Consider the following 55,853-nt stretch of genomic DNA (forward strand, 5'->3'; position numbering starts at 1 on the left):
GACGCGCTGCTCGCCGCCGGGGCGACCGTCGAGACACTGGAGACGGCGGGCTTCTGGTCGAACCTGCCCCGCCTGTACGACGCCGTACGGCTCTCGCTGAGCGCCTCGCTCGGCTCGCCGCTGGTCATGTGCCACATCTCCCACGTCTACGGCACCGGCGCCAGCCTGTACTTCACCGTCGTCACCGCGCAGACCGGCGACCCGCTGGGGCAGTGGGAGGCGGCCAAGCGGGCGGCGAACGAGGCGATCGCCCGGGCGGGCGGCACGATCTCGCACCACCACGGCGTCGGCCGCGACCACCGGGAGGCCCACGCCGCCGAGATCGGCGAGCTGGGCGTGGAGATCCTGCGCGGCGTCAAGGACCGGCTCGACCCGGAGGGCGTCCTCAACCCGGGAGTCCTGCTCGCGGCGAAGGAGCCCGCCGGCTGAGACCCGGCGGCGCGGAGGGTCAGGTGACCACCAGGGTCTCCATGGCCTTCCGGAGCGGCCCGGGGATCCCGGCGGGCCGCCGGGTCCCCCGGTCGACGAACACGTGGACGAAGTGGCCGTCCGCCACGACCGTCTCGCCGTCCTCGCGCAGCAGCCCCAGCTCGTAGCGGACGCTGGAGCGGCCCAGGTGCCCGACGCGCAGCCCGACCCGGACCGGCTCGGGGAAGGACACCGAGGACCGGTAGACGCAGTGCGACTCGACGCACAGGCCGATGACGTCGCCGTCGTGGACGTCCAGCCCGGCGACCCCGATCAGCCAGGAGTTGATCACCGTGTCCATCATCGAGTAGTGGACGGCGTTGTTGACGTGGCCGTAGACGTCGTTGTCCTTCCACCTGGTCGGAACCGTCTCCCAGTAGGCGTACACGGGAGAACCTTATTCCAGGGGGCGCGGCGGGGCACCCGCGGATCGGCCGCCTTCGCCCGGATCGGATGCGACTTCCTATGATCATTGCCAAGATATGGGCATGGTCGATGTTGCGGGACGGGCGGCGGAACGCGGGCGTGAGGTCTCCTCCAGGGTGTCGGAGGAGGGCGCGGGCTGGTCCTGTTCCCGGATCGGCGCCTTCAGGGACCTGCTGCCCGGGGACAAGCCCTTCTCCTGGCTCGACCTGCGCACGATCTGGCGGTCGAGGAACGAGGTGCTGGCGATCCTGTTCGGCGACCCGTCCGGGCAGGTCCGCTCCCAGTGGACGGCCGCGCAGCGCGAACGGGGCGTCGACCCCTCCTTCCGCATCCCGGTGGACGTCGGCCCGGACTTCTCCTTCCTGCTCCTGGGCGACACCGGGGAGGGCGACTCCTCGCAGTACGCCGTGGTGCCGGGCATGCTGAGGATCGGCGAGGGCACCGCCTTCGCGGTCGTCGCCAGCGACGTGGTCTACCCCACCGGATCCGGCAACGAGTACGACGACAAGTTCTTCCGCCCCTTCCAGGACTACCCCGCGCCGATCTACGCCGTCCCCGGCAACCACGACTGGTACGACGGGCTCGGCGGCTTCATGCGCGTCTTCTGCGACGCCAGGCCGCCGAAGGGGTTCAACCCCGCGCCCTCGGGACCGCGCGGCCTGCTCTGGAGCAGGCCGGAACCGATCGACGAGGCCCGGCTGGCCAGGGCGCGCGAGCGGCGCTCCCTGCCCGGCCAGCGGGCGACCCAGCCCGCCCCGTACTGGGCGATCGAGACCCCGCGCCTGATGCTCGTCGGCGTGGACACCGGCATCCGCGGCGACATCGACGCCGAGCAGGCCGCCTGGCTCCGCGAGGTCTCGCTCGACCCCAGGCCCAAGGTGCTCGTCACCGGCAAGCCCATCTACACCCGCAACGAGTACAAGCCGTCGAAGCTGGCCGGCGGCGGCACCGTCGACGACATCGTCACCGACCCCGCGCACAACTACGTCGCGGCGATCGGCGGCGACGTGCACAACTACCAGCGCTTCCCGATCAGGGTGGGGGAGCGGACCATCCAGTACATCGTGGCGGGCGGATCGGGGGCGTTCATGCACGCCACCCACACCATCCCCCGCGTCACCGTCGCCGGTCTGCACGAGGACGACTACCGCTGCTACCCGCTGCGCGGCGACTCGCTCTCGTTCTACAGCAGGCTCTACAGCGACCGGCTGCGCATGCGCTGGCTCTACCTCACGCCCGCCGAGAGCGCGGCGCTGATGTCCCGGCGGATCGGCAACACCCCGGTGCGCGACATCCCGCCGGTGCCGATCACGTTCCGGATGCGCTGGGCGGCCCGGATCCTCGGCGGCTGGCCGATGCCGCTGCGGCTGCCGGTGGGCAGGACCTTCCACCGCTACCTGTCGGAGCTGTCGGACTGGGACACCCCGCCGTTCTTCAAGAGCTTCCTGCACGTCTCGGTGACGGAGGACACCCTGAGGATCCGCTGCTTCGCCGCGACCGGCTGCCTGCCGCAGGAGATCGAACCCCCGCTGGAGGACGAGGTCGCCATCCCGCTCCCCTGATCGAGACCTCGCGACGGCGAGGATGTCGGGGCGGCGTGGCACTGTGGGGGCATGAACGTGTCGGTCGCGCCCGCCGGTGCGGGCGGGGGTGTGCTCCGCGCCGACGGCGAGCCCCCCAGGGCCGTCGCCGACCTGGCCGCGGAGGTCCGCAGGCTGGAGGAGCGGCGCCCGCGCTGGGTGTGGGCCGACACCCGCGAGGTCTACCCGGCGCTGCTCGCCGCGGGCGTGCGGCCGGCGCGCTGCCACGACCTGGCGCTGACCGAGGGCCTGCTCCTGGCGCACGAGGGGCGTTTCGGCGAGCCACGGTCGGCCAGGGCCGCGTACGCGCGGCTGCGCGGCCTGCCCGTGCCGGAGGACCCGCACGGGGCCCAGGTCCGGCAGGCGACCCTGTTCGAGGAGGAGGCGCCGGAGCCGGACGTGGACCTGGTCGCCGAGGTCCACGCCGACCAGTTGCGCCGCGTCGGGGAGACCGCCGACCCGCAGCGGTTCCGGCTGCTGGTCGCCGCCGAGTCGGCCGGGGCGCTCATCGCCGCGGAGATGGCCCGCGACGGCATCCCCTGGCGCGAGGACGCGCACGACGAGCTGCTGACCGGCCTGCTCGGCCCGCGCCCGGTGCACGGCATGCGGCCGGCCAAGCTGCAGGCGCTGGCCGACGAGGTGACGGCGGCGTTCGGCACGTCGTTCAACCCCGACTCCCCGCAGCAGATCCTGCGGGTGTTCAAGGCGGCGGGCGTGCCCGTCGCCTCCACCCGGGCCCGCGACATCAGACAGGTCGACCACCCCGGGGTCGCGCCCCTGCTGGCCTACAAGGAGATGGCCAGGTTCTACAGCTTCCACGGCTGGGCCTGGGCCGGCCAGTGGGTCCGCGGCGGGCGTTTCCGCCCCGAGTACGTGGTCGGCGGCGTGGTGACGGGCCGCTGGGCCACCAACGGCGGCGGCGCCCTGCAGATCCACAAGCTGATGCGCAAGGTGATCGTGGCCGACGAGGGCTGGACGCTCGTGGTCGCCGACGCGGCCCAGCTCGAACCCCGGGTGCTGGCCGCGATGGCCGGGGACGGCGGGCTGGCCCGGGCGGCCGGGCAGAGCGACCTCTACCAGGCGCTGGCGCAGGTGTTCGGCGGTGAGCGGGACAACGCCAAGATCGCCATGCTCTCGGCGATGTACGGCGGCACCAGCGGGGACGCGCCCAAGCTGCTGGCCGTGATGCGGCGGCGCTTCCCGCTGGCCTACCGGTTCGTGGAGGACGCGGCCCGCGCGGGGGAGGAGGGCAAGGTGGTCCGCTCCTGGCTGGGCCGCACCTCGCCGCCGCCCTCGCCGGGCTGGCGGGAGCTGGTCTCGGGCCCCGAGGGGGGCCGGGCGGCCCGCGAGCGGGGCCGGTTCACCCGCAACTTCGTCGTCCAGGCGACCGCGGCCGAGTGGGCGCTCGTGCTGATGGCGGTGCTGCGCGGCCTGCTGCCCGACCCGGCCAGGCTGGTGTTCTTCCAGCACGACGAGGTGATGGTGCACTGCCCGGCCGAGCAGGCCGACGAGGTGATCGCGGCGGTCGGCCGGGCCGCCGAGGAGGCGGCCCGGCTGCTGTTCGGGCCGACCCCGGTGCGCTTTCCCATGCAGGCGGTCGCGGTCCGCTGCTACGCCGACGCCAAGTGAGCCGCGCCCGGCGCGTCCCCCGGGGGCAGGTGTCCGCTAGGGGAGGGGGCGGGTCTCGGCGGGCGTCGCGCGGAACAGGGTCAGGGCCAGCCGGAGGCCGGTGATCGTCACCAGGGCGCCGGTGGCGGCGCAGAGCGCCCCGTACGACAGGCCGCCGACGATCACCCCGGCCAGTACGGTGCCGGTCGCGCCGCAGGCGTTCATCACCAGGTCGGACATCCCCTGCACGGCCGTGCGCCGCTCCAGCGGCACCGCCTCGCTGAGCATGGCCGAACCGGCGATCAGCGTGCAGGACCAGCCGACGCCGAGCAGGAACAGCCCGGCCGTCACCCGGCCGACGTCGTGCGCGCCGGCGCCGCCCGCCAGGACGACGGCGCCCAGCAGCAGGCCCATGCCCAGCACCAGCACCCGTACCCGGCCGGCCCGGTCGGCCAGCCAGCCGATGACGGGGGAGAAGACGTACATCCCGGCGATGTGCAGGCTGATCACGACGCCGATGACCGTGTACGTCGCGCCGCCGTGGTCGAGGTGGACCGGGGTCAGGGACATCACCGCGACCATCGCGGTGTGGCCGACCGCGATCGCGGCCATCGCGCGACCGGCGAGGGGCGTCCCGCGCAGCACGCGCCATCCCGTGCGGAACGTGCCCGCCGCCCGGTCCGCCGGTGCCGGTGAGAGGGGCGCGTCCGTCGCCGGGGTGTCCGACGGCGGGCGGGCCAGCGAGCGGGCCAGGAGCAGCGGGTCGGGGCGGAGTCCGGCGAGGACGACGGCGAGGGCGATCGCGAAGCTCAGCAGCGCGAGGACGAACGGCCCGCTGGCCGGGGCCAGGCCGAGCTCGATGCCGAGCCGCTCGGCGGGTTCGGCGAGGTTCGGGCCGGTGACCGCTCCGATGGTGGTTGCCCAGACCACCAGTGACAGGTGCCGGGCCGAGTGCCCCGGCGGGGACAGGTCGGTCGCGGAGTAGCGGGAGGAGAGGTTGCCCGCGCTCGCCGCCCCGAACAGCACCAGCCCGGCCAGCAGCAGCGGCCAGGAGCGTACGGTCACGGCGAGGAGCGAGACCAGGCAGCCCAGGATGGCGCACCCGTAGGCCAGGGTGAGCCCGGCCCGCCGTCCCCCGCGCCCGGACGACCTGGCGGTGGGCAGCGCCAGCAGCGCGGCGCCCAGCACGGTCGCGGTCCCGGCCAGCCCGCTCAGCGCCGTGGAGCCGGAGAGCTCCTCCACGGTCACCGAGCTGAACGTGGCCCCCACGGCGACGCCGATCCCGCCGCTGATCTGGCCGGTGGACAGTACGGCGAGCGTCCGCCGCTGCACGGCGGCGACCCGTGCGCCTTCACCGGGTGATATGTGGTTGTCTGTGGCGTTCGCTGTCACGAGTGAAGTGTGTCATCACTCGTGATCGTCCCACCAATCGCGCTCGCCTCACGGACGGCTCCGGGGGCGACCGGGTTCGCGAGGAGCCCCGGGGCGGTCAGCCGGACGGGGTGAAGGTGGCGAAGAAGGTCTCCGGCACCGCCACGCTCTGCTCCCACCCCAGGTCCTGCGCCCTGAACGTGATCTGGTACGCGGTCCGGCCGTCCACGGCGACGTAGCGGGTCAGCCCGTGCATGGGGACGCCGTCGGACCGGACGTAGGTGTACTCCCAGTCCGCCGCCTTCCAGCCGCGGTAGCCGACCGCCGTCACACCGACCTCGGTGTACTCGTCGAGATCCTTCCTGCTGGCCCGGCCGAGCGCCGTCACCGGGTCGGCGACCGGCACCGGGACGACGACGACGCTCTGCCCGCCGCGCTTGGGCCCGGAGAAGGCGACCGCCCCGTCGCCGCCCGTCCTGACCGTCCAGCCTTCGGGCACCGCCCCGGAGACGCCTCCCGCGCTCAGCCGCGCGAAACCGTCGGGAACCTCCGCGGCGGCCCGGAGGGGGGCGGCGGAGACGGCCGGGACCGAGGCGGACGTGACGGCCCCCGTGCCCGCGGAGCCGGGGTCGCCGTCGGGCAGGAAGACGAGCAGCCCGGCGACCACGATGGCCAGCACGCCGCCCACGCCCAGCATCAGCAGGCGCGGGTCGGGGCCGCCACCGGCGGACCGGCCGCCCCCCGCGGACCGGCCGCTCGCGCGGGTACCGGTCCGGAACGGGGAGGCCTCCCGGCCTCCCCGTGCCCGCCGGTCGCGCGACGCGCTCTCCGCCGTGGCCTGGGCTGACCGCCGCGACGCCTCACGGACCGGCGAGGCCGGGCCGGGCCCGCCCGCGGGGCCGCGCGACGCGGCGGACGGGCCGCCGAGCAGGTCGCCCGGGAACACGGGCGGCGCGGTGAACGGGTCGCCCGGGAAGGGGGACGAGGTGAAGAACGGGTCGTTCGGCAGGTCCGGCGTCGCGGCGGGCGGCGCGTCTCCCAGCCCGGTCGACGGGGCGCGCAGCGCGTCGTAGCCGCGCAGGTGCCCTCCGGACATGCCGGTGAACGTGCCGGACGCCGTCTCACCCGGCCGCGGGACGGAGGGGCGGGAGGCCCGCGGCGAGCCGGGGACGGAGAGCGGTTCGGTGCCCGCCGATCCCGCCGGCCCGGCGAGCGCGTCGCGGGACGCCGGACGCGTCCCGAAGGAGACGGCCCCCTGCTCGTACGGCACGCGGATCGGGCCCGACGGCGTCTCGATGATCCGGGACGGCATCGGCCCCGGCGGCGCGTCCAGCGGGGGCATCAGGTGCATCGGCATGGAGTCGCCGGGGAGCGGCATCGGCGAGGGCGCCGAGAAGGGCGCGGGGCCGGGCGCGAGCGTGGTGGTGGAGCCGTGGCTGCGCAGCACCGTCTCCAGCAGCTCGGCGACCTGCGGGGCGGCCATCCGCTCGGCGGGGTCCTTGCGGAGCAGGCCCTCGATGACGGTGATCAGGGCGCCGGCCCGCTGGGGGCGGGCGGGTTCCCGGGTGAGGATCGCGCCGAGCACCGCCATCGCGTCCGGCCCCTCGTAGGGGGGCCTGCCCTCGACGGCCGCGTACAGCGTGGCGCCGAAGGACCACAGGTCCGAGGCCTGCGTGATCGGCCGGCCGGACAGCCTCTCCGGCGGCACGTAGGCGGGCGAGCCCATCATCAGGCCGGTCTGGGTGATGGCGACGTCGCCCTCGATCGCGGCGATGCCGAAGTCGGTGAGCACCACCCGGTCCGAGGTCAGCAGCACGTTGCCCGGTTTGACGTCGCGGTGCATGATCCCGGCCGCGTGGGCGTGGCGGAGCGCGTCGAGCACCCGCACGCCGATCTCGGCCGCCTGGATCACCGGCAGCGGCCCGCTCTGGCGTACGGCCTGCTCCAGCGACCAGGCGCGGACCAGCTCCATCACGATCCAGGGGCGGCCGTCCTCCTCGACGACGTCGTGCACGGTGACGATGCCGGGATGGCTGAGCCGGGCGGCCGATCGGGCCTCGCGGAGCATCCTGCGGTGCGCGCCCTGCGTGCCCGCGTGGTCCAGCCCGAAGGGCAGGATCAGTTCCTTGACCGCGACGTCCCGGTCGAGCAGCACGTCGTGCGCGTGCCACACCACGCCCATCCCGCCACGGCCCACCGGTGAGACCAGGCGGTAACGCCTGCCCACCAGCCTGCCCTGGCCCTCCGGTGCCGCTCCGGCGGGGCCGCCGCTCCCGGATCCGTGGGGGGATCTCCCGAGCAAGCGATCGGTCATAGTACCCCGTTCCCCATAACCAGCTTTTTCGTGAGGGTGGACACGATATCGGGATGAGATTCCGTTATGGAAGTTTGACATGGAGATTAGCGCGCCGTGACATTTGTCAGTGATTCGTGTTGAACGGTCACCGACCGTGAGCCCGCGCAGGCGTCGCCGAATGCTACCGGCGGGCAGGCAGGTTGTCAGCCTTGCCGGATTCACCCGATCCACCCGATTCGCGCGGCGAAGCGGTGAAGCGGTGAAGCGGCGAAGCGGCGAAAGGGCCGTCAGGCCGGCCCGGTCCCGGGGCCGGCGGCACGGGCCAGCGCGGCCAACGCCGCGGTGAAGGCCGAGGCCGGCGGGCTGACCAGCCCCGCGCCGACCTGGCCGGTCCCCGCCACCCGCCCGGCGATGCCGGTGTTCACGGTGGGCAGCAGGCCCGTCCTGGTGACCAGCGTGACGTCCACGCCCACCGGAGTGCCCCGGAAGTCCAGCCCCGGGATCTGGTACGCGGGATGCTCGGCAAGGGTGATCTCGTACATGGACCGGGTGGCCGCGGTCGCGTCCGCCACGTCGCCTCCGACGAACCTGACGATCGCCGGGGCCGCGGCCATCGCGAACCCGCCCAGGCCCGCCGTCTCGGTGATCGTGGAGTCGCCGATGTCGGGGTTGGCGTCCCCGGGCCCGTACGCGCCCAGGTAGAGACCGTCCGGCACGCCCGCGGGACCGGTGAACCAGCGGTCCCCCAGCCCGGAGACCTGCACCCCGAAGTCGGTGCCGTTGCGGGCCATCGCGACGACCATCGAGGAGCCGGGGACGTCCCTGGCGGCGTCCGCGGCGACCTTGCACGCGGCCATGCCCGCGTTGAGGAAGAAGTGGTCGTTGCCGTTGATGAACCGCAGCACCTCGGCGGCGCGGCCGGGGGCGACCTCCACGACCTCGGGGGCCAGCTCGCGCACCAGCAGCGAGGTGGCGGCGCGGTTGCGGTTGTGCAGCTCGTCGCCCATCTGCAGGGCCTGCGCGGTCAGCGACCGCAGGTCCAGCGGGCCGCTCCGCTCCAGGGTCGCCCGCAGCACCGGACCGAGCACCTCGCCCATCCAGCGCAACCGCTCCAGCACCTCGGGGCCGTACGCGCCGTAGCGCAGCACCTTGCCCAGGCCCTCGTTGAGCGAGCAGTAGGAGGTGCCGCCGTGCTCGGCGTCCCGTACCTCGAACATCCACATCGAGGGCGTGACCACGCCCGCCATCGGCCCGACGGTGCGATGGTGGTGGCAGGGGTCCAGCCGGGCCCGCCCGGCGGCCAGCCGTTCCTCGGCCTCCCCGGCGTCGGCGGCCAGCCCCTCCAGCAGCATGGCCCCGATCAGCGCGCCCCGCAGCGGGCCCGAGGCCCGCTCCCACTCGATCGGCGGCCCGGCGTGCAGGAACGTCCCCTCGGGCAGGTCGAGCACCTCGCGGGCGGGCCGCACGCCGACGAGCTGGGGCCGGGTGGAGACCAGGCGGCCCACGGCCGTGGCGTTGGCGCGCTCCCTGCGCGGGTCGGCCAGCACCCGGGCCAGGTCGGCCTCGGTGCCGGGCATCGGCGGGCGCCAGTCCACCCGGGTGAGCGGGACGGCCTGGGCGTCGAGGGCCTCGCCGAGCAGACCGGCCCCCACCGCGATCACTTCCGGCTCGCCGGAGAGCATGGACAGTGTCACGGGCGGCCTCCTGAACGGGCGGCGGCGTCGGTGCCGGTGGTGTCGCCGGTGTCGTCGGTGTCGCCGGTGTCGTCGGCGAGGGCGTGAGCGGTGTCGCCGGCGTGAGCGGTGCCGGTGGCCCGGGCGGCGTCGGCGGTGCGGGTGGCGCGACCGGTGCCGGTGGCGCCCGCGAGTTCCGCGGCGTGCCCGGCGGCGCGGGCGTTGGAGGTGAACACCGCGGCGCCCGCCGCGTTCAGCGCCTCGGCCTGGGCGTTGAGCCCCTGGGGGTCGCCCTCGGAGCCGACCAGCGCGACGACCACCGCGACGCCCCTGGCGACGGCCTGGGCGATCACGGGAGCCAGCCGGGCCGAGGGGTCGGGATCGGCGCCGTGACCGAGGACCACGTCGAGCAGGGCGACGCCACCGGGCGGCACCTGCGCCAGGGCCTCCAGCCGGAGCGCGGGGTCGATCATCGGGTGTGCCCGGCCGACCGTGTAGGCGTCGTCGCCGAAGTCGGTGAACTCCCCGGACCCGGCGATCAGACGGGCCTCCACGCAGAGCGTCCCGCCCGAGTAGATGCCCCGCGGCCCGTCCGCGCCGCCGCCGGACGGGTCCGCGGCCCCCGCGTCGCCGGACAGGCTCGCGACCCCCGCGATGCCGTCCACCGACGAGGGCGGGGCGGGAGACGGGGACGGGGAGAGGGGCGGGGGAGAGGACGCGGGCCAGTGCGGCCAGTCGGGGACCGGGACGCCCAAGGCGCGCAGCGCCGCCTCGGCCGCCGCGGTCAGGTCGGCCTGCCCCGGCCCCGTGGCGCCGAGCAGCGCGTTCACCACGGGGGTGCCGAGCCCGGCGACCGCCTCGCCGACGATCCGCGCCACCTCCGGGGCGGGAGGCTTGGAGATCAGCACGATCAGCTCGGTCGCGGGGTCGGCGTCCAGCGCCTCCAGGGCGCGCAGCGTGGACAGGCCGCCCACCTCCGCCGACAGGTCGCGTCCCCCCACGCCCAGCACGTGCGAGACGCCCACGCCCGCGATGTCCAGCAGGCAGGTCACCTGCTGCGCGCCCGTACCCGACGCGGCCACCACCCCGACCGGGCCCGGCCGCAGCACGTTCGCGAAGCCGAGACCGGCCCCGCCGATCACCGCGGTGCCGCAGTCGGGGCCCATGACCAGCACGCCGCGCTCGGCGGCCCGCCGCTTGAGCAGCACCTCCTGGTCGACCGGCACGTTGTCACTGAAGATCATCACCGACAGGCCCGCCTCGACCGCGTCCAGCGCCTCGGCGAACGCGTGCGGGCCCGGCACCGAGACCAGCGCCAGGGAGGCGGCGCGGCCGCCCGAGGTCCTGGTCGCCGACCGGACCGTGCGCGGCGGATGCTCGACGGCCGTCCCACCGGCGGCCGGGGCGGAGAGCGCGTCCAGCATCCCGTCCAGCTCGGCGACGGCGGCCTCCACCGCGCCCGCCTCGCCGCGCAGCGCGATGAGCAGGTCGCCCGGCCCGGGGCGGCCGGCGGGAACGGCCGGACCGGCGACGGCGTCGGCGTCGGTGCCGGAGGCGTCGGCGGTGTCGGAGGCGTTGAAGGTGTCGGAGGCGTCGGCGGCACGGGCGGCGTCACCGGCGGGCGGGGCGAACCCCAGCTCGGCGGCGATGCCCAGGTTGAGCTCGGTGGCCATGGCCACCACCGCGACCTCCACCCCCGGCAGGGCCGCCGCCGCCCGGCTGACCCGCATCAGGCTCACCGAGTCGTGGTAGACGCCCGTCCGTACCCGGACCACATCGATGCTCAACCGCCCCCGCCTTCCAGATCGATCACCGCCGCGAGCCCGATGCCCAGCCCCCACGCCAGGTCCGCTCCGGAGGTGTGCCCCAGCCGGAGCAGCCGCTGCAGGGCCGTCTCCAGGGACTGTCTTCCCGCCAGGCTCCGCAGCACGGCCAGCACCTCGCCGCTGGCCTCGCCCCGGGCCGCGCAGTGCAGCAGCGACGCCGAGATGGGGGTGGTCCTGCCGCGCACGTCGAAGGTGACCGCGGCGGCCAGCCAGTCGGCCAGCCACACGGCCCGCGCCGCCCCCACCGCCCCGCCCAGGTGGCGCAGCGCGACCAGCAGCCCGGCGAGCACGTCGTCCCCGCTCGGGGTCAGTCCGGGCCCCAGGCCGACGAGCTGCTCGGCGGCCACGACGCTCTTCAACAGCGAGCCCTCGGCGCACCCCTGGGCCAGCAGCACGGCCGCGCCGTTGCCCTCCAGGCCGGGACGCCTGGCCGACCGCGCGCACAAACCGGTGAGCGCGGGCAGGGAGCGGGCCAGCCGCTCCACCGGAACGGGGCCGAGCGGCGGGGCCGGGTCCCACCAGCGGTGGGCCCGCAGGCTCAGCCGCCCCAGGTCGATCGAGCCGTCGCCGACGCACGCGTCGTCGCCCACCGCGACCCGTGGCATCGGCTCGTTCACCACCATGGCGTTGGGCAGGCGGGTGGCCTGTCCGGTCACCACCGCGATGACCTGCGGTTCCAGTGCGGTACGCACCTCAAGGTAGACGCCGGCGGGGAAGGCCGCCAGCACCCGCGCCGGGCTGCGGGGCGCCTCCAGCATCCGGCGCAGCGCCGTGCTGGCCGCGCCGGTCCCGTGCGTGCGGACGGGTGCGCGCTGCGCCCTGGGACGCGTTCCAACGGTCATGAGCGCTCCTTCGCCGGCCCCGCGGGCATGGAGGTGCTCTCAGCGGTTCGCTCGGTCACGGACTCCCCCATCCATTGAAGCCGACCGTAGAGCGGGTGCAGAGGTGGCCGTACGGAGAAAGCTGCCAACAGTCCGCCCAAAGGTTGGCTCTTCCTGACAGACCCATCCATCAGTCACAATCACCTCATGGAACCTCCCGTGCGGCCGGCGAGTACCGGAACGATCATTCACGGCGTCGCCGTCCGCGAGGTTCTCGGGGTGTCGACGCTGGCGGGCGCCCGGCTGATCGCGGGGGAGCGGGGCCTGGACCGCGTCGTGCAGCGGCTCAACGTGATGGAGGTCCCCGACGTCCTCGCCTGGGTCAAACCGCACGAGCTGCTGCTCACCACCGGTTACCCGCTGCGCAACACCCCGCAGTCGCTCGGCCGCCTGGTGGCCGACCTGGACGAGCGGGGCCTGGCCGCGCTGGCCGTCAAGCTCGGCCGCTACCTCGACGAGCTGCCCGAGGAGATGGTCGAGCAGGCCGACCGGCTCGGCTTCCCGCTGATCCAGCTCCCCGACGACGTCGGCTTCGACGACATCCTCAACCAGGTGCTGACCGACATCCTCAACCGCCAGGCCGCCGCCCTGGCCAGGGCCGAGGAGGCCCACCGGGCCCTGGTGCAGGTGGTGCTCGCCGGGGGCGGGCTGCGCGAGGTCACCGCCGAGGTGGCCGGCCTGCTGGACGTGGCCGTGGCCGTCCTCGACGGGGCCGGGCACGTGCTGGCCGCCGCCGGGCCCGCCGAGCACGTGGCCCTGCTCCGCGCCGCCCCCGAGGGACGCCACACCGCCGTGCCGGTCGTGGCGGGCGGGCACCACCACGGCAGGATCGTCGCCTGCGGCCCGGTCGGGTCCATCGCCGAGAGCGACGTCGGCATTCTGGAACGTGCCGCCACGGTCGCCGCGCTGGTCGTGACCCGGCAGGAGGCGGTCAACGCCGTCGAGAGCAAGTACCGCGCCGACTTCCTGCGCGACGTGCTCACCGGCAGGGCCGGCGGCTCCGAGCGGGTCGCCTCCCGCGCCAGGGCCTTCGGCTGGGACCTGCAGCGCCCGGTCACCGTGCTGGTGGCCGAACTCGATCCCGAGGGCGACGAGCGCGTCGCCCAGGACCGCCTGGTGAGCTGCTGGACCGGGGCGATGCGCCGCCACGACGCGCGCGGCGCGGTGGCGGGCTTCTCGCACGAGGTGGTCACGATCGTGGACGCGGGCGTCGACGCCGGACGCCTGGCCAAGGACGCCGCCGCCGCCTTCGCCGAGTCCCTGCCCGCCACCTTCTCCACCGGCGCCAGCCGCACCGCCGTCGGCGCCGAGGCACTGCCGGACGCGTACGGGCAGGCGCTCAAGGCGGCGCGGGTGGGACGCCAGCTGCACGGGCCCGGCGCGGTCGCGCACTTCGACCAGCTCGGCGTCTACCGGCTGCTCTCCCTGGTCAGCGACACCGCCGAGCTGCACGCCTTCGTCCGCGAGACCCTCGGCCCGCTCGCCTCCGACGACGACGCCGAGAACTCCGACCTGCGCCGCACCCTGCAGGTGCTGCTGGAGACCAACCTGAACGTGGCCGAGACCGCGCGCAGGCTGCACTTCCACTACAACACGCTGCGCTACCGGATCGGCAAGCTGGAGCGCATGCTCGGCGGATTCACCGAGGACGCCCACCTGCGGCTGAACCTCACCCTGGCGCTGCACGTCCTGCGGATGCGCGGGATCTAAGCTGGTCGCCGTGAACGAGACCTTCGCCCTGGAAACCGAGTACATCCCGCTGTGCGACCTGCTGAAGTACTGCGGCGTCACCGAGACCGGCGGCCAGGCCAAGCACTTCATCGCCGACGGCAACGTGCTGGTGGACGGCGAGGTGGAGCTCCGCAAGACCTGCAAGATCCGCGGTGGCCAGGTGGTGAGCGGTGACGGCTTCGAGATCCGGGTGGTCGGCGCGGGGGGCTGACCCCGTCTCCTCACCGGCCGTCACGGCGGGTGTGCGCGAGCCGTTCACTGGTCCGCCGCCCAGATTTGGCAGATCATGACGGTGTCCGGGTATGACGTCTTTCCTAATGTGCCCGCAACGGTTGTGAGGGAATCGCCGGAGGACGCCCGCGAGGGCGGCCACCGACCGACGGCCCGGTGAAAGGTGGAGCTCGATGCTTCCAAGGTGGACCAGGCACGGCGACGGCAGGACGCTCGCCCCCGGTGAGGTGGTCGGCCCGGCCGAGCGGCTGTCGTGGCCGCGGATGGTGGGCTTCGGGGCGCAGCACGTCGTCGCGATGTTCGGCGCCACGTTCGTGTTCCCCCTGGTGATGGGGCTCGACCCCAACGTCGCCATCATGTTCTCCGGCATCGGGACGATCATGTTCCTGCTCATCGTGAAGGGGAAGGTCCCCAGCTACCTGGGGACCAGCGCCTCCTTCGTGGGCGGCGTGCTCGCCATCCGGGGGCTCTTCGGCGGCGACACCCCCGCCACCGACGCGATCGTCACCGGCGCCATCCTGGTCGTCGGCCTGGTCGTCGCGCTGGTGGGCCTGGCCGTGCACTTCCTGGGCGTGCAGGTGATCAACCGGGTCTTCCCGCCCGTGGTCACCGGCGCCGTCGTCATGCTGATCGGCTTCGGCCTGGCGTACGTGGTCGCCGACGTCTACTGGCCGCAGGACCAGTGGATCGCGCTGATCACGATGGTCGTCACGTTCGTCCTCATCGTGGCCTTCAAGGGCTTCATCGGCCGGATCGGCATCCTGCTCGGCCTGGTCGTCGGCTTCCTGCTCTCCTGGGTCGCCGACCGCCTCTTCGGGAACATCACCGCCTTCAACGCGGGCACCGGCGCGGTCGACACCCACCCGCGGGTCAGCTTCGACGCGGTGGCCTCGGCCGACTGGATCGGCCTGCCGAACATGCACTTCCCCGACGTCAGGTTCTCCGCCGTGCTGCTGGTCCTGCCGGCCGTGATCGCGCTGGTCGCCGAGAACGTCGGCCACGTCAAGGCCGTCGGCGAGATGACCCGTACCGACGTCGACCCGTACATGGGCCGGGCGATCGTCGCCGACGGCGCCGCCACCGCCCTCGCCAGCGGCTTCGGCGGCTCGCCGACCACCACCTACGCCGAGAACATCGGCGTCATGGCCGCCACCCGCGTGTACTCCACGGCCGCCTACTACATCGCCGCGATCATCGCGATCCTGTTCGGCCTCTGCCCCAAGTTCGGCGCGCTGGTCGCGGCCACCCCCGGCGGCGTGCTCGGCGGCATCACCGTCATCCTGTACGGCATGATCGGCCTGCTCGGCGCGAAGATCTGGATCGAGAACCGGGTCGACTTCTCCAACCCCGTCAACCTCGTCCCCGTCGGGGCGGGCATCATCCTCGCCATCGGCCCGGTCAAGCACATGATCGGCTCGAACTTCACGCTGGAGGGCATCGCCCTCGGCACCGTCGTGGTGGTGGCCGGCTACCACCTGCTCCGGGTCATCGCGGGCCGCGGCGGCGGTGACGGCAACGGCGCCGGGGACGGTGCCGCCGGTGCCGCCGGTGCCGCCGGTGCCGCCGGTGCCGACGTCGGTGCCGGCGGTGCCGGTCCGAGGGTGTCCGAGCCACGACGAGAGGCCACCGGGTGAAACCACCCCCCTTCGAATACCACGCCCCCCGCTCCCTCGACGAGGCCCTGGAGACCCTCGCCGGCGCCGGGGAGGGGGGCAAGGTGCTCGCCGGAGGGCAGAGCCTCATCCCGCTGCTGAACATGCGGCTGGCCGCCCCGGCACACCTGGTCGACATCAACCGGCTGGACGGGCTCGCGGCCGTCGACGTCGAGCCCGGCGGCGTCCGGGTCGGCGCCCTGGCCAGGCACGCCCAGGTGGAACGCTCCGCGCCCGTCGCCGCCGCCCAGCCGCTGCTGCGCCGGGCGCTGCGCCTGGTGGCCCACCCGGTGATCCGCAACCGGGGCACCGTGGTCGGCAGCCTGGCCCACGCCGACCCCGCCGCCGAGCTGCCCGCCGTGCTGAGGCTCCTGGGCGGGACGGTACGGCTGGCCCGCACCGGCGCCGTCCGGGACGTCCCCGCCGGAGCCTTCTTCACCGGCCCCCTGGAGTCGGCGATCGAACCGGGGGAACTGGCCGTCTCCGCGTTCTTCCCGGCGCCGCCCCCGCGCTCGGGCACCGCCTTCCACGAGCTCGCCCGCAGGCACGGCGACTACGCGCTGGCCGGGATCGCGGCGCTGGTCGTCCTGGACGACGAGCACCGGATCGCCTCGGCCACGGTCGCGGGCGTGAGCCTGGGCCCGGTACCGGTCCTCCTCGACGTCACCGACGCCCTCGGCGGGAAACCGCCGGACTCCGCCGACTGGGCCTCGGCGGCCCGCGCCGTACGGGAGGGCATCGACCCCGACGCCGACATCCACGCGACCGCCGACTACCGGCGTCACCTCGCCGGGGTCCTCGCCGAGAGGGCACTGCGGGACGCCGCCGGGGAGGCCGCCGATGCATGAGATCACGCCGGCCGTCGAGCCGGTGACGACGGCGCTCCTGTCGACGCCGGTGCCTGGAGGCGCGGATGCATGAGATCACGCTGACCGTCAACGGGACCGTCCGCCAGGTCGGCGTCCCGGCCAGGCGGCTGTTGTCGGACTGCCTGCGCCACGACCTGGGGCTGACCGGCACCCACGTCGGCTGCGAGCACGGCGTCTGCGGCTGCTGCACGGTGCTGCTGGACGGCGAGCCCGTCCGCTCCTGCCTGACGTTCGCCGTCACCGTGGACGGGCGCGAGATCACCACCGTGGAGGGGCTCGCCGCGCCGGACGGCACGCTCTCGCCGGTGCAGCGGGCCTTCGCCGAGTGCCACGGCCTGCAGTGCGGCTTCTGCACGCCCGGATTCCTGTGCACGGTGACCGCGCTGCTGCGGGAGAACCCGGCACCGAGCCGGGAGGAGGTGGTGGAGGGCGTCTCGGGCAACCTCTGCCGGTGCACGGGCTACCAGAACATCGTCGCGTCCGTCCACCGCGCCGCCGAGATCATGGCCGAGGAGTCCTCGACGTCCGAGCAGGCCGGGGGGTCCCCGACGTCCGGGACGACCGGGGAGACCGGGGAGACCGGGGAGACCGGGGAGAACGAGGGGCGGGTGCGGCGGTCGTGACCACGAGACTGTTCGGCGAGCCGGTCAAACGGCGCGAGGACCCCCGCCTGCTGACCGGCCGGGGCCGCTACGTCGACGACCTCGGCGCCGGATCGCTGGAGGCGGCCTTCGTCCGCTCCCCGCACGCGCACGCCCGGATCCGCGACATCGACGTCTCGGCCGCCGTCGACGTCGACGGGCTGGTGGCGATCTACACCTGGGAGGACCTGCCCGGCGCCCTCGCCGAGCCGCTCCCGCTGCTCATCCCGCACCCGGCGCTGACCCACGGCCGCACCGCGTACCCGCTGGCCCGTGAGATCGTCCGGCACGTCGGCGAGCCCGTCGTGATGGTCGTCGCCCGCGACCGCTACCTCGCCGAGGACGCCTGCGCGCTCATCGCGGTCGACTACGAGGTCCTCGCGCCGGTGGTCGGCGTGGAGGAGGCGATCCGCTCCGACCGGCTCGTCCACGCCGACGTGCCCGGCAACGTCGGCGCCCACCTGGTGCAGGAGGTGCCCTCGGCGACCGGCCTGGGCGCGCGCGAGGCGATCGACGCCGCCCCGCACAGCCTCTCCTTCCGGCTCGACATCGAGCGCAGCGCGTCCATGCCGCTGGAGGGACGCGGCGTGCACGCCCGCTGGGACGCCGACGACCACTCGCTGCGCGTCCACTCCAGCACCCAGACCTCCACCAGCGTCCGGATGGCCATCGCCGCCAAGCTCGGCCTGCCGCTGCCCCAGGTCGAGGTCGTCGCCCCCGACGTGGGCGGCGGCTTCGGCGTGAAGATCGTGCACCCCTGGCCCGAGGAGGTCCTCGTGCCGTGGGCGGCGATCACCCTTCGCCACCAGGTCAAGTGGACCGAGGACCGGCGCGAGCACTTCGTCTCCTCGGCGCACGAACGCGCCCAGGTGCAGAACGTCCGGGTCGGCTTCGACGACGAGGGGCGCGTCCTGGGCCTGGACGTGGAGATCCTGCACGACCACGGCGCCTACACGCCGTACGGGATCATCGTTCCGATCATCACCGCCACCCAGCTCCTGGGCCCGTACCGCATCGGCGCCTACCGGGTCGAGTTCTCCTCGATCTACACCAACACCGTGCAGGTCACCCCCTACCGGGGGGCGGGCCGCCCGCAGGCGGTCTTCTGCATGGAGCGGACCATGGACCACATCGCCGCCCACCTGGGCGCCGACCGCACCGACGTGCGCGCCGCCAACTTCATCGGGCCCGACGAGTTCCCCTACGACCAGGGCCTGATCTTCCAGGACGGCCGCCCGCTCGTCTACGACAGCGGCGACTACCCCGAGTCGCTGCGCATGCTCAAGGAACTCATCGGCTGGGACGCCTTCGGTGAGTTCAAGGACCGCGCCGCCGCCGAGGGACGCACCGTCGGCATCGGCATCGGCTGCTACGTCGAGGGCACCGGCGTCGGCCCCTACGAGGGCGGCCACGTCCAGATCACCTCCGACGGCCGGGTGCACGTCTCCACCGGCCTGACCTCCCAGGGGCAGGGCCACGAGACCGTGTTCGCGCAGATCGCCGCGACCGAGCTGGGCGTGCCGATGGAACGCGTCTCGGTCGTCACCGGCGACACCCGCAGGTTCGGGTACGCGGTCGGCACGTTCGCCTCCCGGGCCGCCGTGATGAGCGGCAACGCCATCGCGCTGGCCTGCCGCAAGGTCAGGGAGAAGGCGCTGCGGATCGCCGCCGACGCGCTGGAGGCCGACCCCCGCGACCTGGAGATCGTCGACGGCGAGGTGCGGGTGGCCGGGTCCCCGGGCGCGACGATCCCGCTGGCGACCGTGGCGGTGCTGTCCAACCCGCTGCGCTACGCCTTCGACGCCGAGGCCGCCCGCGCCACCCAGTTCGCGGGCGCCTCGTCCTTCGACCGGCCGCCGGTGGCCGAGGGGGAGGAGCCGGGGCTGGAGGGCCGCGACTACTACTCGCCGATCCGCTCCACGTTCGCCTCCGGGATGCACGCGGCCATCGTGGAGACCGACCCGCTGACCGCCGAGATCCGCATCCTGCGCTACGCGGTCGTCCACGACTGCGGCAGGCTGATCAACCCGATGATCGTCGAGGGGCAGATCCACGGCGGGGTCGCCCAGGGCGTCGGCGGCGCCCTGTACGAGAAGATGGTCTACGACGCCCACGGCCAGTTGCTGAACGCCTCGTTCATGGACTTCCTGATGCCGTACGCCACCGAGGTTCCCTTCGTGGAGACCGCGCACCTGGAGACCCCGTCCCCGCTCAACCCGCTCGGCATCAAGGGCGCGGGGGAGGCGGGGGTGATCCCGGTCTCGGCGGTGATCGCCTCGGCGATCGAGGACGCCGAGGGCATCGGGATCGACCGGATGCCCATCTCCCCGTCGGACCTGTTCGCCCTGCGCCGCACCGCTTCGGGCTGACCCGGCACGGGGTGTCCCGGCCCGCGGGGTCCGGCGACGCGAAGACCGGACCTCCGGGCTCCCGGACGACGTGCCGGCCTGTGTCCTGCCGCCGACGAGGTCCGTGGCGGCCTCGGTTCGCCGATCCCGTGGCGTCGCTAGTCCAGACGAGGATCTCGTTCCCTGATCTCGATGTTCTTGAAGAACATGGATCTCTCGTGCGGGTGGAAATTGGAATTTCTGATGGTCGAACCGACCAGCTTGAGTGACCCGGCGCAGGGGGCGGGGGACGAGATGGAGGCGGAAAACCTCGGTGTGTCGCCCACGATAGGGACATCGGTGAGTACGGCCACCTGGTCGATTCTCATCGTGTGCGACGGCTCGTCCGAAGGAGAGGTTCCGGACTCCGTCCACGCCCACGTCAGCGAGGCTTCGTCGGGGCACGGTCTGTCCGGTGTGAAGATTATCCTGCTACTGAGGAAACGCCGGACGTTCCCGGGATCACCGCCGTCGGCGTCGAGGTCCCCCGTGGCGGGGAGGGTGAAGTCCGAGACGACGGGCGCATCGCCGGAGAGACGATAGCCGAGGGCGCCGAACACTCCGCCGCGATGTTTCACGTCCTTCGGCCGGTGCCCGCCCGTCACCGAGGAAAGGGTCAGATCAACCGTGCTCCCGTAAGCGTCGAGTGTGTGTCTGGCTATTCCGAAAATCGCCGCCGCCAGGCATGCGCCCACGATTATCACGAACATGACAATCGCGCTGTCCTCCTCCATGGAGTCCGAAGGAAGTTTTTTTATGACGACGCGGCGGCGGGGATCCATTGTGGGGGGTTCGCCTTTTGCGGGTTTCGCGTGAACGGCGGTGGCGGTTTCGGGGGAGGGGGTGCGCGCGAGGGCTGCCCGTGGGAGCGGGGCGGCGTTCTCCGTCCCCCCGGGGCCCGAGGACGCCTTGTCTTCCCCGCCCGTCAAGAGCCCGGTGCTCTTCTGCCGTGCGGAGACCTCGTCGACGTCGCTCCGGACGGGTTCACGCCGCCTCTGGTCTTTCTCCGCCTGTCCGCCATGATCGATTCCTGCCGGCTCGCCTGCCACCGAGTACGGAATGTCTTTACTTTACTCGGCGGTGCGTCTCGGGGTGACGGTGAGAAGTCGTCGGTCGTCACCGTTCGCGAGAACGCTCGGCCGATGTCGTTCCCGGGGCGCGCGGTGATCGGTCCACGGCCGACGGACCGTGCGGACGTTTTCCCGCTTCCGGCCGAGCCGCGAACCTGACCGGGGGCGGCACGCGCCGTACCTCCGCGATGCGAAGGGGGCGACATCCGTTCCCGGAGGGCACCCGGCAGGGAGGGTGCGTCCGTCTCCCCTTCGGGGTTCGGCACAATCGCCGGTATGAGTTCACGTCGTGACGGCATGAGCCACCGCGCCCGATGGCCCGGTCTGGCCGCCGCCGCGTGGGGGTTCGTGTTCGCCGTTCCGAGCTTCTACTGGGCCCTGGGCGGTACGGCCGGTGGGATCGCCTTCGTGCTCGCCGCGCGCGCCCACCTGAGGACGGTGGCCGACCGCCGGCACCCCAGGATCGCAGGGATCGTCGGAGGACTCGGCGCACTGGCCCTCTCCGCCGTCGCCCTGATGGCGGGAATCGGGTGAACCGTTCGGCTCGCCGCCGGTCCGGCGCGGCGGGCGCGGGCCGTACGGGCCGGGCGCGCCACCGCATACCGGCCCGCGGCGAACGGCGGCCGCGATCGGTGCCCGGCCCGGTGGCCGAGGGCCGGGCGCGAACCCCCGGTTCAGCGAATATGATCTTGTGGTGAGATCGTCCTGCCGGAGAGCCTCACGCCCGCCTCCCGAAGAGGGCGCGCGCACCCGCATGCCACCTGTGAGCGAAAGGTCCGCGTGGACACCGAACCTGGTCCTGCAGTCGTCCTGATCACCGGCGTGATGGCGTCGGGGAAGTCCACCGTGGCCGACCTCCTGGCCGGGCGGCTGCCCCGGGCCGCCCACGTGCGCGGTGACGTCTTCCGGCGGATGCTGGTCTCCGGAGGGGAGGACCTGCTGCCCGAGGAGACCGCCGAGGCCAGAGCCCAGCTGGAGCTGCGCCACCGGCTGTCCGCGCTCGTGGCCGACGAGTACGCGCACCACGGGTGGACCGCGGTCGTGCAGGACATCGTCCTCGGGGAAGACCTGAGCCGGTATGTCGCCACGGTACGGACACGCCCGTTGTACGTCGTCGTGCTGGCTCCCTCCGCCGCGGTCGTGCGGATCAGGGAGACCGAGCGTCCGAAGACCGGATACGGCCCCTGGACGGTCGACGCCCTCGACCGCGCTCTGCGCGAGGAGACCCCGCGCATCGGGCTCTGGCTGGACACCTCGGAGCAGACACCGGAACAGACGGTCTCGGTGATTCTCGGCAACCTCGCCGCCGCCCGCGTGGAGACCGGCTGACCCGGGGGTGACACCCGGTCCGGCGGGGCGTCCTCCGCCGACCCCCGAGCCTGGGGGCAGAACGACGACCGGGGCCGGGGCCGGTCGCCGGCGACCCCGGGGGAGACGGGGCGTCATGGGGAACCCCCATCCAGGAGGAGGGGTGTCAGTTCGCCCAGGTCGCCGACGGTCGGGCCGGGAGGATCGGCGTACGGCCAGCGGACGTCGAGGCGATTGACCCAGGCGGTGTCCATGCCGGCCCGCCGGGCGGCGTCCACGTCCTCGACGGGGTCGTCGCCGACGTGCAGCACCTCGGCGGGCCCGAGCCCCATCCGGCGCAGGGCGTGGAGGTATATCGCCGGGTCGGGCTTGTGCAGGCCGCACTCGGCCGAGACGACGACCGTGCCGAAGACGCCGTCGAGACCGACCCGGTGGGGACGGGTGTTCCCGTTGGTGACGAGCGCGAGCCGGTAGCGGGAGCCCAGTGCGGCGAGCGCGTCCGGCACGTCCTCGTAGGTCCGCAGCCGCCTCCAGCGCGCCTCCATGTACGTCTCGTACGCCTCCCGGGCGAGACCGGCGTCGGAGATCCCGCACTCGGCGACCGCTCGCCGGAAGGAGGCGAGGCGGATGCTCTCCATGGTCCGTCCCCGGAACTCCTCGCGCCCGGCGACGTGGTCGCGGATCTCGCGGAGCCAGCCGGCGGTCACCGGCCCGCCGGGCCGGCAGGCGCCCGCGCCGCGCAGAAGACGGGCCGCGTCCTCGAGGGCCTGCCGCATCGCGGAGTCGAAGTCCCACAGCGTGCCGTCGCCGTCGAACGAGAGGGCGCCGTAGGAACGCCGAACCCCGGTGGAGCGTGGCGTCGGTGTCATGCCGGTGCGCCCGCCGGGGGCGGGGAGGACTCGCCGGGGGCCGTGACGTGTCCGCCCGGGGCCCGGCGCGCCTCGGCCGCCGCCGCGGCGAGGAGCACGAACGCGCAGCAGGTGTAGAGCGCCGGGTAGTAGGTGAGCGCGCCGCTCGCGGGCGAGGACATCGCGAGCCAGTACGACGACCAGGGACGGGCGAGGCCCCCCATGGAGGCGAACAGCGCGGTCGCCGCCGGTGGCAGCGCGAGCACCGCGACGACCCCGGCCGCCATGGGTGTCCGGTGTCCCGGCCGGCGGCGCAGCAGCGGGACGACCAGGGTCAGGGCGACGCCGAACACGATGGTGACGATGACGTCGGGGGTCCGGGCGGTCGCGTCGCTCAGCGCCTTCGGCACGTAGGGCGGCACGTGGAGGGTCAACGTCATCAGGACCAGGGTCAGGGCCGGCCGTCGTTTCGCCGCCTCCCGGTAGGTGAACATGAGGCCGATGGCGATGCCCGCCGCCGGGGCGGCCCACGGCGCCGTGCCGGACAGGGCCCAGGGCGCCGCCAGGGCCGCGATCATGGCCGTCAGGGCCACCGACCACCGCCAGACGCGGTACGGGAGTCGATCGCGCAGGGGGCGGTGCCGGGGCGGGCGCGGCGAGAGCGCCGCCGCGACCCGTTCCCGCGCGCCGGTGCGCGCCACGTCGGCCAGGTCGCGGACCGGGGTGGGGGAGTCCTCCAGGAGGGCGCGGATCTCGGGCCCGTAGCGGTGCCGCAGGCCGGCCGGGTACAGCAGCAGGACGAGGGTGCGCAGCCGGTCGATCCGGCGTTCCCGGGCGTTCACGCCGTGGCCAGGCGGCGCAGGCCGGTGTGGGCCACGGAGCGCAGGCGTTCCAGCTCCGCCTGTAGCTGACCCCGCCCCCGGGGGGTCAGCTCGTAGGGCCGGCGGCGGCTGTCGTCGGTCTCGTGGGGGGTGATCAGCCCGAGGTCCTCCAGTCGCCGTACGGCGCCGTAGAGGGTGCCGGGCCCGGGACGGCCGCCGGTCAGCGCGGCGATGTCGTCCTGCATGGCGTAGCCGTGCTTCGGGCCGTCCGCGAGGCTGATCAGCACCAGCAGCGCGGGTTCGGAGAACCGGCCCAGTTCGGAGAGAGCCACGGTGACCTCCAGATGACTACTACGTTCTGCGTAGCATCGCAGGACGTAGTAGTGGGTGGCAATCCCCGGTCGCCGTCTCTCGTGCGGGGACCCGGCGGGGTGATCGCCGGGGGCTCCGGAATCCGGGCGACGCGGAGGGTCGTGGATCGTCACCGTCCGTGATGTGGCACGGTGAGGGTACGTCTCGTGAAACGCCCGTGTGCTCCTCGCCGCGAGGGGAGCGGGCAGAGGAGGAGAGGCCATGTCGAAGCCGCCGCTTCCCGAGGAAGCAGTCGTCATGCTGAGGAAGCCGAACCCCGCCGTCATCACGACGTTGCGGTCGGACGGCCAGCCCGTGTCCACCGCCACCTGGTACCTGTGGGACGACGGCCGGATCCTGGTCAACATGGACGGGGCCCGCAAGCGGCTGGACCACATCCGTGACGACCCCCGGGTCACCCTGACCGTGCTCGAGGAGGGCGACTGGTACACGCACGTCAGCGTCATCGGCCACGTCGCCGAGACGCGTGACGACGAAGGGCTGACCGACATCGACCGCCTGGCCAGGCACTACACGGGAAACGACTATCCGCGCAGGGACCGCGCCCGGGTCAGCGCCTGGATCGAGATCGACCGCTGGCACGGCTGGGGCGGCCTCAAGGACAACGACCAGGTCGGCTGACGCCCGTTCACCGCCCGGGCGGGCGGGAGCCCGGCACCGGGCCGGTGCCGGGAGAGGAATGAATCTACAGTGTAAAGGCGCCGGGTCTCCGTAATGAACGACGGCGTGACCGTGCTCGTCCTCCTCGGCCGGGAATCGTGAAACCGTATCCACGGAAAGCGAAAGAGAAGGCCGCGGAAAGGCCGGTGGCAGGGTGGAAAGAATGGCGTTGAAGGCGACCGCGCGCCGTGTTCGGCTGCCTGACGTCACGTGTGCCCTGAGCTCGCCTCACCTCGGAACGGGCGGCGACCGGCGGCCTCCCGTGTCGTGGCCCCGCGGACGGCTTCGCGGTGACGTCAGGCCGAGGTCGTCGCGACGTAGACGGTGTTGGCCGACTCACCACCCGTCAGGTGGTTGGGGAAGGTGACGACGTGCGCCCGCGAGGTCGCGAAGACCTCGGTGAGCAGGGCCTCGAACTCCTCCTCCGGAGGGTCGTCCGACCACAGGGCGAAGACACCGCCGGGGTGCAGGTGCCCGGCGAGCCCGCGCAGGCCCGCCGGGGTGTAGAGGGCGGCGTGGCTGGGGTGCAGCACGTGGCGCGGGGTGTGGTCGATGTCCACCAGGACGGCGTGGAAGCGCCGGCCCGGGGTCTCGGGGTCCAGGCCGGCTTCGGTGGGGACCATCGCGAAGAAGTCACCGTGGACCAGGCGGCAGCGGGAGTCGGCCGTCAGGCGGGCGCCGACCGGCAGCAGCTCCCGCTCGTGCCACTCGATCACCTCGCCGAGCGTGTCCACCACGACGAGCGAGCGCACCCGGGCGTCCTCCAGCACGGCCTGGGCGGTGTACCCGAGCCCGAGCCCGCCCACGGCGACGTCGAGGTCCGTGCCCGGCAGCGCGGCCAGCCCGAGCCGGGCGAGCTCGATCTCGGCCACCGTGAACAGGCTCGACATGAGGAATTCGTCGTTCAGCTTGATCTCGTAGACGTCGACGCCCAGTGAGGGTTCGCGCCTGCGCCGCAGGCTGATGTCGCCGATCGGCGTCGGACGCCAGTCGAGTTCCTCGAAACGCGCGCTCATCGCATCCGTCCGTCTTCGTCGTGGTCGATCCGGTAGGGATCGGCGGTGGCCGGGCTCCGGGCCCGTCCGGCGGGGGAGGTGCGGTCGCTCCTCCGGGTCTCCCCTGTACGGGGCCTGCCATAGAGCATCCCGCACTTCACCGGTCCCGGCGCCCGTCCCGGGCCGGCACGCCGCCCGTCCCGGGACCGGGCCCCGCCGCTTGCCCGGGGCCGGGTACGCCGCCGGGCCGGCCTTGCGGTCCAGGGTCAGTTCAGGAGGGCGCGGGTCTCGGCCAGGAGGTCGCACTGCTCGCGCCAGTCGCCCCCGGCGATTCCCAGGACGACGTGGCGTGCCCCGGCGTCGCGGTAGGCGGCCAGGTGCTCGGCCGCCCGCGCGGGCTCCCCGAGGACGGGCAGCCTCAGGGCCTCCTCCGGCGAGATGCCGTACCCGGCAATGCCCGAGGCGATGGACTCGCGGGTGGGCAGGCCCGGCCCCGAGCCGAGGGCCCCGGTGGCGCCGACGGTGACGGACGGTCCCGGCCGTCCGTGGGAGGCGGCGAGCTCGGCCAGCCTGGCCCGGCCCGAGGCCACCTCGGCCGGCGGGACCATCGAGGGGAACCAGCCGTCCCCGTACCGCGCCGCCCGGCGCAGGGCCACCGCCGACGCGTTGCCGACCCAGATGGGCGGTACGGTCACGGCCGGGTCGAGCCGTACCTCCCCGGGCTGGTCCGCCAGGGTGACGGTCTCCCCGGCGAGCAGCCGGGGCAGCAGTTCCAGGGCGGTGTCGGTGCGCCTGCCGCGCTCGCCGTAGGGCACGCCGGCCGCGGCCCACTGCCCGGCCCCGCCGCCGGACCCCACGCCCAGGACGAGCCGGTCGCCCGAGACGTGCTGCAGGCTCGCGACCTGCTTGGCCGTCCAGGCCAGGGGGCGGATCGCGGGGACGAACACGCTCGCCCCGATCCGGATCCGTGTCGTGGCCGACGCCGCGACGGCCAGTGCCACGGCGCAGTCCAGCGACGGCGCGCCGGTGGCCAGGTGGTCGCCGTGCCAGACGCCGTCCAGCCCGGTGTCCTCGGCGTGCCGGGCGGCGGTGGCCAGGTCGAGCCGCTGCTCCCGCTGGACGGTGACGGACGGCAGGATCACTCCGATGTTCATGGGGGCATCCTCGGACCTGAAGTTCGCTTGAGGTCAACCCGGGACGGTCCGGTTCGGAGGGCTCAGCGCCGGGGGGAGCGGCGCGGCCTGGCGGGGCCCCCGTCCGAGGTGCGGTCGGAGGTGCGGTCGGAGGCGCCGGCCGGGGTGCGGTCGGGAGCGTCGCCCGGGACGTCGTCGGGGGTCAGCTCCTGGACGAGCCGGCAGGGGCCGTTCGCCGGGTCCAGGGCGTCGGCTCCGGCGGCCAGCCTGCGCAGCAGCTCCCGGAACACGGGGCGGTCGGCCGGGTCCAGCGGGGACAGGACGTGCTCCTCGGCGTGCTCCAGCCTGGTCTGCGCGTCGGACCAGGTCGCCCGGCCCCGTTCGGTGGCGACGACGCGTTTGTTGCGCCGGTCGGCGGGGTCGGGGCGGCGCTCGACCAGACCGGCCTTCTCCAGGTCGTCGAGCAGGTACGTCATGACGGTCTTGTCGACGCCGAGCCGCTGGGCGAGCGCTCCCTGGCCGCCGGGCAGCCCCTGGGTCGCCGCGGCGAGCACCTGGTAGCCGCGCGGGCCGCCGGGGAGGTGCTCGACCAGCGCGTTCACCGTCCTGACGTAGGAGCGGAAGACCACCCCGAGCGTCCAGCCCAGGTCGCCGTCCAGGGCGCCGGTGGTCTCCGCGCCGGGACGCGGTGTCGCGGGCGTGTCGGACGGGTCAGGGGTCGCGGGCGGGCCGGGCGTGGCGGGCATGGCAGGCACGGCGGGCATACGGCCAGGCTAGCAGGACCTGCGGTTCAGGAGACCTTCTGTTTGACAATTCATCTGCTTTACATACGATCTGTCGAACCGAAGTGTCGCGATCCGCGCACCCGAGACGACGCACCAGGAGAGACATGGCCGACCACGGGCACGAGCTGCTGTTCGGGACCTTCCTGACGCCGGTGGCCGCGCGGGCCGACAGGGTCGTCGCGCTCGCCCAGCTCACCGAGCAGGCCGGCCTGGACCTGGTGACCGTGCAGGACCACCCGTACCAGGCGCGGTTCCTCGACACCTGGACGTTGCTGTCGGTCGTCGCCGCGCGCACCTCCACGGTCCGGGTGTCGCCGAACGTGGCGAACCTGCCCCTGCGCCCGCCCGCCGTGCTGGCCCGGAGCGTCGCGACCCTGGACGTCCTCAGCGGCGGGCGCGTCGAGCTCGGGCTCGGGGCCGGAGCCTTCTGGGACGGCATCGCCGCCCTGGGCGGCCCCCGGCTGACCGCGGCCGAGGGGGTCGACGCGCTGGAGGAGGGCATCGGGATCATCCGGGCCCTCTGGGCGGAGGGGGGAGCGTCGGTGAGGATCGACGGCCGCCACCACCGCGTGCACGGAGCCCATCCCGGCCCGGCGCCCGCCCATGACGTCGGGATCTGGGTGGGGGCCTACAAGAGGCGGATGCTCGGCCTCACCGGGAGGCTCGCGGGCGGCTGGCTGCCCAGCAGCGCCTACGCGGCCCCGGAGACCCTCGCCGCCATGAACGCGGCCATCGACGAGGCCGCGCTGGCCGCGGGACGCTCGCCCGCCGACGTGCGGCGGCTGTACAACGTCTCCGGCACCTTCACCGGTTCCGGCGGCGCCTTCCTGCAGGGGCCCGCGGACGTCTGGGTCGAGCAGCTCGCCGAACTCACCCTGGAGGAGGGGATGAGCGCCTACATCCTGGCGAGCGACGACCCCGACGACATCCGGCGTTTCGCGGCCGAGGTCGTCCCCGGCGTACGCGAGCTCGTGGAGGCCGAGCGGGCACTGCGGGACCCGTCCGCCGCCGACCGCCCGGGGACGGCCGGCGCCGCGGACCGTCCCGGGACCCTCGGTGTCGTCACGTCGACCGGAGGCGACGCGGGGGGCGCGGGGAACCCCGGGAGCGCGGTGCCCGCGCTGGGGGTCACGCCGACCCCGGACGACGGCGTCCGGCTCGCCGGCGTCCGGGTCTGGGACGAGAGCACCCGCCCGACCGGCCCCGCCCCCGACCCGGATCGCACGTACACCCCGCGCGAGCAGGCGTCCGGGCGCCATCTCGTCGACGTCCACGACCACCTGCGGCAGGAGCTCGCCGAGGTGCGGCGGCTGGTCGAGCAGGTCACCGGCGGTTCCATGGATCCCGGCGCGGCGCGCTCGCACATCAACACCATGACGATGCGGCAGAACAACTGGACGGTCGGCACCTACTGCGAGTCCTACTGCCGTGTCGTCACCACCCACCACACCATCGAGGACCAGAGCCTCTTTCCCGGTCTGCGCCGCGCCGACAGCAGGCTGGTGCCCGTCATCGACCGCCTGGAGCAGGAGCACCACGCCATCCACGAGGTCCTGGAGGGCGTCGACCGGGCGCTGGTCGCCTTCGTCTCCGGCCCGGACGGCCGGGCGGCCCTGCGCTCGGCCGTGGACCTGCTGAGCGACACGCTCCTGTCCCACCTGTCGTACGAGGAGAGGGAGCTCGTCGAGCCGCTGGCCAGGCTGGGAATCCTCTGAGAATCCTCCGGGACGGCCGGGGCCGGTCAGGACACGTCGGCGGTCAGTCGCCTGCGGAAGACCCAGTACGACCATGCCTGGTAGCCCAGTACGAACGGCAGCGCGATCAGCCCGATCCAGGTCAGCACGCCCAGCGTGTACGGGCCCGAGGCGGCCTCGGCGACGGTGAGCCCGGGCAGCGGGGCCGGCCACAGGGCGCCGAACAGGGCGGCGGAGGCCAGCGCGATCGAGGAGGCGGTGGCGGCGAACGCCCAGCCGTCCCGGCCGCGCCAGGTCAGCGCGATCCCGGCGGCCAGCGCCGCCATCGCGACGAGCGCGGCGGCCCACAGCCAGGAGGCGGCCGCCGGTGCGGTGCCCTCCGTACCCGAGACGGGGATGTTCGACAGCGCGAACACCGCGGCGGGCAGGGCCACCCCGGCGGCGACCACGGCGGCGCGCCGGGCGCGGGAGCGGACCGGCCCGGAGGTCTTCAGCGCGACGAACACCGCGCCGTGCAGCACGCAGAGCGAGAGCGAGAACACCCCGCCGACGACGGCGGCCGTCGCGCTGCCCCGCAGCAGGTCGGCGAAGACGGCGCCCCACAGGAAGGCCGGGAGCGCGCTGCCGGCCAGCACCCCCAGGTCGCACCAGGCGCGGTCGGAGGCGTGGTGGACCTTGGCCCGCCACTCCAGGCCGACGCCCCGCACGATCAGCCCGACCAGGATCAGCAGGATCGGCAGGTAGAAGGAGCTGAGCATCCCGGCGTACCAGGCGGGGAAGGCGGCGAACATGGCGCCGACCGCGGTGATCAGCCAGACCTCGTTGCCGTCCCAGACCGGGCCGATCGTGCCCAGGACCTGCTTGCGTTCGGCCTCGTTCCCGGCAAGGGCCCGCACCAGCATGCCCACACCGAAGTCGAAGCCCTCGAGCACGAAGTAACCGGTCCACAGGAACGCGATGAGCGCGAACCAGAGGGTGGTGAGTTCCATGTCGTTGCCTGCCCTCGCCTCTCGCTGCCTGTCGTTTCCCGTTGTCGCGTGTCGCCGTCCGCCGCCGGCCTCAGTACATGAGGGTCGGCTGGAGCCGGGGGTCGGCGGGCGCGGCGCCGTCGCCGGTGGGCGGTGCCGACGCCGGGGCGGGGACGGCCGCCGGGGCGGCGGGCTCGGGTCCCGCCTTGACGTGCCGGACGAGCAGGACGGCCTCGGCCAGTGCCAGCACGCCGTACAGGGCGGTGAAGACCGCCAGTGAGATCGCCACCTCGGTCACGCCGACCCCCGGCGAGACGCTCGCGGCGGTGAGCAGCTCGCCCTGGACGGTCCAGGGCTGCCGGCCGATCTCGCTGAGCAGCCAGCCGGCGATCATCGCGACGGTGGGCAGCGGCAGCGCGAGCACGCAGGCGCGGGCGAACCAGGCGGGGACCGGGCGGGGCGGGCGAGGGTCGCGGCGGCGCTTGCGGGTCGACCAGAGGCCGAGTACCGACAGGCCCACCGCGGACAGGCCGAAGCCGATCATCACACGGAAGGACCAGAAGATCACCGGCAGGTCGGGGCGGTAGTCGGCGGGGCCGAATCGCTCCGCGAAGCCGGCCTGGAGGTCCTCGGTGCCCTGGACCACGGCGGACGGGTCGCCGGTGGCCAGGAAGCTGAGGAGCCGGGGCACCTCCACGCCGGGGACGACGGAGAACGGCGCGCCGGCGGTGTCGTGCCGGAGTCCCTCGGCCGCGGCGAGCTTCATCGGCTGCTGCTCGTACAGCAGCTTGGCCGACATGTCCCCGCTCCCGGCGACCAGGGCGCCGGCGATCGCGGTCATCACCAGCGCGGCCCGCATCGGGGTCCGCCAGATGCTCGTGCCGCCCCCGGCCCCGCTCCCGCTCCCGGTCGCGCGTCGTTCCCGGAGCAGGTGGTGGCCGCAGACCGCCAGCACGAAGCCGCCGGCGACCACGAAGGCCGCCGCGATCACGTGCGGCACCTGGGCGAGCGCGGTGGAGTTGGTGAGCACCGCCCACAGGTCCGTCATCCTGGCCTTGCCGTCGACCACCTCGTAGCCGACCGGGTGCTTCATCCAGGCGTTGGCCGCGAGGATGAAGTACGCCGACAGGTTGGACCCGATGACCGCGGCCCAGATCGTGGCCAGGTGGACGCCCCGGGGAAGCCTGTCCCACCCGAAGATCCACAGGCCGATGAAGGTCGACTCCAGGAAGAACGCGAGCAGGGCCTCCAGTGCCAGCGGGGCGCCGAAGACGTCGCCGACGAAGATCGAGTACTCGCTCCAGTTCATGCCGAACTGGAACTCCTGCACGATGCCGGTGACCACGCCCATCGCGAAGTTGATCAGGAAGAGCTTCCCGAAGAACTTGGTGAGCCGCAGGTAGTGCTCCTTGCCCGTGCGGTACCAGGCGGTCTGCAGACCGGCCACGAAGACGCCGAGACCGATCGTCAGGGGCACGAACAGAAAGTGGTACACGGTGGTCACCCCGAACTGCCACCGTGCCAGGTCTAGTGCGTCCATCGTCCCCTCGCGATTCCCCTCGCGGGCCTTAAGCTCTACAGCCGGTAGTGCTACTTCTAGTAGTACTACGACTTGTAGAGCAATGGTGCGGGGTGGCGCCGCGAGCTGCTGCGATCTTCGTCACACGGTCCGGTCCGAGACCGCACTTCCCGGACGGACCAAGATCGTCCTCTTGCCCGCGGCGCCGGTCGTCCCCGTGCCGGCCGGGGGTTTCCCGCCCCCGCGCCCCCGGTGGGCGGACGCCCCCCGTGCGGGGCGCCCCCGGCCGCCCCCGTCGGGCGGACGGCTCCATGGTGCGGCGGGCGGCCCCTCGGGGGCGTCCCTCTCCCGGGGGATTCGCGGGTACGCCGGTCGGCGGACCCGCGAGCGCGTACCGCCCGCCCCGGGCCGCCCGGAGCCGTCACGGAGCCACGGCGTCACGGCGTCACGGCGTCACGGCCGGGCGGGGCCGCCCGCGTGTCCCGCCCGTCCGGAGCCGTCATGGCCGGGCGGGGCCGCCGAAGGGTCCCACCCGGAGCGGTCACGGCAACGGTGTCATGGCGGCGGTGTCATGCGCTGGCGGCGCAAACGCCTCGCAAGTATCTCGTAAGGAGCTGTAAGCGGCGATATGCCGACCTGCAAGGACTCGTCCGTAGAAATGAACCACTCCAGGGGGAGACCGGCAGGAGCCGGTCCGGGGAGGTAAGAGGAGAAATCATGATCAAGAAGATGGCCACCGTCCTGCTGACCACCGCGGCCCTCGGCGCCGCCGCGCTCGCCGCGCCGGCCACCGCGAACGCCGCGACCGCGTCCGCGCCCGTGGCGGCCGTGACCGCCCAGACCGGTTACGGCTACGACTACAGCGAGAACTGGGGTCACTACTTCTCGTCCAACCACAGCGCCAAGAGCCGCGGCTGGATCGGCGTCGACTGGGACCACCACCAGAAGTGGAACCGGGTCGACGTCAAGGGCAAGCTGTACGACCTCGACCACCGCACGTACAAGCAGGGCGGCAAGTGCGCCTACGTGAAGTTCGAGGTCCACCACTTCGGGGACAAGGACTACGAGTGGTACGACGGCAAGTCCTACCGCTACTGCGGCGCCGGTGGCGCCAAGCACTTCGCCTTCGGCAAGCACAAGGTCGACGGCGTCCGCGTCAAGGTCTGCCAGATCGGCCTGCACTCCTCCCACGCCACCAGGTGCGGTGACTGGGAGTACCTCTACACCGCCGAGAGCGAGTGATCGCACATGCCCGGACGGCCCGCCCCCCGCACGGAGGGGGCGGGCCGTCCGCCGTTCCGTCCCGGGCCGCCGTCCCGGGCCGCCGTCCCGGTCCGGCGGCAGTTCCGGCACGTTCCGGTCCGATCCGGCGGGCCGGTCTAGCGGAGCGCGGCCCGCAGGTACGCGTGCAGGTTGCCGAGCTCGAAACCCCGGCGCTCGATCTTGGCGACCAGGATCGCGAAGTCGCGCGCGAGGTTCGGCCGGAAGTGCAGCAGCAGCACGTCACCGGGGCGGAGCCTCTTGTCGGGTACCTGGTAGGCGATCTTCCCGCCCGGCTGCACCGTCGCGGTCCAGAGCAGGAGCGCGTCGATGCCGCAGGACCCGGCGGCCCGCCGGGTCCGGGTGTCGTGGTTGCCGAACGGCGGGCGGAACAGCGCGGGCGCGGCGCCGGTATGCCTGCGGATCAGCCGGGAGGCGCCGCAGATCTCGGCCCTCTGCTCCCGGTAGCCGAGCGCCGGCAGGTTCGGGTGGGTCAGCGTGTGGTTCTCGATCGTCGCCCCGGCGTCGCGCAGGTCGCGCACGTACCGCCAGGTGCCCGCGCTCGGGAACCTGCCGCCCCGCGCGGTCGGGTCGGCCGCGCCCCTGCCCTCCACGGCGTCGCGGGTGACGAAGGCCGCCACCGGGATCCGCCGGTCGCGGACCTGCGCCACGAAGCCGGGGTCCTGCTCCCACCCGTCGTCGATGGTCAGGAAGACGACCTTGCGCCGGGTGGGGACGGAGGTGATCACCGGGGGCAGGCCGTCGCCGGGGCGGGCGATCCTGCCCACCTCGCCCGGCCTGGGCGTCACCCCCGGCGGCCCGGACGGCTCCGGCCCGGACGCCGGGTCCCGGGGAGAGGCCGAGGCGCCCCCGGAGGAGCCCGGCGCCGGCCCCGCGGCGCCGTCGGTCCCGCGCCCGCCGTCCCCTCCGGTCGCGCACCCGGCGCCCGTCACCAGAACCGTGATCACCGCCGCCATCCTGATCGTCCGGTACGTCCCCGATGTCATGGGCGACCATCCTGCCAGCGACCGGCGCCCCTGTCGGCCGTACCCGCAACCCCGCCGGCCGTACGCGGGAAGGCGCCCGGCGCGGTCGTCCGCCGATGAGCGCTTGATCGCGGCGGTCGCCGGGGTAGGGTCAGCACTACCACGAGCCGGGGTGAGAGCGGGGGTCCGCCGGCGGGACGACCACGAGATCCTGAGACGGTCGTCCTGTTCGGTTGACGCTGATCCGTGGCGCTGCCGGCCGATCTGATCATGTCGATCCATCCGGCACATCTGAGGAGAAGCGTGTCCAACTCAACCGCGATCGAAGACGAGGGCCTTCCCGTCGTCCCCGGAACCGGTGAACGAGGCAGCGATTTCGCCCGTCTGTCGCGTCAGATCGTCCAGGCGGGGCTGCTGGACCGGCGGCCCGTCTACTACGCCGTACGGCTGGCACTGGTGACGGCTGCCTTCGTCGGCGGCTGGGTGGCCTTCTTCGCCGTCGGTGACTCCTGGTACCAGATGGTCGTCGCCGTCGTCCTCGCCGTGGTGTTCGCGCAGATCGGGCTCGTCGCCCACGACCTGGCCCACCGCCAGGTCTTCCGCTCCCGCCGTTCCAGCGAGATCGCCGGGCTGGTGGCCGGGAACCTCGCCATCGGCATGAGCTACGGCTGGTGGATGGAGAAGCACACCCGCCACCACGCCAACCCCAACCACGAGGACCACGACCCCGACGTCTCCCCCGACGTCCTGCTCTGGTCGCGTGAGCAGGCGGCCGAGAGCAAGGGGCTGCCCAGGGTGCTGGGCCGCTGGCAGGCGTTCCTGTTCTTCCCGCTGCTCACGCTCGAGGGATTCAACCTGCACGTCTCCAGCGTCCGCGCCCTGCTGCGCCCGGGGACCAAGCACCGCGCGGTGGAGGCCTCGCTCCTGGGCCTGCACGCCGTCCTGTACCTGGGCGCGCTGTTCGCGGTGCTCTCCCCGGGCAAGGCCGTCGCCTTCCTGCTGCTGCACCAGGCGGTCTTCGGTGTCTACCTGGGCTGCACCTTCGCGCCCAACCACAAGGGGATGCCGATGCTCAGGGGCGAGGACAAGCTCGACTTCCTGCGGCGTCAGGTGCTCACCTCGCGCAACGTGCGGGGCGGCCACGTCCTGGACGTCGTGCTGGGCGGGCTCAACTACCAGATCGAGCACCACCTGTTCCCCAGCATGCCCATGCCCAACCTGCGCCGCGCGCAGCCGATCGTCCGGGCCTACTGCGAGGAGCTGGGCGTGGACTACCTGGAGTCCGGGGTGATCAGCTCGTACGCGCAGGCGCTGCGTCACCTGCACGAGGTGGGCGAGCCGCTCCGGGCGCGTACCGCCCCCGCGTCCGGCTGACCCCCCGGCGGCGGCACTGACAACGGCGGGCCGGTCCGGCGGGCAGATGTTGCTGTTATCCGACCGCCCGCCGATTGCCTAGGGTGCTTGGTGTGAAGCTCGCAGGCAGTGCCGTGCTCGGCATCGACAGAGACCGCGTGTGGTCAGCGCTCCAGGACCCGGCCGTGCTCGTGCGCACGATCCCCGGCTGCGAGCGCCTGGAGGAGACGGCGCCGGACACCTACCGGATGACCGTCACCGCGGGAGTCGCCTCCATCAAGGGCGTCTACCAGGGTGAGGTGGCGCTCTCCGAGCCCCGGCCCCCCGAGCGGTTCGTGCTCAGGGCGCGGGGCCAGGGCGCCCCCGGCACCGTGGAGGCCACGGTGGAGATCCGCCTCAGCGAGGTCGAGGGCGGCACCCGGGTCGACTACGACGCCGAGGCCGTGATCGGGGGCATGATCGGCGGTGTCGGGCAGCGCATGCTCGGCTCCGTCGCCAAGAGGACGGCGGGGGACTTCTTCTCGGCCGTCGAGAGCCACCTGATCGCCGCGCAGACCTCCGCCTCCGCCTCCGCCTCCGCCCCCGTCCCCGCTCTCGCTCCCGTCCTCGCGGGGACCGGCCGGGCCGTGACGAACGGCACGCCGTCCGGTGTCCCCGCTGTCCCCGCTGTCCCCGCCGGGCCGGACGCGGACGGCGCGGCCGGGCCCGGACCCGTCCCCGCCGCCCCGGGCGCACGCGTCTTCGACCGCCCCGCCGACCGCCCCGCCGACCGGGCCAGGACCGGGGCGCCCCCCTGGTCGCTCCTGGCCGCGTTCGGCATGGGCGCCGGTGTCGCGCTCGGCAGCGCGGTGATCGGCTGGCTGCTCGGACGCTCCCGCGGTGGCGCTCGCACCTGAGGATCTCCCGGCGTACCGTGTCGGTATGCGTGAGGGACGTGCGGAGGACGCGAGGACCGAGGCCAGACGACTGATCCGGGACCTGCTGGGCGAGGAGCGGCCGGAGGCGGCCCTGCTGCTGCGCCAGGCGGAGGAGGCGCTTGGTGCCGACCGCGTCGCGCGCGCGGTCGAGCTCGCCCGGGGCGCCCCCCTCACCCGCAGGTCCACCGAGCTCGCCGCGGTGGCCGCCCTCCTGGTCGGCACGCGCGAGCTGGGCGAGACGTGGTGGCGACGCGAGCGCGGCGGCAAGCTGCCCGCGCCCGACGAGGTGCTCCAGACCTCCACCGCCGTCGATCCGTGGACCGACCTGACCGTCCTGGAGATGCTCGCCGCCTGGATCGCCGACGACGTCGCCGACCAGGCGTGGGGAGGCGCGTCGGCCGTCACCGACCTCAACTCCTGGCAGGCCGAGGACCGGGTCCGGTTGCCCGCCGACGCGTCGCCAGGTGCGCGGATCGTGGTCTCCTTCGACGCCGGGGGCAGGCTCGACGCGGTGGTCGTACGCCGTCCTGACGGCTCCCTGGGCTCCGACCTCGACTTCGACTCCCTGCGCTACTCCCGTCCGGCCGAGGCCCAGTGGAGCTGGGGGGTGGCGGCGGGGCTGGGGCCGCACCGGCTGGACGAGCGTCCCGACCCGTACGAGCAGCCGGTCGACGGCGAGGCCGCCGCGACCCTGCACGCCTGGGCGCTGCGGCACGGAGCCTCCACCGCGCAGGCCGGTGACGCATGGCGGACCAGGGGCGACGTCATCGCCGCCATCGAGCGGATCGACTGGATGTGGCGCAGCGGCGAGTGGTTCGCCTGGTGGCGGGGGGTCTCCGCGCTGATCGACGGCGAGCCCGAGCAACTGGCCGCCCGCCTCGCCGAGATCGCCGACACCCGCTAGCGGGATCCGGACATGGGGCAGATGAGCGAGACCGATCCGCACGTCCATGTCGAGCAGGGGGCGGTGCAGGCCGGTGCCGGCTTCCGCAATGCGATCGTCTCGATGCTGGGGCTCGTACCCGACGCGCCGAGTGTCGTCACCACCGGTTGCGGGATCCAGGTGCCCTACGCGATGACCTCTCCCCACCCGGAGAGCGTCACCTGTCTCGCCTGCCGGGAACACGCCTGCCGGGAGCACCTGAGCTACGCCGAGCAGGTGGAACGTCTGAGCCGGATGCCCGGCGCGCCCTTCACCGGCGACCAGGTGGCCAGAGCCGCGCGATGGGCGCGGGATCGCGCGAAGAGGTTCTCCGGTTAGGACCGTTCGGGCTCGGCCGTCGCGGCCGCGGGCACGGCACGTGTGTCGTTTGCACCTGTCAGGCGCGGGTGTGATGCTGTGCCCATGCGCAACCCTCATGATCGGCGGGTGAGGCCCGGCGGTCCCGCCCCCGGCCAGGCGGGGCCCGCGCTGTTCGCGCTGGTCCGCCACTGGTCACGGCGATGGCCCCAGCAGGCCGCCGGTGACGGCGCCGAGAGCGGGCACGTCTCGCGCGTCGTGATCGTCGACGTCATCGGTGGCTCCGGAGCCACCGGAGCCACCGGTGACCTCGGTGATGTCGGTGACGCCGGCGGCACCGGAGGGGACGCCGGCGCCCGGGGGGCGGACGGCACCGGGGCCGGCCGGGCCGATCGGGCGGCGCGCGTCGGGGTGCGGGACGTCGCCGAGGCGCTCGGGGTGGACCGCTCCGTCGCCAGCCGCATGGTCGCCGACGCGGTGGCCGCCGGCCTGGTCCGGCGCGGCACCCTCGAAGGGGACGCCCGCCACGCCGACCTCGTGCTGACCGCGTCCGGCCGCGAGCTGCTGACCGCCGCCCGCCGCTGGCAGAACGAGAGGTTCGACTCCTTCACCGCGGACTGGCCGGCGGAGGACAGGGAGGTCTTCGCCAGGCTTCTCGTTCGTTTCGTCGCGAACGCCACCGCGCCCCGGGGGTGAGCGGGCGCCGATCCCGGCGTCCCCGGTGCCCGGTCGCGGGGCGCGTCAGCAAAGATCTCCCTTCGGCCCGGTGGCCCGGGGACTCCGCCCTTTCCGGCGCCTCCCGGGCTCCCCAGCCCGGAGATTCCTCCCTCTTCCTGGTAATTCGCCCCACGAGGGGAAGGTCTGTCCTGAACGACGGTGCCGACCGGACGGACGGCGGTACCGGCCGAACGGCGGCACTCGGCGGGAACCGGAGGACCCGGCCCGTACGAGCACGCGACAGGAGTTCCTCACGATGCGTCAGATCCGAATCCGCAAGCGCTCGCGGCGCCCCGCCCGGGTCACGCTGGATCTGCGGACCCCGTCGGGGCGGCTGCTGCCCTACTGAGACCGGCCCCGCTGAGCCCGGGACACGCCGGCCGCCTCGGAGGAGGCGCCGACCGGCCGGCCCAGTTCGCCGGAGCGGTGGTGGCGCCGGCACAGGACCTGGTAGCGGATCTGGTCCGCCCCGGTGTCGCCGATGACGACCTGCTCACCGGTACGGGCCATCGTCCCTCCGACCACCCGGGCGTTCAGGTGACCGGGACGCCCGCACCAGCACAGGACCTCGACCTGGAGACGGTTGATCTCGTCGGCCAGCTCGAACAGCCGCTGGGCGGCGGGGAACATCCGCGAGCGGAAGTCGGACGCCAGCCCGAAGGCGTACACGTCCACGCCGTGATGATCGGTGAGGTCGGCGAGCTGCTCGATCTGCTCGACCGTGTAGAAGCACGCCTCGTCGCAGATGACGTAGTCGACGGGCTCGTGCGCCCGGACCAGGGCCACCAGGTCGAGGTCGTCGACCACCTCGACCGCGTCGCTCCCCAGGCCGATCCTGCTGGTGATCTGGGGACCGCCCGAGCGGTCGTGCTTGGTCAGCACCAGGCCGCGCCTGCCCTGCCGCCCGTGGTTGTAGTTCATCTGCAGGGCCAGCGTGGACTTGCCGCAGTCCATCGGGCCGAAGTAGAAGCGCAGCACCCCGTCCCGCGAACCGGCGGGGACGGGGGAGAGGGCGGACGGTTCGATCACGGGGCGCCAGCCTAGTGCCCCGGCCCGTGCCCCCGCCCCCGGAGGGCGGGCGATCAGAGCTCGCCGCTCTCGATCGCCTCCTTGAGCCCGGCCTGCGTCCGCCGGTGGGAGGAGACGCCGTTCGTCACCGTGAAGTCGATGAGCAGGACGCTCGCCTCGAAGACGAGGTGCTCGGTGACCCGGGTGCGCCCGTCGCCCAGGTCCTCGAAGGAGATCCTCTGGTGCGTGACGACGTTCGGCAGGGTCCAGGTGTCGGTCTCGTAGAAGAGCTCGTCGCGGTGGAGGCGCTGCTGCGCGTGGGTCTCGGAGGAGACGGGCACGCCGGCGACCGGGACGTCCTCGACGGCCGTGAGGTCGACGAGCCGGACGCCGTTCTCGGTCCGGTCCCGGTGGGTGAGGACCCGCCGCAGGAACGGGTGGATGCCGAGGTGGTTCTCGATGTCGGAGTAGGCGTCGAACACCTGTTCCGCCGGAGCGTCGATATCGATGGAGATGTCGCGTTCGACCCGGCTCCGTCCGGTGATCGGCAGCGGGGCGGTCAGGCACTCGTAGAACCGGTAGGTGTCCCACGCGGCCTGCCAGCGTGCGGCGGCCAGCGGGTCGGTCTCGGCCTGGGCGGGCGCCGGCAGAACGGTCAGGAGGAGCAGCGCGGCCGACAGCGGCGCCACGAGGAGCCGGAGGAGTCGAAGGGGCTTTGTCATGGAAGCTCCCGGAGACGTCGGAAGTGATCACATGTCTTCTATCCTGTCCGGTCGTGATCCGGTACCGCGGGCGCGGATTGTGATCGCGATGTTTCCTTGGTGTCCCCGTCGTTCCCGTCGTCCCCGTCGTCGCCGTCCCCCTTGTCCCTCTCGTTCCCCCTGTCTTCCGGCGTTCCGTACGGGACTCCGGCGGGACGGACGCCCTGCCCGGGGCGCTCCCCGGCCGGTACGGCCCGACTTGGCTTGGCGGTGAAAAGCGTGGGAGATTCCTTCTGGCCTATCGAAAAGTGGGAGAACCTGTGACGACCACCAACAACTCCGCTCCGCCCCTCGGTAAGACCCCGGCCACCGTGATTCAGGGCCCCTCGGGGTCCTCCGGCGCGGAGACGGCGGGGATACCCACAGCGCTCGCGGTGATGATGTCCGAGGACGAGGCCGTCGCCGCCCGGGCCGAGGCCGCACGCTGGCGGTACGGGTTCTACGTCGTCGTCATGGGCCTCGTGGTCATCCTGGTCGGCTTCGTGGTGATCGCGTTCCGCAACGGGGAGACGGCCGCGCCGTTCGCCGGCCTGGTCGGGGTCTCCGGGGCGATCATCGGCGCCTACTTCGGCGTGCAGGTCGGCCAGTCGGGCAAGGACCGGGTCGAGGCCGAGCTGCGCCGTACGAACGAGATGGCCATCCGGCTGGCCGCCAAGGTCCACGCGCACGACGCCGACGCGGTGATCAACACCACGATGGGCCCCCGCCGCCGATAGGTCCGCCGACAGGTTCACCGGCGGGGTCGCCGGCGGGCCGGCGCCAACACTGCCCAATGACCGGGTGCAGCTTCGGCAGGGTCCGCCGATTTGCCGGGTCGTCCGGACTGGGTAGACACGGGGGATGCGCAGCGTCCGTATCGGGGTCGACACCGGAGGCACGTTCACCGACGTGGTCGCGGTGGACGAGCAGACCGGTGAGATCACCACGACCAAGACACCCTCCACCCCCGCCAACCCGGCCGACGGGTTCATGGAGGGGGTGCGGAAGGTCCTGCGGAAGGCGGCCGGAGCCGGACGGGACACCGGGGCGGTCACGGGAACGGGAACGGGTGAGGCCGCGGGGACCGGCCCGGACGCGGGGACGGATCCGGGCACGGGGACGGGGACGGGGACGACCGGGCCGGACCTGAGGGCCGTGTCGGCCGTCGTGCACGGCACCACGGTCGCCACGAACCAGCTCCTCGAGGATCGCATCGCCGATCTGGGCTTCGTCACCACCGAGGGCTTCGAGTTCATCCTGGAGATCGCCCGCCAGAGCGTGCCGGACGGCTACGGCAACTCCTACTTCTGGGTGAAGCCGCCCCGCATCGTCCCGGTGCACCGGGTCAGGACCGTCGGCGGGCGCCTGGACCACACCGGGGCCGAGGTGCGGCCGTTCGACGAGGCGCAGGCCGCCGAGGCGGCCCGATGGTTCCGCGAGCGGGGCATCACCGCGATCGGGGTCTGCTTCCTGCACTCCTACGCCAACCCCGCGCACGAGCAGCGCATGCGGGAGGTCCTCGAGAGGGAGCACCCGGACGCCGTGGTCTCGATCTCCTCCGACGTGCTGCGCGAGTACCGCGAGTACGAGCGGTCGGTCACCACGCTGGTCGACGCCGCGGTCAAGCCGACCATGCGCCGCTACATCGCCAACCTGGCCGAACGCCTGGAGGAGGCGAGCCGCTCCCGGGAGGCGGCCGGGACCGCGGGCGAGGACGGGGAAGAGGCCCCGGACGCGGGAGAGGCCCAGGGCTGGGAAGGGGCTCAGGACGGGCAGGGAGGCGGGAGCGGGACCGAGGGCGGCCGGGCGCGCGGCCCGGCGGGGATGCCCTTCTCCGTCATGAAGAGCAACGGCGGCGTGCTCTCCGCCGCCGAGGTCGTACACCAGCCGATCACCACCGTGCTGTCCGGCCCGGCGGCGGGCGCGCTCGGCGCCGCGCTGATCGCCGGCACCGCCGGCCACCCCTCGGTGATCACCCTCGACGGCGGCGGCACCTCCACCGACGTCGCCGTGGTCGTGGACGGGGAGCCGTCGCTGACCACCGAGGGCAACGTCGGCCGCTACCCCTGCAAGATCCCGATGATCGACATCGTCACGGTCGGCGCGGGCGGAGGGTCCGTGGCGTGGATCTCCCCCGAGGGGACCCTGAAGGTGGGGCCCAGGTCGGCGGGGGCCGACCCCGGCCCGCTCTGCTACGGCCGGGGCGGCACCGAGGTCACCGTCACCGACGCGCACGTCTTCCTCGGCCGCGTCCCGCCGCACCTGCTCGGCGGGGAGATCCCGCTCGACGCGGACGCCGCCCGGAAGGGGATCGAGGAGCTCGCCGGAAGGATCGGGCTGACCCCCGAACGGGCCGCCGCGGGCGTCCTGGAGATCAGCGCGTTCAACCAGTCGAACGCCATCCGCCAGATCACCGTCAAGCGGGGCCTGGACGTGCGGGACTTCCCCATGGTCGCCTTCGGCGGCTCGGGGCCGCTGCTGGTCTGCAGGCTGATCGACATCCTCGGCCTGCCGTCGGTGATCGTCCCGTCCGACCCGGGCAACGTCTCGGCGTTCGGGCTGCTCACCGTGGACGTCAAGAACGACTACGTGCGCACCTTCGTCACCCGCGACCTCTCCCTGGAGACCGCTGCGGAGATCTTCGGGGAGCTGGAGGGCCGGGCCGCCTCCGCCCTGGACCGTGAGGGCTTCCCCGCCACCGAGCACGTCCACGCCCGCAGCGCCGACCTGCGCTACTACGGCCAGGCCTACGAGGTCAGGGTGCCCGCCCCGGCCGGCCCGCTGGACGAGGCGTGGCGGGCCGAGGTGCTGGAGCGTTTCCACACCGAGCACCGCAAGCTCTACGGGTACGGCTACCGCGACGATCCCCGTCACGGGGTGGAATGGGTCAACCTTCGCGTCTCGGGCATCGGCCCGATCACCCGGCCCGTGCTCGCCCGCAGGCCGGCCGGCACGGGACGCCCCGAGCCGGCGGCCTCCCGCGAGGTCTTCTACGACGCGTGGGGACCGGTCCCGGTCCATCGCCGCTCCGGCCTGCCCGCCGGGGCGGAGATCGCGGGACCGGCGGTCATCGAGGAGTACGGGTCCACGCTCCCGCTGCACCCCGGTTTCACCGCGACCGTCGACGCGTTCGGGAACCTGGAGGTGCGCCGTGCGGCGGACCCGGCCCGGTGAGAGGGAGAACAGGGACATGGCCGAGGACGCGAGGGACATGAAGGGCGCGGGGAACGTGCGGGGTGCGGGGGACGTGAACGGTGCGGGGGACGTGAGGGGCGCGGCCGACCCCGTCCTGGTCGAGATCGTCGAGGGGACGCTCGCGTCGGTGGAGATGGAGGTGGAGACGGCCATCGCCCGTACCGCCCGCTCGCCCATGATCCGCGACGCCCACGACTTCCGCGCCGGCATCCACGACGTACGGCTGCGCAAGCTGACCGGCAGGTCCTACTCGGCGCTGGTCCAGCCGATCGTCAGGGACTTCCCGGTCGCCGAGATGAACCCCGGCGACGTGTTCTTCCACAACGACGTCTACCTGTCCGAGGGCGGCATCGGGCACCTGCCCGACCTGTGCGTGACCGTGCCGGTCTTCCACGACGGCGAGGTGGTCGCGTTCGTGCAGGCGTTCGGCCACCACGACGACATCGGCGGCGCGGTGCCCGGCTCCATGCCGAGCAACGCGCGCAGCGTGTTCGAGGAGGGGCTGATGGTCCCGCCGATCAAGCTCTGGGACCGGGGCGTGCCCAACCGGGCGGCTCTGACGATCATGACCAGGAACTCCCGGATGCCCGACTCGCTCGCCGGGGACCTGGACGCCGAGTGCTCGGCCTGCCTGATGGGCGCGCGCCGGCTGGCGGAGCTGTTCGACCGGTACGGGCGCGAGGCGGTCGAGGCGTGCTTCGACGCGATCGTCTCCGGCACCACCGAGACCTTCCGCAGGGAGCTGCTCGCCAAGATCCCCGAGGGCACGCACGTGTGGGAGGACTACGCCGAGCACGACGGCGTCGACCCGCCCCGCCTGCACACCCAGCGGATGACCCTCGTCGTCGACCACTCGGCCCCCGCGCCGCTGGTGATCGACTTCACCGGGACCTCGCCGCAGGCCAAGGGGCCGATCAACCACGCGGGCGACTACGCCGACGGGGTGTTCCTGAAGAAGTGGCTGGCCCCGATCCTGCGGAACCTGGCCGACACCCCCGAGCGGATGGCCGAACTGGACGTCAACGAGGGGGTGGTGCCGCTCATCGAGATGCGCTTCCCCGGCAAGGGCACCCTGCTCACGCCGGTCTTCCCGGCCCCCACCAACGCCCGCACGTTCGTGATCCTGCGCCTGCTGGGCGTGCTCGCCGGGGTGCTGGCCAAGGCCACCGGCGGGCGGATGCCCGCCGACCAGGAGACCATCCGCTACACCGGCGTGTACGGGGAGGACTCCGACGGCACCCCCTACCTGATGCGCGAGGTGCTCGGCGGCGGCTCCGGCGGCCGGTGGTACGCCGACGGGGAGGACACCATCCACGTCGTGCCCGACTCGCGCAACATCCCGGTGGAGTTCGCCGAGTCCCGCTGGCCCTTCCGGGTGGAGCGGCTCGGCCTGGCCCGCGACTCCGGCGGCCCGGGCCTCTACCGGGGCGGGCTGGGCTACGACAAGCACCTGCGGATGCTCCGCGACGCCTCGTTCATGTCCATCGCCGACCGCTCGATCCTGTCCTGCTGGGGTGTCAACGGAGGCCGGGCCGGGAGCCCCTTCACGGTGGAGATCGAGGGCAGGCCGATGGAGGGCCTGGTGGACGACTCACCGGTCCGCGCCGGAGAGGTCGTCCGGGTGCGCACCACGGGCGGTGGCGGCTGGGGTTGCCCGCTGGACCGCGACCCCGCGCTGGTGGCCGCCGACGTCCGCGACGGCAAGGTCTCGCCCGAGGGCGCCCGCGACGACTACGGCGTGATCCTGACGGGGGCCGCCGACGCCCCCCGGACGGACGTTCCCCGGGCCGCCGGTCTCCAGGCGGACGGCCCGCGGGCGGACGGCCCGCGGGCGGACGGCCCGCGGGTGGACGTCGAGGCCACCGAGGCGCGCCGTGCCGAGCTGCGCGCCCTCCTGGCGGCGAACCCGCCCTTCTTCGACCGGGGGCCGGGCTTTCCGTCCCTGTCGGGCGGCCTGCCGCACGCCGAGGTGGACCACCTCTGATCGCGGCCGGCGCGGCGCTCCCGGCGTCGCCGGTGCCGCGCCCTCCGCCGTCGGCCGGTCACGCGCCCCCCGGTGGCGCGTGACCGGATGGCGGCGTGCGACCGGATGACGCCGGCCAGGGGGGCCGATCGAGGAAATGCCGGTGGTGCGGTGCCGGTTCGCGAGTGGTGCGAGGAGGTGCTACGCTGAACTCAGTTGCGGTTGTGGTACCCATGAAACTTTGTGTGCACCTGACGGATAACCCTTCAGGTGCATTTTGTTTTCCCGGTCATCTCCGGATGGGCTCATCGCGGCGACGCGGGATTCGCGAGGTGCGGATTCCGGCTCTGCCACCTATCGAAGGAGATCGAGATGGCAACGGGAACTGTGAAGTGGTTCAACGCTGAAAAGGGCTTCGGCTTCATCGAGCAGGACGGCGGCGGCGCCGACGTCTTCGCTCACTACTCCAACATCGCGGCGCAGGGCTACCGTGAGCTCCAGGAAGGCCAGAAGGTCTCCTTCGACGTCACGCAGGGCCAGAAGGGCCCGCAGGCCGAGAACATCGTTCCCGCCTGACGTAGCACGCGCATCACGGGCCGGGGCCCGCACCTTCCGAGGTGCGGGCCCCGGCTCGTCTCGTCTCCGCCCCGGGTTCGTCGTCCCGACGCGTGCCCGCACCGGATCGGCCCTCCTCCTCACGCCCCCGGGGCCGTCTCCCCGGCGGCGTCGGCTCCGGGCCGCCTCCTCGCGTCCCCCGGGCGCGCCTTCCCGCCCGTGTCCGCTCCGGTTACGCCCCCGTCGAGCCCGATCTCCCCCCGGACGCCTGCCGGGTGACGTCATGAGAGATCATGGGATTCCCGCGCCCGGGTACCGTGGCCGGTGGTCTCATGACAGGCGGCCGGGGAGCGACGAGCCCTCCCCGGGCCCGGTCACCACGCACCGGAGGTTGATCTTGCAGGGAGCACTCGGCGACATCGTCGTCCTCGACCTCTCCCGCGCGCTCGCGGGCCCGCACGCCGCGCAGATGCTCGGGGACCTGGGAGCCCGGGTGATCAAGGTGGAGCATCCCGGGGGAGGGGACGAGTCGCGCGGCTGGGGCCCGCCCTTCGTCGGCCCCGACGGCGACATCTCCACCTACTTCCTGGCGGCCAACCGCAACAAGCGGTCGATCGCCGTCGATCTCAAGTCCGCCGAGGGCAGGACGCTGATCGAGCGCCTGGTACGGCAGAGCGACGTCCTGGTGGAGAACTTCCGCACCGGCGTGCTGGACCGGCTGGGCTTCCCCGTGGAGCGGCTGCACGAGCTCAACCCCCGCCTGGTCATCCTGTCGATCACCGGCTTCGGCCACGACGGCCCCGAGGGCGGCAGGCCCGGCTACGACCAGATCGCGCAGGGCGAGGCCGGGCTGATGAGCCTCACCGGCCCCTCGCCCGAGGAGCCGTACCGGGTGGGCGCCTCGATCGCGGACCTGCTCGGCGGCATCCACGGCGCGTACGGCGTGGTCGCCGCGCTCTACGAGCGGGAGCGGACCGGGCGGGGCAAGGTGGTGCGGACCTCGCTGCTGGCCGCGGTGACCGGGGTGCACTCCTACCACGGCACGGCCTGGACGGTCGGCGGCAAGGTCCCCGGGGCGGGCGGCAACCACCACGCCTCCATCGCCCCCTACGGGGCCTTCCGCTGCGCGGACGGCATGATCCAGATCGCGGCGGCCAACGACGCGCAGTGGCGCAAGGTCGCCGCCCTGCTGGACATCGATCCGAATATCACGAAATATGCGATCAACAGGGAAAGATTCGCGCATCGGGACGAGCTGATCGCCGACATGGAGAAGGTGCTCGCCACACGGGACAGGGCCCACTGGCTGGCCGCGCTCGGCGAGGCCGGCGTGCCCGCCGGGGCCATCAGGTCCATCGACGAGGTCTACGCCTGGGAGCAGACCCGCTCCCAGGGCCTGATCGTCGAGGTCGACCACCCGGTGCTCGGCGCCATCGAGCTGCCCGGGCCGCCGCTGCGCTTCGACGGCGACCCGCCCCTGCGCCACACCGCCCCGCCCGCGCTCGGCGAGCACGACGAAGAGGTCCTCGCGTGGCTGGAGGAGCGCGAACGATGAGGCGACCGCGGACCCCGGGACGGCGGCCCCGGACGCCGTCGTCCCCGAGCCTTCCCGTGCCTTCCGGTGCCGCCCCGGGGAGTGCGGGCACGGCCCCGGCACGGTCCGGCTCGGGTGACCGGGGAGCGCGGCCGTGACCCCGGCGCGGCCCGACGCGCGCACGCTGATCGACACCTTCCTCGACCCGGGGACGTGGTCGTCGTGGGACACCGCGCCCGCCGACCCGGCGCCGGAGGGCTCGGACTACGCCGCGGAGCTGGCCGCGACCCGGGCCAGGACGGGGTACGACGAGTCGGTCGTCTCGGGGGAGGGGCTGCTCGACGGGCGCCGGGTGGCGGTGATCGCGTGCGAGTTCTCCTTCCTGGCCGGTTCGATCGGGGTGGCCGCGGCCGAGCGGCTCACCGCCGCGATCGAGCGGGCCACCGCCGAGCGGCTCCCGCTGCTGGCCGCCCCCGCCTCCGGCGGCACCCGGATGCAGGAGGGGGCGATGGCCTTCGTGCAGATGGTGAAGATCACCGCCGCGGTGGCGGCGCACCGAGCCGCGGGCCTGCCGTACGTGGTCTACCTGCGCCACCCCACCACCGGCGGGGTCTTCGCCTCCTGGGGGTCGCTCGGGCACGTGACCGCGGCCGAGCCGGGCGCGCTGATCGGCTTCCTCGGCCCGAGGGTGTTCGAGGCGCTGCACGGCTACCCGTTCCCCGAGGGCGTCCAGGTCTCCGAGAACCTCTTCGCGCACGGGCTGGTCGACGCGGTCGTGTCGGCCGAGGACGCCCGGCGGATCGCCGCACGGGCGCTCGCCGTGCTCTGCGCCCCCCGCCGGGGGCTGGACCCCGGGCCCGACCCCGACGAGCGGATCCCGCCGATCCAGGCGTGGGACGCGATCGGCCGCTCCCGCCGGGACGACCGCCCCGGCGTGCGGGCGCTGCTCAAGCTCGGCGCCCACGAGGTGACCCCGCTCAACGGCACCGGCGTGGGTGAGAACGATCCGGGGCTGATCCTCGCGCTGGCCAGGTTCGGCCGGGCCCCGGCGATCGTGCTCGGCCAGGACCGCAGGCGCCAGCGGATCGACGCCCCGCTCGGCCCGGCCGGGCTCCGGGTCGCAAGAAGGGGCATGCGCCTGGCCTCCGAACTGGGACTGCCGCTGGTGACCGTGATCGACACCGCCGGGGCCGCGCTCTCCAAGGCGGCCGAGGAGGGCGGCCTGGCCGCCGAGATCGCCCGCTCCGTGGCCGACCTGGTGATGCTCGACGCGCCGACCGTCTGCCTGCTGCTGGGGGAGGGCGCCGGCGGCGCCGCCCTCGCGTTGCTGGCCGCCGACCGGGTGCTCTGCGCCCAGCACGGCTGGCTGTCGCCGCTCTCCCCGGAGGGCGCCTCGGCGTTGCTGTACCGCAGCGTCGACTTCGCCCCGGAGATCGCCGCCGCCCAGGGGGTGATCTCCACCGACCTGCGCCGGGACGGCCTCGTCGACCGGATCATCCCGGAGTCGCCGGACGCCGCCTACGAGCCCGAGGCGTTCTGCCGCCGCCTGGCGCGCACCCTGGAGTACGAGATCGCCGGGCTGCTCGCCCAGGAGCCCGGCGACCGCCTCGCCGCCCGGCTGGCGCGCTACCGCGCCCTCGGCCTCCCGGGAGGAGACGGCCGGCAGGCCGGATAGGGGACCGATCCGCGCGTGTCGCTCAGGGGGACAGGACGGCGCGGCAGGTCCGCAGGACGAGGGCGTCGACCAGAGGGGGCGGCGCCTGCCCGGCGGCGAGGTGGCGGCGCACGGCGCCGTAGGGGACGTCGACCAGGGCGAACACCAGCCGTTCCCGCCCGGAGGGGACAGAGGGATCGGAGGGGACAAAGGGATCGGGGAGGCCGGAGGGGCCGGGGAGCCCGGGGGTGGCGGGGAGTTCGGGAGCGCCGCCGGCGGCCGCCGTCAGGGCGCCCGCCGTCCTCGCGTCGAGGGCGGCCAGTTCCTCGCCCAGTTCGGCGGGCCAGCGCGCGACCAGGTCCGCCGGGCGGTGGAGCAGGAGCACGCGGGCCTCGGCGAGGTGCTCGCGGCACCAGCGGGGCGTGTGGACCGCCGCGCGCTCCAGGTCTCCCGCGGCCAGGGCGTCGAGGAACCCCTCCTGGAAGCGCTGGACGCAGCGGATCCAGAGCCGGGCCAGCAGCAGGTCGCGGGAGGGGAAGCGATGGTAGATCGAGCCGACCGGCGCTCCCAGGCGCGCCGCGATCGCCGCCACCGTGGCCCCCGCCACCCCCTCCCGCGCCACGGTCTCCAGCGCGGCGTCGAGGATCCGCTCCTCGGTGAACCTGGCCTGTCTTCCCACGACCGTCCTCCCATGATATTAGTGAACGCATTCTAGAATACTTTCACTAAAACGGAGGCGCCATGTTCCCACTGGTCAAGGATCTCTATCGCGCCCTGCGGGAGCGCGACGTCGACTCCCTCACCCGGTTGCTGCACCCGGACTTCGAGGGCCACGTCGCCCCGGGCATGCCGTGCGGCGTGGGTGGCGCGCACCACGGCCCCGAGTCGATGATCTTCGAGGTGTGGGGGAGGGTGGCCCGCGCCTACGACACCGCCCCGTACGACGAGACCTATCGGGAGACCGCCGACGGCGACGTCCTCGTCACCGGCCACTACCGGGGGACGGCCCTGGCCACCGGCCGCTCCTACGAGGCCGAGTTCGCCCACCTGTGGCGGGTCGGCGACGGGAGGCTCGTCTCCCTGCACCAGTACACCGACACCGCCAGATGGCACGAGGCCCTGCTCCCGGCCTGAGGGGCGCCGGACGGTGTGATCGGCGCGACCGCGACCGCGACCGCGACCGCGACCGCGACCGCGTGAGCGGTGCCGGCGGCGTGAGAGGCTCGAGAGGGCGGGTCAGGCGGGCGGGACGGTGATCACGATCTTCGAGCGGGCGCGCTCCTCGGCGAAGTGCCGCGGCGCCTCGGGCGCCTCGTGCAGCGGGTACGTCCTCTCCACCGCGGGGACGACCTTCCCCGAATCGACGAGCTCGGTGAGCTCGTCGAGCAGCTTCCCGCTCGACGCCGCGAGGAGCACCGGCATCCGCTGCCGGACGAAGGGCGAGAGCGCGGACGCCCGCAGGATGCGTCCCATCGGCCCGAGCAGGCGCCCGCCGCTCGAACCGGAGAGCACGAGCGTTGTCTTGCGGAACTCGTGGGCGCTCGCCGGCACACCGATGATCAGGATCGTGGCCAGCAGGCAGACGCCCAGGACGAGCACCGTCCCGGGCCAGGTCGCGGTGTCGACCGCGGCGAGGTACATCAGGACCGCTCCTTGGGGACGGGACCCGTGGACGGATCCGCTCGGGTGAGGGTCTCGACCGCCTCGGCCAGCGCCGAGGCGGTCAGCCGCAGATCGAAATCCGCGACCTCGTAGTACTTCATGGATTTGCCGTCCTCGGAGAGTTCGAGGCTGCCGACGATCAGTCCGGCGGCCTCCAGCCGTTGCAGGTGCATGTGGAGGAGAGGACGGCTCACGCCGATCTCGCGGGCGAGGTGGCTCACGTAGTCACGGCCTTCGGCCAGCTTCGCGATGACACGCAGCCGTAGGGGATTGGCCAGCGCGCCCAGAATCTCGACCAGCTCGTCGCCGGTGGGTCGAGCCCTTGTCATGGGGTTCCTTCACCTATAAGAATTTTCTTACATGTGAAACATTGGCATGCACGTCCTCGGGAACCGCAAGGGCTCCGGGAGCGGCGCGGGCGGCGGGTGTGAGGCTGTGCGTGAGGCGGGCCGGGCATGAAGAGGGCGCCGCGCGAGGGTGCCGGACGCGAACGGGGCGGGACGCGAACGGGGCGAGGCACAAGGGAGCCGGGCGCGAGGGGCTGGGCATGCGAAGACCCGGGGCCCGAGGCGTCACGGCGCTCGAGCCCCGGGTCGGGGGTCGGGGGTCGGGAGGGCCTGCTACGGCTCCGGGTCGGCCGGGGTCAGGGGGACCGGCAGGCGTTCGATCCGGACGGAGAAGACCTCGTCGCGGGGGACGACGACCTCGTACGCGCCGTGGTCGACCATCCAGTACCCCAGCGCCTCGGCCTTCATCCCGCTGTGCCCGGTGTAGGCGATGTGCAGGTTCTCCTCGCCGTTCTCCTCGGAGACGTCCAGGACCAGGCAGGGCTCGCCGCCGAACGCGCCGACCGTGCGGACCAGCACCAGCCACTCCAGGTCCTCGCGGGCCACCGTCAGCCGCCAGTAGCCCGAGGCCGCCTCGAAGCCGGCCTTGGCCTCCTCGCTGAACAGCACCACCTCGGAACTCCCCGGGCCGAGGGCCGCGGCGTACGTCCGGCCCCGGTGACGGGCGGCGAACCCCGAGGCCACCGGCTCGATCTCGGCGCTCATGAGGCGGGCCGCCAGCTCAGGCCGTCGTACAGGCCGAACAGGCGCTCCTCGCCCGGCGTCACGTGGATGATCTCGGCTCCCGCGGGGATCGGCATCGGGGTGGTGTGGAACTGCGGCACCACGTGCTCGCGCGAGGTGGTGAAGCCGTTCCCCGCGAAAGGCGGTGAATCGTTCCAGTCACCTCCCATGTGCGGGCCGTAGGGGACGATGTAGGCGTCCATGTCACGGGCGAACCAGCGCATCAGGTAGATCTCCGGGACCGTGGCGTTCAGCTCCGAGCCCTCGAACCCCAGGTCGAGGCCCGCGAAGAGCTGCGCGGGGGTGGTCAGCCGCGCGCAGTCCTGAACCCGGTACACGTACCCCGAGATCACGGTGCGTCTGCCGGCCAGATAGGGCACGAGCAGCCGAGGCGGTATGACCTTCTGCATCTGCGTTCTACGCCCAGGTGGCTCACTCACGCTCGGCATTTTACGATCCGCCGACCTGGAGCCGCCGGTGTTCCAGGCACGGCAGGGCATTCCGGGTGGCAATCGTGATCTGAGAGTCGATTTCGCACGTCTGGACGCCGGGCGAGGACCCCAGGTCGGTGCGGACCACCCCCATCGGATCGACCAGCATGCTCCGCCCGATCCCGAAACCGTCGCGGGCCTCGGGGTTCGGCGCCTGGCCCACGGCCGCCACCCAGGTGGTGTTCTCCAGGGCCCGCGCCCTGACCAGGGTGGTCCAGTGCTCCTCCTTCATCGGCCCGGAACCCCAGGCGGCGATCACCGCGAACACCTCGGCCCCGGCGTCGACCAGGGCCCGGGTCAGCTCGGGGAAGCGGATGTCGTAGCAGGTGACCAGGCCGACGCGCAGGCCGGCCAGCTCCACCACGACCGGCGTGTCGCCCGGCGCGACCAGGTCGGACTCGCGGGCGCCGAAGGAGTCGAACAGGTGGATCTTCCGGTAGGCCGCCTCGATCGACCCCGAGGGGCCGATGGCGACCGCGGTGTTGTGGACCCGGCCCTCGCCGGGCTCGAACACCCCCGCGATCACCGACAGGCCGTGCTCCCGGGCCGACGCGGCCAGCCCGGTGACGAACGGCCCGTCCAGCGGCTGGGCGAGGTCGGTGATCCGCCTGCCGTACCGGGTGAGCGTCGCCTCCGGCAGGACGGCGAGCTCGGCGCCTCCCGCGGCGGCCTCTCCGAGGGCGTCGCGGGCGCGGCTCAGGTTGACGTCTGGATCCTCGGAGACGGGGATCTGGCACAGGGCGATGCGTGTCACGGGTGTGACCCTATCCGTCGGTTCGGCACGTGTTCCATCCACGTGAGACTCCGCCATACCCATTCCAGCGGCCCGTACCGGAACCGGGCCAGCCACGCCCGGCTGAACAGGATCTGGACCACCAGGACGGCGAGGGCGAACACCAGGCCGGTGACCCGGGTCGGGTCGGCGGTGAGCAGCGGCAGGGACAGCAGGATGACCGGGGTGCTCACCAGGTAGCTGGTCAGCGCCGTCCGGCCCAGCGGGGCCAGCACCGCCGTCAGTGCCCCGCGCGCCCGGGTCCGCAGCAGGAGCAGCACCCCGGTGCAGTAGGCCGTGGCCGTCGTCAGCCCGGCCGCCGGGTAGGTCCCCCGGTAGTACAGCGAGTAGTCACCGGAGCTGATCATCCACAGCGCGGTGAGGGCCGCGCCCAGCACCGCCGAGAACAGGAAGACCGGCAGCAGCAGCCGCCCGGACGGCGGCCTCCCCATCACGGCCGCGCCCAGCAGGAACAGCCCCGGGATGAGCACCACCCCGCCCCCGTGGTGCACGGCGTACCCGGTCAGGACGATCCCCAGCACCGCCATCGCGGGCGGCGGCAGGAGCGAGGCGGGCAGCAGCACCAGCGCGCCGAAGATCGCGTACGGCAGCAGGACCTCGCCGGGATTGACGAGCCAGTGGAGCGCGCCGATCACGGTGAGAACCGCCAGCCTGCGCAGCAGCACGATGCGCGGACCCCTCGTCCGCCCGGCCGCCGAGTTCAGGAACAGCACGAAGCTCAGCCCGAACAGGAACGAGAAGATCGGGTAGAACCTGCCCTGCAGCAGGTTCTCCACCCACAGGTCGACCGCGTTGCGCCCGGGATCGCCCAGGCGGCCGCGGGTGAGCTGCCAGGTGTTGACCAGCATGATCCCGCACACCGCGAAGCCGCGGAGCACGTCGAGGTCGGGGAGTCTTCGGGTCACGACAGACAGGCGTACCACTCCGGCATCGGGCGTGCATAGGGCTCCGGAGGCGCCGCGGGTGTTCCGGCCCGCCTCCCCGGCCTTCCCGACCTCCGTGACCTCCGTGACCTCCGTGACCTCCGTCGTCCCCGTGACCGCGACCTTCGTGGCGCCGACGGCTCCCGTGGTCCTCGTGGTCCTCGCGGCGCCCGAGGTCCCGGAGGCGCTCGCGGGCGTGTCGTCCGGCGGGCATATCATCGGATGCATCATGGCAGAGATGATCAAGGTATGACCGCGTCCGAGGTCCGTGTCCCGGCGGCGGGTTCCTTCCCGCCCGGTTTCCTGTGGGGGGTGGCCACCTCCGCCTACCAGATCGAGGGGGCCGTCGACGCCGACGGCCGGGGCCCGTCGATCTGGGACACCTTCGCCCGAGTGCCCGGCGCGGTCGCGGCGGGGGAGTCGGGCGACCCGGCCTGCGACCACCACCGCCGCTGGCCCGAGGACGTGGCGCTGCTGGCCGGTCTCGGCGTGGGCGCCTACCGCTTCTCGGTGGCCTGGCCGCGGGTCCTCCCCGAGGGCGGCGGCCGGGTCGAGCGCCGCGGGCTCGACTTCTACCGCCGCCTGGTGGACGCGCTGCGCGAGCGCGACATCGTGCCGTTCGTCACCCTCTACCACTGGGACCTGCCCCAGGCGCTGGAGGACCGCGGCGGCTGGCGGGTCCGCGACACCGCCGAGCGCTTCGCCGACTACGCCGCGACCGTGCACGAGGCCCTCGACGGCGTGCCGTACTGGACCACGCTGAACGAGCCGTACTGCTCCTCGATCACCGGGTACGCCGAGGGCCGCCACGCGCCAGGCGCCAGAGAGGGGCACGGCGCCCTGGCCGCGGCGCACCACCTGCTCGTCGGGCACGGTCTCGCCGTCGCGCGCCTGCGCGAGAACGCCCGGCCGGGCGAGCGGGTCGGCGTCACCCTCAACATGTCGCCGGGCGTGCCCGCGAGCCCGTCCCCCGAGGACGCCGCCGCGGCCCGCCGGATGGACCTGATGGTCAACCGGCAGTTCACCGAGCCGCTGCTCGGCGGCGCCTACCCCGCCGACATGGCCGAGGTCTACGGGGAGATCACCGACTTCTCGTTCCGCCGCGACGGCGACCTGGAGCTCGTCTCGGCCCCGCTGGACTTCCTCGGGGTGAACTACTACTACCCGATCCACGCCGCCGCGGCCCCGTACGCCCAGCCCGACCCGGCGCTGCGCTCGGCCTACGACATCGGGGTGCGCACGGTCATGCCGGACGGTCCGCGCACCAGCGGGCTCGGCTGGCGGATCGAGCCGCGCGGCCTGCGCGACACCCTCACCGGGCTCGCCGCCCGCTTCCCCGGGCTGCCGCCGATCCTCGTCACCGAGAACGGCTACGGAGACGCCGGCGAGCTGGACGACACCGGCCGCGTCGCCTACCTGGCCGAGCACCTGGCCGCCGTCGCCGACGCCGTCGCCGAGGGGGTGGACGTGCGCGGCTACTTCTGCTGGTCGCTGCTGGACAACTACGAGTGGGCCCGGGGGTACGCCGCCCGCTTCGGCCTGGTGCACGTCGACTACGCCACCCAGGCCCGCACCCCGAAGACGAGCTACGGCTGGTACCGGGACGTCGTCACCGGCCGGGGGGCGCTCCCAGCCGTTCCATGACGCGGGCGATCACGATCTTCTGGGCGGGGTTCAGGGCGTCGCGCATGTACTGGTCGAAGAGCCCGTACAGCTTCCCGTCCAGGAGGTTGTCGCGTCCGTCCGGCCAGGTGAGCTCGGCGACGAGCGCCCCCATCCGCTCGGCGAAGTCGTCGGCGAGACGGCCGACGACCGCCGGGTCCGCGTCGGCCTCCAGCCGGTCGAAGCGCCGGGCGAGTTCCGTCACCACCTCGATGGTCCCGGGCGCGGCGATGCGCTCGTAGAACCCGGTCAGGTGCGGGACGCCCTCCTCGCCGAGCAGATGGGCGAGCAGGACGGACTGGTCCCGGTCGATCCTG

Annotated in this window: 54 protein-coding genes (2 of these 54 cut by a window edge); 28 read left to right on the forward strand and 26 right to left on the reverse strand. The window is 73.5% G+C overall.

What is annotated here, in order from left to right; translation table 11 throughout:
• Positions 1-429: the final stretch of an FAD-binding oxidoreductase gene (locus AB0G16_RS09215; RefSeq protein ID WP_362801309.1), read on the forward strand. 1,158 nt of this gene lie to the left of the window's left edge; only the last 429 of its 1,587 coding nucleotides appear in the window; the start codon falls outside the window, past its left edge; its stop codon occupies positions 427-429.
• A 19-nt stretch (positions 430-448) separates the two neighbouring features.
• On the opposite strand, the gene AB0G16_RS09220 is transcribed toward AB0G16_RS09215, so the two are convergent.
• Positions 449-856 (reverse strand): thioesterase family protein, encoded by a 408-nt coding sequence (locus AB0G16_RS09220; RefSeq protein WP_362801117.1) that lies wholly within the window; start codon positions 854-856, stop codon positions 449-451.
• Between the two features lie 100 nt (positions 857-956).
• Between AB0G16_RS09220 and AB0G16_RS09225 the strand changes: the two genes are divergently transcribed.
• Together AB0G16_RS09225 and AB0G16_RS09230 are read left to right on the forward strand one after the other, a co-directional pair.
• Positions 957-2,456 carry a metallophosphoesterase gene (locus tag AB0G16_RS09225; RefSeq protein ID WP_362801120.1) on the forward strand — a complete coding sequence of 500 codons (1,500 nt, stop codon included), beginning with the start codon at positions 957-959 and terminating at the stop codon, positions 2,454-2,456.
• 51 nt (positions 2,457-2,507) lie between these two features.
• Entirely contained in the window at positions 2,508-4,103 is a 1,596-nt protein-coding gene (locus AB0G16_RS09230; protein ID WP_362801123.1) for a bifunctional 3'-5' exonuclease/DNA polymerase, read from the forward strand.
• A gap of 36 nt (positions 4,104-4,139) precedes the next feature.
• Here AB0G16_RS09230 and AB0G16_RS09235 read toward each other — a convergent pair whose 3' ends face one another.
• The 5 genes from AB0G16_RS09235 to AB0G16_RS09255 form a co-directional block, all read right to left on the reverse strand.
• Positions 4,140-5,474: an MFS transporter gene (locus AB0G16_RS09235; protein ID WP_362801125.1), complete on the reverse strand. Its 1,335-nt coding sequence runs from the start codon at positions 5,472-5,474 to the stop codon at positions 4,140-4,142.
• A 97-nt stretch (positions 5,475-5,571) separates the two neighbouring features.
• Positions 5,572-7,767 (reverse strand): protein kinase, encoded by a 2,196-nt coding sequence (locus AB0G16_RS09240; protein WP_362801128.1) that lies wholly within the window; start codon positions 7,765-7,767, stop codon positions 5,572-5,574.
• Positions 7,768-8,036: 269 nt separating this feature from the next.
• Positions 8,037-9,443: a DUF1116 domain-containing protein gene (locus AB0G16_RS09245; RefSeq protein ID WP_362801130.1), complete on the reverse strand. Its 1,407-nt coding sequence runs from the start codon at positions 9,441-9,443 to the stop codon at positions 8,037-8,039.
• Positions 9,440-11,209: an FdrA family protein gene (locus tag AB0G16_RS09250; RefSeq protein ID WP_362801132.1), complete on the reverse strand. Its 1,770-nt coding sequence runs from the start codon at positions 11,207-11,209 to the stop codon at positions 9,440-9,442. Before AB0G16_RS09250 ends, AB0G16_RS09245 begins: the two co-directional genes overlap by 4 nt.
• Positions 11,206-12,090, reverse strand: a complete 885-nt coding sequence (locus tag AB0G16_RS09255; protein WP_362801134.1) for a DUF2877 domain-containing protein — start codon at positions 12,088-12,090, stop codon at positions 11,206-11,208. The genes AB0G16_RS09250 and AB0G16_RS09255 overlap by 4 nt, the downstream gene beginning before the upstream one ends.
• 186 nt (positions 12,091-12,276) lie before the next feature.
• On the opposite strand from AB0G16_RS09255, the gene AB0G16_RS09260 reads away from it, so the two are divergent.
• The 6 genes from AB0G16_RS09260 (at position 12,277) to cutA (ending at position 19,622) form a co-directional block, all read left to right on the forward strand.
• Positions 12,277-13,839, forward strand: a complete 1,563-nt coding sequence (locus tag AB0G16_RS09260; RefSeq protein ID WP_362801136.1) for a PucR family transcriptional regulator ligand-binding domain-containing protein — start codon at positions 12,277-12,279, stop codon at positions 13,837-13,839.
• A 10-nt stretch (positions 13,840-13,849) separates the two neighbouring features.
• Positions 13,850-14,071 carry an RNA-binding S4 domain-containing protein gene (locus AB0G16_RS09265; protein WP_362801138.1) on the forward strand — a complete coding sequence of 74 codons (222 nt, stop codon included), beginning with the start codon at positions 13,850-13,852 and terminating at the stop codon, positions 14,069-14,071.
• Positions 14,072-14,264: 193 nt separating this feature from the next.
• On the forward strand, positions 14,265-15,725 hold the full coding sequence (locus AB0G16_RS09270) for a solute carrier family 23 protein (RefSeq protein ID WP_362801140.1): 1,461 nt from the start codon (positions 14,265-14,267) through the stop codon (positions 15,723-15,725).
• The gene (locus AB0G16_RS09275; RefSeq protein WP_362801142.1) at positions 15,722-16,591 is read left to right on the forward strand and encodes a xanthine dehydrogenase family protein subunit M; all 870 of its coding nucleotides are present in this window, start codon (positions 15,722-15,724) and stop codon (positions 16,589-16,591) included. Before AB0G16_RS09270 ends, AB0G16_RS09275 begins: the two co-directional genes overlap by 4 nt.
• 65 nt (positions 16,592-16,656) lie before the next feature.
• The gene (locus AB0G16_RS09280) at positions 16,657-17,235 is read left to right on the forward strand and encodes a (2Fe-2S)-binding protein (RefSeq protein WP_362801144.1); all 579 of its coding nucleotides are present in this window, start codon (positions 16,657-16,659) and stop codon (positions 17,233-17,235) included.
• Complete coding sequence (gene cutA, locus AB0G16_RS09285; protein ID WP_362801147.1) at positions 17,232-19,622, forward strand: aerobic carbon-monoxide dehydrogenase large subunit; 2,391 nt, start codon at positions 17,232-17,234, stop codon at positions 19,620-19,622. The genes AB0G16_RS09280 and cutA overlap by 4 nt, the downstream gene beginning before the upstream one ends.
• Before the next feature lie 137 nt (positions 19,623-19,759).
• Here the strand turns inward: cutA and AB0G16_RS09290 are convergent, their stop codons facing one another.
• A complete protein-coding gene (locus tag AB0G16_RS09290; protein WP_362801150.1) occupies positions 19,760-20,689 on the reverse strand; it encodes a hypothetical protein in 930 nt (309 codons plus the stop codon).
• 297 nt (positions 20,690-20,986) lie between these two features.
• Here AB0G16_RS09290 and AB0G16_RS09295 point away from each other — a divergent pair, with 297 nt between their 5' ends.
• Complete coding sequence (locus AB0G16_RS09295; protein ID WP_362801153.1) at positions 20,987-21,244, forward strand: hypothetical protein; 258 nt, start codon at positions 20,987-20,989, stop codon at positions 21,242-21,244.
• 246 nt (positions 21,245-21,490) lie between these two features.
• On the forward strand, positions 21,491-22,039 hold the full coding sequence (locus AB0G16_RS09300) for an AAA family ATPase (RefSeq protein WP_362801156.1): 549 nt from the start codon (positions 21,491-21,493) through the stop codon (positions 22,037-22,039).
• Between the two features lie 113 nt (positions 22,040-22,152).
• On the opposite strand, the gene AB0G16_RS09305 is transcribed toward AB0G16_RS09300, so the two are convergent.
• The 3 genes from AB0G16_RS09305 to AB0G16_RS09315 are packed head-to-tail and all read right to left on the reverse strand — an operon-like array spanning position 22,153 to position 24,019.
• Positions 22,153-22,887 carry an HAD family hydrolase gene (locus AB0G16_RS09305; protein ID WP_362801159.1) on the reverse strand — a complete coding sequence of 245 codons (735 nt, stop codon included), beginning with the start codon at positions 22,885-22,887 and terminating at the stop codon, positions 22,153-22,155.
• Positions 22,884-23,708 (reverse strand): hypothetical protein, encoded by an 825-nt coding sequence (locus tag AB0G16_RS09310; RefSeq protein WP_362801162.1) that lies wholly within the window; start codon positions 23,706-23,708, stop codon positions 22,884-22,886. The genes AB0G16_RS09305 and AB0G16_RS09310 overlap by 4 nt, the downstream gene beginning before the upstream one ends.
• Positions 23,705-24,019, reverse strand: a complete 315-nt coding sequence (locus AB0G16_RS09315; RefSeq protein ID WP_362801165.1) for a PadR family transcriptional regulator — start codon at positions 24,017-24,019, stop codon at positions 23,705-23,707. Before AB0G16_RS09315 ends, AB0G16_RS09310 begins: the two co-directional genes overlap by 4 nt.
• A 241-nt stretch (positions 24,020-24,260) precedes the next feature.
• Between AB0G16_RS09315 and AB0G16_RS09320 the strand changes: the two genes are divergently transcribed.
• On the forward strand, positions 24,261-24,680 hold the full coding sequence (locus tag AB0G16_RS09320; protein ID WP_362801168.1) for a PPOX class F420-dependent oxidoreductase: 420 nt from the start codon (positions 24,261-24,263) through the stop codon (positions 24,678-24,680).
• A gap of 335 nt (positions 24,681-25,015) precedes the next feature.
• Here the strand turns inward: AB0G16_RS09320 and AB0G16_RS09325 are convergent, their stop codons facing one another.
• From AB0G16_RS09325 to AB0G16_RS09335, 3 genes are all read right to left on the reverse strand, one after another.
• Positions 25,016-25,735, reverse strand: a complete 720-nt coding sequence (locus AB0G16_RS09325) for a spermidine synthase (protein ID WP_362801171.1) — start codon at positions 25,733-25,735, stop codon at positions 25,016-25,018.
• 245 nt (positions 25,736-25,980) lie between these two features.
• Positions 25,981-26,868 carry an LLM class flavin-dependent oxidoreductase gene (locus AB0G16_RS09330; RefSeq protein WP_362801174.1) on the reverse strand — a complete coding sequence of 296 codons (888 nt, stop codon included), beginning with the start codon at positions 26,866-26,868 and terminating at the stop codon, positions 25,981-25,983.
• Positions 26,869-26,930: 62 nt separating this feature from the next.
• Positions 26,931-27,611 carry a MarR family winged helix-turn-helix transcriptional regulator gene (locus AB0G16_RS09335; protein ID WP_362801178.1) on the reverse strand — a complete coding sequence of 227 codons (681 nt, stop codon included), beginning with the start codon at positions 27,609-27,611 and terminating at the stop codon, positions 26,931-26,933.
• Between the two features lie 125 nt (positions 27,612-27,736).
• Here AB0G16_RS09335 and AB0G16_RS09340 point away from each other — a divergent pair, with 125 nt between their 5' ends.
• Positions 27,737-29,347: an LLM class flavin-dependent oxidoreductase gene (locus AB0G16_RS09340; RefSeq protein WP_362801181.1), complete on the forward strand. Its 1,611-nt coding sequence runs from the start codon at positions 27,737-27,739 to the stop codon at positions 29,345-29,347.
• Positions 29,348-29,373: 26 nt separating this feature from the next.
• On the opposite strand, the gene cydB is transcribed toward AB0G16_RS09340, so the two are convergent.
• A complete protein-coding gene (cydB, locus tag AB0G16_RS09345) occupies positions 29,374-30,315 on the reverse strand; it encodes a cytochrome d ubiquinol oxidase subunit II (RefSeq protein WP_362801184.1) in 942 nt (313 codons plus the stop codon).
• Positions 30,316-30,385: 70 nt separating this feature from the next.
• The gene (locus tag AB0G16_RS09350; RefSeq protein WP_362801186.1) at positions 30,386-31,834 is read right to left on the reverse strand and encodes a cytochrome ubiquinol oxidase subunit I; all 1,449 of its coding nucleotides are present in this window, start codon (positions 31,832-31,834) and stop codon (positions 30,386-30,388) included.
• Between the two features lie 696 nt (positions 31,835-32,530).
• Here AB0G16_RS09350 and AB0G16_RS09355 point away from each other — a divergent pair.
• A complete protein-coding gene (locus tag AB0G16_RS09355) occupies positions 32,531-33,055 on the forward strand; it encodes a hypothetical protein (RefSeq protein ID WP_362801189.1) in 525 nt (174 codons plus the stop codon).
• Positions 33,056-33,192: 137 nt separating this feature from the next.
• Here AB0G16_RS09355 and AB0G16_RS09360 read toward each other — a convergent pair whose 3' ends face one another.
• The gene (locus tag AB0G16_RS09360) at positions 33,193-34,080 is read right to left on the reverse strand and encodes a polysaccharide deacetylase family protein (protein WP_362801192.1); all 888 of its coding nucleotides are present in this window, start codon (positions 34,078-34,080) and stop codon (positions 33,193-33,195) included.
• 393 nt (positions 34,081-34,473) lie between these two features.
• On the opposite strand from AB0G16_RS09360, the gene AB0G16_RS09365 reads away from it, so the two are divergent.
• From AB0G16_RS09365 to AB0G16_RS09385, 5 genes are all read left to right on the forward strand, one after another.
• Positions 34,474-35,433, forward strand: coding sequence for an acyl-CoA desaturase (locus AB0G16_RS09365; protein ID WP_362801312.1), 960 nt, complete (start codon positions 34,474-34,476; stop codon positions 35,431-35,433).
• A gap of 92 nt (positions 35,434-35,525) precedes the next feature.
• Positions 35,526-36,308: a carbon monoxide dehydrogenase subunit G gene (locus AB0G16_RS09370; protein WP_362801195.1), complete on the forward strand. Its 783-nt coding sequence runs from the start codon at positions 35,526-35,528 to the stop codon at positions 36,306-36,308.
• 25 nt (positions 36,309-36,333) lie between these two features.
• Positions 36,334-37,233 (forward strand): hypothetical protein, encoded by a 900-nt coding sequence (locus AB0G16_RS09375; protein ID WP_362801198.1) that lies wholly within the window; start codon positions 36,334-36,336, stop codon positions 37,231-37,233.
• 21 nt (positions 37,234-37,254) lie between these two features.
• Positions 37,255-37,590, forward strand: coding sequence for a hypothetical protein (locus AB0G16_RS09380; RefSeq protein WP_362801201.1), 336 nt, complete (start codon positions 37,255-37,257; stop codon positions 37,588-37,590).
• 84 nt (positions 37,591-37,674) lie between these two features.
• A complete protein-coding gene (locus AB0G16_RS09385; protein ID WP_362801204.1) occupies positions 37,675-38,265 on the forward strand; it encodes a MarR family winged helix-turn-helix transcriptional regulator in 591 nt (196 codons plus the stop codon).
• A gap of 363 nt (positions 38,266-38,628) precedes the next feature.
• Here the strand turns inward: AB0G16_RS09385 and AB0G16_RS09390 are convergent, their stop codons facing one another.
• Complete coding sequence (locus AB0G16_RS09390; protein WP_362801206.1) at positions 38,629-39,315, reverse strand: thymidine kinase; 687 nt, start codon at positions 39,313-39,315, stop codon at positions 38,629-38,631.
• A gap of 53 nt (positions 39,316-39,368) precedes the next feature.
• Positions 39,369-40,016 carry an SRPBCC family protein gene (locus AB0G16_RS09395; protein WP_362801209.1) on the reverse strand — a complete coding sequence of 216 codons (648 nt, stop codon included), beginning with the start codon at positions 40,014-40,016 and terminating at the stop codon, positions 39,369-39,371.
• Between the two features lie 299 nt (positions 40,017-40,315).
• Between AB0G16_RS09395 and AB0G16_RS09400 the strand changes: the two genes are divergently transcribed.
• The 6 genes from AB0G16_RS09400 to AB0G16_RS09425 all read left to right on the forward strand — a co-directional run bounded on the left by AB0G16_RS09400 (position 40,316) and on the right by AB0G16_RS09425 (position 48,956).
• Positions 40,316-40,771: a hypothetical protein gene (locus AB0G16_RS09400; RefSeq protein ID WP_362801212.1), complete on the forward strand. Its 456-nt coding sequence runs from the start codon at positions 40,316-40,318 to the stop codon at positions 40,769-40,771.
• A 124-nt stretch (positions 40,772-40,895) separates the two neighbouring features.
• On the forward strand, positions 40,896-43,208 hold the full coding sequence (locus tag AB0G16_RS09405; RefSeq protein ID WP_362801215.1) for a hydantoinase/oxoprolinase family protein: 2,313 nt from the start codon (positions 40,896-40,898) through the stop codon (positions 43,206-43,208).
• Between the two features lie 16 nt (positions 43,209-43,224).
• Complete coding sequence (locus AB0G16_RS09410; RefSeq protein ID WP_362801218.1) at positions 43,225-45,213, forward strand: hydantoinase B/oxoprolinase family protein; 1,989 nt, start codon at positions 43,225-43,227, stop codon at positions 45,211-45,213.
• Between the two features lie 351 nt (positions 45,214-45,564).
• Positions 45,565-45,768: a cold-shock protein gene (locus AB0G16_RS09415; protein ID WP_049562746.1), complete on the forward strand. Its 204-nt coding sequence runs from the start codon at positions 45,565-45,567 to the stop codon at positions 45,766-45,768.
• Positions 45,769-46,144: 376 nt separating this feature from the next.
• Entirely contained in the window at positions 46,145-47,302 is a 1,158-nt protein-coding gene (locus AB0G16_RS09420) for a CoA transferase (RefSeq protein WP_362801221.1), read from the forward strand.
• Between the two features lie 133 nt (positions 47,303-47,435).
• Positions 47,436-48,956: a carboxyl transferase domain-containing protein gene (locus AB0G16_RS09425; protein WP_362801224.1), complete on the forward strand. Its 1,521-nt coding sequence runs from the start codon at positions 47,436-47,438 to the stop codon at positions 48,954-48,956.
• 22 nt (positions 48,957-48,978) lie between these two features.
• Here AB0G16_RS09425 and AB0G16_RS09430 read toward each other — a convergent pair whose 3' ends face one another.
• Positions 48,979-49,614, reverse strand: a complete 636-nt coding sequence (locus AB0G16_RS09430) for a TetR/AcrR family transcriptional regulator (RefSeq protein WP_362801227.1) — start codon at positions 49,612-49,614, stop codon at positions 48,979-48,981.
• A gap of 62 nt (positions 49,615-49,676) precedes the next feature.
• Here AB0G16_RS09430 and AB0G16_RS09435 point away from each other — a divergent pair, with 62 nt between their 5' ends.
• On the forward strand, positions 49,677-50,069 hold the full coding sequence (locus AB0G16_RS09435; protein ID WP_362801230.1) for a nuclear transport factor 2 family protein: 393 nt from the start codon (positions 49,677-49,679) through the stop codon (positions 50,067-50,069).
• A 102-nt stretch (positions 50,070-50,171) separates the two neighbouring features.
• On the opposite strand, the gene AB0G16_RS09440 is transcribed toward AB0G16_RS09435, so the two are convergent.
• The 6 genes from AB0G16_RS09440 to AB0G16_RS09465 all read right to left on the reverse strand — a co-directional run bounded on the left by AB0G16_RS09440 (position 50,172) and on the right by AB0G16_RS09465 (position 53,856).
• On the reverse strand, positions 50,172-50,576 hold the full coding sequence (locus tag AB0G16_RS09440; protein ID WP_362801233.1) for a zinc-binding dehydrogenase: 405 nt from the start codon (positions 50,574-50,576) through the stop codon (positions 50,172-50,174).
• Positions 50,576-50,926, reverse strand: coding sequence for a winged helix-turn-helix domain-containing protein (locus AB0G16_RS09445; RefSeq protein WP_362801236.1), 351 nt, complete (start codon positions 50,924-50,926; stop codon positions 50,576-50,578). The genes AB0G16_RS09440 and AB0G16_RS09445 overlap by 1 nt, the downstream gene beginning before the upstream one ends.
• A 291-nt stretch (positions 50,927-51,217) precedes the next feature.
• Complete coding sequence (locus tag AB0G16_RS09450) at positions 51,218-51,649, reverse strand: hypothetical protein (RefSeq protein WP_362801239.1); 432 nt, start codon at positions 51,647-51,649, stop codon at positions 51,218-51,220.
• Positions 51,646-52,077, reverse strand: a complete 432-nt coding sequence (locus AB0G16_RS09455) for a hypothetical protein (protein WP_362801242.1) — start codon at positions 52,075-52,077, stop codon at positions 51,646-51,648. The genes AB0G16_RS09450 and AB0G16_RS09455 overlap by 4 nt, the downstream gene beginning before the upstream one ends.
• Before the next feature lie 40 nt (positions 52,078-52,117).
• The gene (locus AB0G16_RS09460; protein ID WP_362801245.1) at positions 52,118-52,912 is read right to left on the reverse strand and encodes a carbon-nitrogen hydrolase family protein; all 795 of its coding nucleotides are present in this window, start codon (positions 52,910-52,912) and stop codon (positions 52,118-52,120) included.
• Positions 52,909-53,856, reverse strand: a complete 948-nt coding sequence (locus AB0G16_RS09465) for a DUF418 domain-containing protein (protein ID WP_362801248.1) — start codon at positions 53,854-53,856, stop codon at positions 52,909-52,911. The genes AB0G16_RS09460 and AB0G16_RS09465 overlap by 4 nt, the downstream gene beginning before the upstream one ends.
• 130 nt (positions 53,857-53,986) lie before the next feature.
• Between AB0G16_RS09465 and AB0G16_RS09470 the strand changes: the two genes are divergently transcribed.
• Positions 53,987-54,127 (forward strand): hypothetical protein, encoded by a 141-nt coding sequence (locus AB0G16_RS09470; RefSeq protein ID WP_362801251.1) that lies wholly within the window; start codon positions 53,987-53,989, stop codon positions 54,125-54,127.
• Positions 54,124-55,518 carry a GH1 family beta-glucosidase gene (locus tag AB0G16_RS09475; RefSeq protein WP_362801253.1) on the forward strand — a complete coding sequence of 465 codons (1,395 nt, stop codon included), beginning with the start codon at positions 54,124-54,126 and terminating at the stop codon, positions 55,516-55,518. Before AB0G16_RS09470 ends, AB0G16_RS09475 begins: the two co-directional genes overlap by 4 nt.
• Here AB0G16_RS09475 and AB0G16_RS09480 read toward each other — a convergent pair.
• Positions 55,484-55,853, reverse strand: partial view of a MerR family transcriptional regulator gene (locus AB0G16_RS09480; RefSeq protein WP_362801256.1) — the 3' portion only. Its footprint extends 395 nt past the window's final position; 370 of the gene's 765 nt are visible here — the last part of the coding sequence; the start codon falls outside the window, past its right edge; the stop codon is at positions 55,484-55,486. The genes AB0G16_RS09475 and AB0G16_RS09480 overlap by 35 nt on opposite strands.

The sequence above is a fragment of the Streptosporangium sp. NPDC023615 genome, assembly GCF_040640155.1.
In the GTDB taxonomy this organism is placed as follows: domain Bacteria; phylum Actinomycetota; class Actinomycetes; order Streptosporangiales; family Streptosporangiaceae; genus Streptosporangium.

What these genes read in the sequence shown, in the direction of transcription:
- AB0G16_RS09225 (WP_362801120.1), top strand. Translation starts at nt 957, where the DNA reads ATGGTCGATGTTGCGGGACGGGCGGCGGAACGCGGGCGTGAGGTCTCC.
- AB0G16_RS09230 (WP_362801123.1), top strand. Translation starts at nt 2,508, where the DNA reads ATGAACGTGTCGGTCGCGCCCGCCGGTGCGGGCGGGGGTGTGCTCCGC.
- AB0G16_RS09240 (WP_362801128.1), bottom strand. Translation starts at nt 7,767, where the DNA reads ATGACCGATCGCTTGCTCGGGAGATCCCCCCACGGATCCGGGAGCGGC.
- AB0G16_RS09255 (WP_362801134.1), bottom strand. Translation starts at nt 12,090, where the DNA reads ATGACCGTTGGAACGCGTCCCAGGGCGCAGCGCGCACCCGTCCGCACG.
- AB0G16_RS09260 (WP_362801136.1), top strand. Translation starts at nt 12,277, where the DNA reads ATGGAACCTCCCGTGCGGCCGGCGAGTACCGGAACGATCATTCACGGC.
- AB0G16_RS09270 (WP_362801140.1), top strand. Translation starts at nt 14,265, where the DNA reads ATGCTTCCAAGGTGGACCAGGCACGGCGACGGCAGGACGCTCGCCCCC.
- AB0G16_RS09280 (WP_362801144.1), top strand. Translation starts at nt 16,657, where the DNA reads ATGCATGAGATCACGCTGACCGTCAACGGGACCGTCCGCCAGGTCGGC.
- AB0G16_RS09295 (WP_362801153.1), top strand. Translation starts at nt 20,987, where the DNA reads ATGAGTTCACGTCGTGACGGCATGAGCCACCGCGCCCGATGGCCCGGT.
- AB0G16_RS09305 (WP_362801159.1), bottom strand. Translation starts at nt 22,887, where the DNA reads ATGACACCGACGCCACGCTCCACCGGGGTTCGGCGTTCCTACGGCGCC.
- AB0G16_RS09320 (WP_362801168.1), top strand. Translation starts at nt 24,261, where the DNA reads ATGTCGAAGCCGCCGCTTCCCGAGGAAGCAGTCGTCATGCTGAGGAAG.
- AB0G16_RS09325 (WP_362801171.1), bottom strand. Translation starts at nt 25,735, where the DNA reads ATGAGCGCGCGTTTCGAGGAACTCGACTGGCGTCCGACGCCGATCGGC.
- AB0G16_RS09330 (WP_362801174.1), bottom strand. Translation starts at nt 26,868, where the DNA reads ATGAACATCGGAGTGATCCTGCCGTCCGTCACCGTCCAGCGGGAGCAG.
- AB0G16_RS09335 (WP_362801178.1), bottom strand. Translation starts at nt 27,611, where the DNA reads ATGCCCGCCGTGCCTGCCATGCCCGCCACGCCCGGCCCGCCCGCGACC.
- AB0G16_RS09340 (WP_362801181.1), top strand. Translation starts at nt 27,737, where the DNA reads ATGGCCGACCACGGGCACGAGCTGCTGTTCGGGACCTTCCTGACGCCG.
- cydB (WP_362801184.1), bottom strand. Translation starts at nt 30,315, where the DNA reads ATGGAACTCACCACCCTCTGGTTCGCGCTCATCGCGTTCCTGTGGACC.
- AB0G16_RS09350 (WP_362801186.1), bottom strand. Translation starts at nt 31,834, where the DNA reads ATGGACGCACTAGACCTGGCACGGTGGCAGTTCGGGGTGACCACCGTG.
- AB0G16_RS09355 (WP_362801189.1), top strand. Translation starts at nt 32,531, where the DNA reads ATGATCAAGAAGATGGCCACCGTCCTGCTGACCACCGCGGCCCTCGGC.
- AB0G16_RS09360 (WP_362801192.1), bottom strand. Translation starts at nt 34,080, where the DNA reads ATGACATCGGGGACGTACCGGACGATCAGGATGGCGGCGGTGATCACG.
- AB0G16_RS09375 (WP_362801198.1), top strand. Translation starts at nt 36,334, where the DNA reads ATGCGTGAGGGACGTGCGGAGGACGCGAGGACCGAGGCCAGACGACTG.
- AB0G16_RS09380 (WP_362801201.1), top strand. Translation starts at nt 37,255, where the DNA reads ATGAGCGAGACCGATCCGCACGTCCATGTCGAGCAGGGGGCGGTGCAG.
- AB0G16_RS09385 (WP_362801204.1), top strand. Translation starts at nt 37,675, where the DNA reads ATGCGCAACCCTCATGATCGGCGGGTGAGGCCCGGCGGTCCCGCCCCC.
- AB0G16_RS09395 (WP_362801209.1), bottom strand. Translation starts at nt 40,016, where the DNA reads ATGACAAAGCCCCTTCGACTCCTCCGGCTCCTCGTGGCGCCGCTGTCG.
- AB0G16_RS09405 (WP_362801215.1), top strand. Translation starts at nt 40,896, where the DNA reads ATGCGCAGCGTCCGTATCGGGGTCGACACCGGAGGCACGTTCACCGAC.
- AB0G16_RS09410 (WP_362801218.1), top strand. Translation starts at nt 43,225, where the DNA reads ATGGCCGAGGACGCGAGGGACATGAAGGGCGCGGGGAACGTGCGGGGT.
- AB0G16_RS09415 (WP_049562746.1), top strand. Translation starts at nt 45,565, where the DNA reads ATGGCAACGGGAACTGTGAAGTGGTTCAACGCTGAAAAGGGCTTCGGC.
- AB0G16_RS09435 (WP_362801230.1), top strand. Translation starts at nt 49,677, where the DNA reads ATGTTCCCACTGGTCAAGGATCTCTATCGCGCCCTGCGGGAGCGCGAC.
- AB0G16_RS09440 (WP_362801233.1), bottom strand. Translation starts at nt 50,576, where the DNA reads ATGTACCTCGCCGCGGTCGACACCGCGACCTGGCCCGGGACGGTGCTC.
- AB0G16_RS09445 (WP_362801236.1), bottom strand. Translation starts at nt 50,926, where the DNA reads ATGACAAGGGCTCGACCCACCGGCGACGAGCTGGTCGAGATTCTGGGC.
- AB0G16_RS09450 (WP_362801239.1), bottom strand. Translation starts at nt 51,649, where the DNA reads ATGAGCGCCGAGATCGAGCCGGTGGCCTCGGGGTTCGCCGCCCGTCAC.
- AB0G16_RS09455 (WP_362801242.1), bottom strand. Translation starts at nt 52,077, where the DNA reads ATGCAGAAGGTCATACCGCCTCGGCTGCTCGTGCCCTATCTGGCCGGC.
- AB0G16_RS09475 (WP_362801253.1), top strand. Translation starts at nt 54,124, where the DNA reads ATGACCGCGTCCGAGGTCCGTGTCCCGGCGGCGGGTTCCTTCCCGCCC.